Source organism: Nostoc sp. (assembly GCF_036919495.1).
Classification (GTDB): Bacteria; Cyanobacteriota; Cyanobacteriia; order Cyanobacteriales; family Nostocaceae; genus Nostoc.
In genome coordinates, this window is sequence record NZ_JBALBZ010000026.1 from 1 (window position 1) to 57,671 (window position 57,671).

The 57,671-nt window shown below is 42.5% G+C and carries 50 protein-coding genes and 1 tRNA gene (1 of these 51 running past the window's edge); 25 read left to right on the plus strand and 26 right to left on the minus strand.

Annotated elements, in window-relative coordinates; genetic code table 11:
• Window positions 1-6: 6 nt before the first annotated feature.
• The 3 genes from V7K25_RS02625 to clpS all read right to left on the minus strand — a co-directional run bounded on the left by V7K25_RS02625 (window position 7) and on the right by clpS (window position 1,558).
• A complete protein-coding gene (locus V7K25_RS02625) occupies window positions 7-213 on the minus strand; it encodes a hypothetical protein (RefSeq protein ID WP_335154800.1) in 207 nt (68 codons plus the stop codon).
• A 167-nt stretch (window positions 214-380) separates the two neighbouring features.
• Window positions 381-1,205, minus strand: a complete 825-nt coding sequence (locus V7K25_RS02630) for a CPBP family intramembrane glutamic endopeptidase (RefSeq protein WP_335154802.1) — start codon at window positions 1,203-1,205, stop codon at window positions 381-383.
• Window positions 1,206-1,276: 71 nt separating this feature from the next.
• Window positions 1,277-1,558 (minus strand): ATP-dependent Clp protease adapter ClpS, encoded by a 282-nt coding sequence (gene clpS, locus V7K25_RS02635; RefSeq protein WP_100899825.1) that lies wholly within the window; start codon window positions 1,556-1,558, stop codon window positions 1,277-1,279.
• 399 nt (window positions 1,559-1,957) lie between these two features.
• Between clpS and V7K25_RS02640 the strand changes: the two genes are divergently transcribed.
• Window positions 1,958-2,302, plus strand: coding sequence for a hypothetical protein (locus V7K25_RS02640; RefSeq protein ID WP_335154953.1), 345 nt, complete (start codon window positions 1,958-1,960; stop codon window positions 2,300-2,302).
• A gap of 87 nt (window positions 2,303-2,389) precedes the next feature.
• Here V7K25_RS02640 and V7K25_RS02645 read toward each other — a convergent pair whose 3' ends face one another.
• Both V7K25_RS02645 and V7K25_RS02650 read right to left on the minus strand, forming a co-directional pair.
• Window positions 2,390-2,710, minus strand: a complete 321-nt coding sequence (locus tag V7K25_RS02645) for a hypothetical protein (RefSeq protein ID WP_335154806.1) — start codon at window positions 2,708-2,710, stop codon at window positions 2,390-2,392.
• Between the two features lie 106 nt (window positions 2,711-2,816).
• Window positions 2,817-3,020, minus strand: coding sequence for a hypothetical protein (locus V7K25_RS02650; RefSeq protein ID WP_335154808.1), 204 nt, complete (start codon window positions 3,018-3,020; stop codon window positions 2,817-2,819).
• 459 nt (window positions 3,021-3,479) lie between these two features.
• Between V7K25_RS02650 and V7K25_RS02655 the strand changes: the two genes are divergently transcribed.
• From V7K25_RS02655 to V7K25_RS02675, 5 genes are all read left to right on the plus strand, one after another.
• Entirely contained in the window at window positions 3,480-3,809 is a 330-nt protein-coding gene (locus tag V7K25_RS02655; protein ID WP_335154810.1) for an STAS domain-containing protein, read from the plus strand.
• A gap of 148 nt (window positions 3,810-3,957) precedes the next feature.
• Window positions 3,958-6,645 carry a TIGR03960 family B12-binding radical SAM protein gene (locus V7K25_RS02660; protein ID WP_335154812.1) on the plus strand — a complete coding sequence of 896 codons (2,688 nt, stop codon included), beginning with the start codon at window positions 3,958-3,960 and terminating at the stop codon, window positions 6,643-6,645.
• 35 nt (window positions 6,646-6,680) lie between these two features.
• Window positions 6,681-6,857, plus strand: coding sequence for a hypothetical protein (locus V7K25_RS02665; RefSeq protein WP_335154814.1), 177 nt, complete (start codon window positions 6,681-6,683; stop codon window positions 6,855-6,857).
• A gap of 642 nt (window positions 6,858-7,499) precedes the next feature.
• On the plus strand, window positions 7,500-9,647 hold the full coding sequence (locus tag V7K25_RS02670; RefSeq protein WP_335154816.1) for an Rne/Rng family ribonuclease: 2,148 nt from the start codon (window positions 7,500-7,502) through the stop codon (window positions 9,645-9,647).
• Window positions 9,648-9,655: 8 nt separating this feature from the next.
• Window positions 9,656-10,312, plus strand: coding sequence for a ribonuclease HII (locus tag V7K25_RS02675; RefSeq protein ID WP_335154818.1), 657 nt, complete (start codon window positions 9,656-9,658; stop codon window positions 10,310-10,312).
• A gap of 8 nt (window positions 10,313-10,320) precedes the next feature.
• Here V7K25_RS02675 and V7K25_RS02680 read toward each other — a convergent pair whose 3' ends face one another.
• Entirely contained in the window at window positions 10,321-10,908 is a 588-nt protein-coding gene (locus V7K25_RS02680; RefSeq protein ID WP_335154820.1) for a DUF1997 domain-containing protein, read from the minus strand.
• A gap of 471 nt (window positions 10,909-11,379) precedes the next feature.
• Between V7K25_RS02680 and pheA the strand changes: the two genes are divergently transcribed.
• Window positions 11,380-12,255 (plus strand): prephenate dehydratase, encoded by an 876-nt coding sequence (gene pheA, locus V7K25_RS02685; protein ID WP_335154821.1) that lies wholly within the window; start codon window positions 11,380-11,382, stop codon window positions 12,253-12,255.
• A gap of 307 nt (window positions 12,256-12,562) precedes the next feature.
• Here the strand turns inward: pheA and V7K25_RS02690 are convergent, their stop codons facing one another.
• From V7K25_RS02690 to V7K25_RS02730, 9 genes are all read right to left on the minus strand, one after another.
• Window positions 12,563-13,210, minus strand: a complete 648-nt coding sequence (locus V7K25_RS02690; protein ID WP_335154823.1) for an LON peptidase substrate-binding domain-containing protein — start codon at window positions 13,208-13,210, stop codon at window positions 12,563-12,565.
• Between the two features lie 183 nt (window positions 13,211-13,393).
• The gene (rpsJ, locus tag V7K25_RS02695; protein WP_017320518.1) at window positions 13,394-13,711 is read right to left on the minus strand and encodes a 30S ribosomal protein S10; all 318 of its coding nucleotides are present in this window, start codon (window positions 13,709-13,711) and stop codon (window positions 13,394-13,396) included.
• A gap of 217 nt (window positions 13,712-13,928) precedes the next feature.
• Window positions 13,929-15,158 carry an elongation factor Tu gene (gene tuf / locus V7K25_RS02700; protein ID WP_335154825.1) on the minus strand — a complete coding sequence of 410 codons (1,230 nt, stop codon included), beginning with the start codon at window positions 15,156-15,158 and terminating at the stop codon, window positions 13,929-13,931.
• Window positions 15,159-15,181: 23 nt separating this feature from the next.
• Entirely contained in the window at window positions 15,182-17,260 is a 2,079-nt protein-coding gene (gene fusA, locus V7K25_RS02705) for an elongation factor G (protein WP_335154827.1), read from the minus strand.
• Window positions 17,261-17,398: 138 nt separating this feature from the next.
• The gene (rpsG, locus tag V7K25_RS02710; RefSeq protein WP_069070112.1) at window positions 17,399-17,869 is read right to left on the minus strand and encodes a 30S ribosomal protein S7; all 471 of its coding nucleotides are present in this window, start codon (window positions 17,867-17,869) and stop codon (window positions 17,399-17,401) included.
• 528 nt (window positions 17,870-18,397) lie between these two features.
• On the minus strand, window positions 18,398-18,781 hold the full coding sequence (rpsL, locus tag V7K25_RS02715) for a 30S ribosomal protein S12 (protein ID WP_012410236.1): 384 nt from the start codon (window positions 18,779-18,781) through the stop codon (window positions 18,398-18,400).
• A gap of 149 nt (window positions 18,782-18,930) precedes the next feature.
• On the minus strand, window positions 18,931-19,257 hold the full coding sequence (locus tag V7K25_RS02720; RefSeq protein ID WP_335154828.1) for a HesB/IscA family protein: 327 nt from the start codon (window positions 19,255-19,257) through the stop codon (window positions 18,931-18,933).
• Window positions 19,258-19,485: 228 nt separating this feature from the next.
• The gene (locus V7K25_RS02725; protein WP_335154830.1) at window positions 19,486-19,905 is read right to left on the minus strand and encodes a cupin domain-containing protein; all 420 of its coding nucleotides are present in this window, start codon (window positions 19,903-19,905) and stop codon (window positions 19,486-19,488) included.
• Between the two features lie 317 nt (window positions 19,906-20,222).
• Window positions 20,223-22,292 carry a phosphodiester glycosidase family protein gene (locus V7K25_RS02730; RefSeq protein WP_442948053.1) on the minus strand — a complete coding sequence of 690 codons (2,070 nt, stop codon included), beginning with the start codon at window positions 22,290-22,292 and terminating at the stop codon, window positions 20,223-20,225.
• Window positions 22,293-23,312: 1,020 nt separating this feature from the next.
• Between V7K25_RS02730 and gltB the strand changes: the two genes are divergently transcribed.
• Entirely contained in the window at window positions 23,313-28,034 is a 4,722-nt protein-coding gene (gltB, locus tag V7K25_RS02735; RefSeq protein WP_335154832.1) for a glutamate synthase large subunit, read from the plus strand.
• Window positions 28,035-28,831: 797 nt separating this feature from the next.
• Here the strand turns inward: gltB and V7K25_RS02740 are convergent.
• A complete protein-coding gene (locus tag V7K25_RS02740; protein WP_335154834.1) occupies window positions 28,832-29,740 on the minus strand; it encodes a polysaccharide deacetylase family protein in 909 nt (302 codons plus the stop codon).
• A 1,761-nt stretch (window positions 29,741-31,501) separates the two neighbouring features.
• Here V7K25_RS02740 and lepB point away from each other — a divergent pair.
• The gene (gene lepB, locus V7K25_RS02745; RefSeq protein ID WP_335154956.1) at window positions 31,502-32,074 is read left to right on the plus strand and encodes a signal peptidase I; all 573 of its coding nucleotides are present in this window, start codon (window positions 31,502-31,504) and stop codon (window positions 32,072-32,074) included.
• A gap of 127 nt (window positions 32,075-32,201) precedes the next feature.
• On the opposite strand, the gene V7K25_RS02750 is transcribed toward lepB, so the two are convergent.
• The gene (locus tag V7K25_RS02750) at window positions 32,202-32,735 is read right to left on the minus strand and encodes a ComEA family DNA-binding protein (RefSeq protein ID WP_335154836.1); all 534 of its coding nucleotides are present in this window, start codon (window positions 32,733-32,735) and stop codon (window positions 32,202-32,204) included.
• A gap of 13 nt (window positions 32,736-32,748) precedes the next feature.
• Window positions 32,749-33,123: an NINE protein gene (locus tag V7K25_RS02755; RefSeq protein ID WP_335154838.1), complete on the minus strand. Its 375-nt coding sequence runs from the start codon at window positions 33,121-33,123 to the stop codon at window positions 32,749-32,751.
• Between the two features lie 349 nt (window positions 33,124-33,472).
• Here V7K25_RS02755 and V7K25_RS02760 point away from each other — a divergent pair, with 349 nt between their 5' ends.
• Both V7K25_RS02760 and V7K25_RS02765 read left to right on the plus strand, forming a co-directional pair.
• Window positions 33,473-34,177, plus strand: coding sequence for a tetratricopeptide repeat protein (locus V7K25_RS02760; RefSeq protein ID WP_335154840.1), 705 nt, complete (start codon window positions 33,473-33,475; stop codon window positions 34,175-34,177).
• Window positions 34,178-34,235: 58 nt separating this feature from the next.
• Window positions 34,236-34,559 carry a DUF1825 family protein gene (locus V7K25_RS02765; protein WP_109011164.1) on the plus strand — a complete coding sequence of 108 codons (324 nt, stop codon included), beginning with the start codon at window positions 34,236-34,238 and terminating at the stop codon, window positions 34,557-34,559.
• 68 nt (window positions 34,560-34,627) lie between these two features.
• On the opposite strand, the gene V7K25_RS02770 is transcribed toward V7K25_RS02765, so the two are convergent.
• The gene (locus V7K25_RS02770; RefSeq protein ID WP_335154842.1) at window positions 34,628-36,553 is read right to left on the minus strand and encodes a transglycosylase domain-containing protein; all 1,926 of its coding nucleotides are present in this window, start codon (window positions 36,551-36,553) and stop codon (window positions 34,628-34,630) included.
• Window positions 36,554-36,726: 173 nt separating this feature from the next.
• On the opposite strand from V7K25_RS02770, the gene tyrS reads away from it, so the two are divergent.
• Genes tyrS through V7K25_RS02785 form a run of 3 tightly spaced genes read left to right on the plus strand, consistent with a single transcriptional unit; the run spans window position 36,727 to window position 39,395 of the window.
• Window positions 36,727-37,914, plus strand: coding sequence for a tyrosine--tRNA ligase (gene tyrS / locus V7K25_RS02775; protein WP_335154958.1), 1,188 nt, complete (start codon window positions 36,727-36,729; stop codon window positions 37,912-37,914).
• A gap of 21 nt (window positions 37,915-37,935) precedes the next feature.
• Window positions 37,936-38,664, plus strand: coding sequence for an orotidine-5'-phosphate decarboxylase (gene pyrF, locus V7K25_RS02780; RefSeq protein WP_335154844.1), 729 nt, complete (start codon window positions 37,936-37,938; stop codon window positions 38,662-38,664).
• Window positions 38,661-39,395: a hypothetical protein gene (locus V7K25_RS02785; RefSeq protein WP_335154846.1), complete on the plus strand. Its 735-nt coding sequence runs from the start codon at window positions 38,661-38,663 to the stop codon at window positions 39,393-39,395. The genes pyrF and V7K25_RS02785 overlap by 4 nt, the downstream gene beginning before the upstream one ends.
• 5 nt (window positions 39,396-39,400) lie before the next feature.
• Here V7K25_RS02785 and V7K25_RS02790 read toward each other — a convergent pair whose 3' ends face one another.
• Together V7K25_RS02790 and V7K25_RS02795 are read right to left on the minus strand one after the other, a co-directional pair.
• Window positions 39,401-39,667, minus strand: a complete 267-nt coding sequence (locus V7K25_RS02790) for a hypothetical protein (protein ID WP_335154968.1) — start codon at window positions 39,665-39,667, stop codon at window positions 39,401-39,403.
• Window positions 39,615-40,433 (minus strand): phosphotransferase enzyme family protein, encoded by an 819-nt coding sequence (locus V7K25_RS02795; RefSeq protein WP_335154848.1) that lies wholly within the window; start codon window positions 40,431-40,433, stop codon window positions 39,615-39,617. The genes V7K25_RS02790 and V7K25_RS02795 overlap by 53 nt, the downstream gene beginning before the upstream one ends.
• 253 nt (window positions 40,434-40,686) lie before the next feature.
• On the opposite strand from V7K25_RS02795, the gene remA reads away from it, so the two are divergent.
• Together remA and gmk are read left to right on the plus strand one after the other, a co-directional pair.
• A complete protein-coding gene (gene remA / locus V7K25_RS02800) occupies window positions 40,687-40,953 on the plus strand; it encodes an extracellular matrix/biofilm regulator RemA (RefSeq protein ID WP_109011161.1) in 267 nt (88 codons plus the stop codon).
• Between the two features lie 255 nt (window positions 40,954-41,208).
• The gene (gene gmk / locus V7K25_RS02805) at window positions 41,209-41,808 is read left to right on the plus strand and encodes a guanylate kinase (RefSeq protein ID WP_335154960.1); all 600 of its coding nucleotides are present in this window, start codon (window positions 41,209-41,211) and stop codon (window positions 41,806-41,808) included.
• An 86-nt stretch (window positions 41,809-41,894) separates the two neighbouring features.
• Here the strand turns inward: gmk and V7K25_RS02810 are convergent, their stop codons facing one another.
• From V7K25_RS02810 to V7K25_RS02820, 3 genes are all read right to left on the minus strand, one after another.
• Window positions 41,895-42,416, minus strand: coding sequence for a photosystem I reaction center protein subunit XI (locus V7K25_RS02810; RefSeq protein WP_335154850.1), 522 nt, complete (start codon window positions 42,414-42,416; stop codon window positions 41,895-41,897).
• Window positions 42,417-42,706: 290 nt separating this feature from the next.
• Window positions 42,707-42,856 (minus strand): photosystem I reaction center subunit IX, encoded by a 150-nt coding sequence (gene psaJ / locus V7K25_RS02815; RefSeq protein WP_323201929.1) that lies wholly within the window; start codon window positions 42,854-42,856, stop codon window positions 42,707-42,709.
• Window positions 42,857-42,890: 34 nt separating this feature from the next.
• Window positions 42,891-43,385 (minus strand): Photosystem I reaction center subunit III, encoded by a 495-nt coding sequence (locus V7K25_RS02820; protein WP_335154853.1) that lies wholly within the window; start codon window positions 43,383-43,385, stop codon window positions 42,891-42,893.
• Window positions 43,386-43,657: 272 nt separating this feature from the next.
• On the opposite strand from V7K25_RS02820, the gene tsaD reads away from it, so the two are divergent.
• Window positions 43,658-44,707 (plus strand): tRNA (adenosine(37)-N6)-threonylcarbamoyltransferase complex transferase subunit TsaD, encoded by a 1,050-nt coding sequence (tsaD, locus tag V7K25_RS02825; RefSeq protein WP_335154855.1) that lies wholly within the window; start codon window positions 43,658-43,660, stop codon window positions 44,705-44,707.
• A 77-nt stretch (window positions 44,708-44,784) separates the two neighbouring features.
• On the opposite strand, the gene V7K25_RS02830 is transcribed toward tsaD, so the two are convergent.
• Together V7K25_RS02830 and V7K25_RS02835 are read right to left on the minus strand one after the other, a co-directional pair.
• Window positions 44,785-45,702, minus strand: a complete 918-nt coding sequence (locus V7K25_RS02830; protein WP_335154857.1) for an alpha/beta fold hydrolase — start codon at window positions 45,700-45,702, stop codon at window positions 44,785-44,787.
• 152 nt (window positions 45,703-45,854) lie between these two features.
• Window positions 45,855-46,574, minus strand: coding sequence for a hypothetical protein (locus tag V7K25_RS02835; protein ID WP_100899857.1), 720 nt, complete (start codon window positions 46,572-46,574; stop codon window positions 45,855-45,857).
• Window positions 46,575-47,128: 554 nt separating this feature from the next.
• On the opposite strand from V7K25_RS02835, the gene V7K25_RS02840 reads away from it, so the two are divergent.
• The 8 genes from V7K25_RS02840 to V7K25_RS02875 form a co-directional block, all read left to right on the plus strand.
• Window positions 47,129-47,680, plus strand: coding sequence for a GNAT family N-acetyltransferase (locus V7K25_RS02840; protein ID WP_100899858.1), 552 nt, complete (start codon window positions 47,129-47,131; stop codon window positions 47,678-47,680).
• Window positions 47,681-47,979: 299 nt separating this feature from the next.
• Window positions 47,980-48,053, plus strand: a tRNA-Pro gene (locus V7K25_RS02845).
• Window positions 48,054-48,747: 694 nt separating this feature from the next.
• Entirely contained in the window at window positions 48,748-49,560 is an 813-nt protein-coding gene (locus V7K25_RS02850) for a Tic22 family protein (RefSeq protein WP_335154860.1), read from the plus strand.
• Window positions 49,561-49,585: 25 nt separating this feature from the next.
• Window positions 49,586-50,473 carry a peptide chain release factor N(5)-glutamine methyltransferase gene (gene prmC, locus V7K25_RS02855; RefSeq protein WP_335154862.1) on the plus strand — a complete coding sequence of 296 codons (888 nt, stop codon included), beginning with the start codon at window positions 49,586-49,588 and terminating at the stop codon, window positions 50,471-50,473.
• A gap of 1,227 nt (window positions 50,474-51,700) precedes the next feature.
• Window positions 51,701-53,065 (plus strand): aminotransferase class I/II-fold pyridoxal phosphate-dependent enzyme, encoded by a 1,365-nt coding sequence (locus tag V7K25_RS02860; protein ID WP_335154864.1) that lies wholly within the window; start codon window positions 51,701-51,703, stop codon window positions 53,063-53,065.
• A 200-nt stretch (window positions 53,066-53,265) separates the two neighbouring features.
• Window positions 53,266-55,173, plus strand: coding sequence for a fatty acyl-AMP ligase (locus tag V7K25_RS02865; protein WP_335154866.1), 1,908 nt, complete (start codon window positions 53,266-53,268; stop codon window positions 55,171-55,173).
• Entirely contained in the window at window positions 55,160-56,761 is a 1,602-nt protein-coding gene (locus V7K25_RS02870) for an acyl-CoA dehydrogenase family protein (protein WP_335154868.1), read from the plus strand. Before V7K25_RS02865 ends, V7K25_RS02870 begins: the two co-directional genes overlap by 14 nt.
• A gap of 32 nt (window positions 56,762-56,793) precedes the next feature.
• Window positions 56,794-57,671: the 5' portion of an acyl-CoA desaturase gene (locus V7K25_RS02875; RefSeq protein ID WP_335154870.1), read on the plus strand. It continues 82 nt past the right edge of the window; 878 of the gene's 960 nt are visible here — the first part of the coding sequence; the start codon lies at window positions 56,794-56,796; its stop codon lies off the right edge, out of view.

Sequence of the window (57,671 nt, forward strand, 5' to 3'; positions counted from 1 at the left end):
TCGTAGTCAACCGTTTTGAAAGTTCTTGGCATGAATTGAGATGCATTGGTATCTTACTGTGTCACTAAATGCGGTTCTCCGACAACCTGCTAGTAGTGGAACATAAGCTAGTTGATCTGTATAAAAATCAACTAAAACACCTGTAGGCTCCAGCTTAATGATTTGTCCAGTGATGATATTGCCGAGCTGAAAGCTCTCTAAACTAAAGCTCATAGCATAGTGGGCTTAACATAACCCATTATAGAAACAATTTATAAGCGTGTAATCACAACAGTAACAGCTAAACTTTAGCTATTGTTCGTGTTGTTGTATGCTCAGGAAACAGTCGGTATAACAATAGTTTTAGTATTCATCAAAATGTTACGCAGGCTTTACCATTTTTAATTTTTCACTGTTCGCCCTCGTATCCACAAAGCTAGTACACTCATTAACAACACCCCCATCACTCCTTGTAGGGGATTATTATTCACACCAGTTACCCAATCAGGAACTTGACCAGAATATTTAACTAATTTACCCACATTAATAATGTAGTAACCCCAAACTAAACCACCATGTAAACCAATTGGAAAACCCAAGCGTCCTCTACGCCAACGCTTTCCCCATACTTGCGTTAACCCCAGCAGTACTAAAGCTGGAAATTGCGGCAGTGTATGAATAATTGCCTCCAAGGGTTTAATAAAATGCAATGTAGCAAAGGCAGTTGCATCTGTCCACAGTGCCACACGCGGACTGTAATCTCGTTGTAATTCATCTAACAACCAGCCTCGGAATAACAATTCCTCAGCAAATCCAATACCTAAGCCAACAAGTAAACCCTCTAAAATTACTTTCAGCAAAAAAACTTTTGGTTGTTGCCACACTAACCAACCCAATAAACTTTCTACTCCAAAAAGTATCAGAATATTAATTATCCCCAGAGCCAACCCACGCAGCAAATCCACACCGTTTTGCCGCGTGAATTCTAAGCCATAATGCCGCAGAATTTGGGGCTGTTGGTAGACATATTTACCCCATAGTTTCAGAAGAACAATAAATATTGCATATAACAATACCAATGTCAATATACTTTCTAAGTTTGAATCATGCACTAGAAAGTATATTGGTGCAGCCAATGGCAACCATAGCAGCAATAAAGTCAAAATAAAAGAACCCAGCCTAATAGGGGCAGGGCATTCAGCTAAACGGACAAGGTTATTTTTCATACAAAGTAAGTCACTAATCACCAGTCTAATACTCTAAATTTTGACCAATGACTAATGACCAATAACTAAGACTATTCATCAGGTTCAATCGTGCTACTTAAACCGTGACTTTTCAATGTTTCGCAATAGAACTCAGCGTGTTCTAAAGCGCAAGTAATAACTAAAGCTAGCCCGTTAGTATGGGCTTCCATCATGATGCTCACAGCCTGGGGTTGGGTAAGGCTAGGTACAGTGGCTATTAGTGACTGTACAACATGCTCCATCGAGTTGTAGTCGTCGTTATGGAGCAAAACGCGATACCGAGGCGCGAGCTTACGGGTTGTGGAAGGCTTTTCAATGGTTTCAACTGACACGGCTCTTTGCTCTTTTCTTGTTGATTCACTACTACAAAGTATCTGTGTAGCGATCGCTTAACAGTTATTTACCTATTCTATAGTATTTCCGTTCAGATACTATGCTAGGAAAACCCTTTGCTGCCAAGGATTGGTGTATTAGTTTTGCGTAGGCACTTGTGAGACATATATCTTAAGCTGTCGCGCAAATAAGATTGCACAACTAGGGCGGGCAAGATGCCCACCCCACAAGAGATTCATTTTTTTGAGGATGCAAATTAAAAGATTTTTAGCTTAAGACATGGTTGCCGTGAGAGTGCTACCCTAATCTTACAGAAGCTCCTTTAAAAGTAGCGCATTCTCACTTTTAAATTAAACAAGTTACAAAACAATCGTTGTCGCTGCCCAAACTGCATAATGATGGATATTAGCCTAAATTTTCTTCAACCAGGACAAATTGTGTCTTTAGAGCATGGTGACAGGAATCTGTATGCAGAAGTCATTCAATTTGTAGTTTCCCGCCAGTTGTGCTGGGTACGCCCTTTATTAATGGTTACTTTCATTCAAGAATCGCCGCTAATTACCGATTTGCGCGATGCGTCTGACCTGCTTTGGCCTGCCAATTTATTTCGACCAGCATTAGACACAGAAGTAATTACCTTCTTGAGCCAAGTTTTAGCAAAAGAACCAAAAACGGAATTTGACTCAGCCGCCAAGCAGCAACTCAATCAATTTATTCACCAACTTTGGCAAGCATACCAATAGGATTAGGGCATTGGGCATTGGGAATGGGGTATTGGGAAGAGGACTTGGGGACTCTTGAGAATTGGGGACAAGGGGAAAGACTTGTTGCTAGTTCTCACCTCTTGTCACTTTGTCACCGAAGAGGCGGAGGGGCAGGGAGCTATTAGCTGGGGGAGCAATCCCTGCCCCGAAGCCGTGAAGCGGAGCGGAAATGGGTACAAGCCCCGCCCTTCCAGGGCGCTTTTGCTGGGGCGGAGTACAAGCTCGTCTGGTGTTTTCCCCCTTGCTCCCTGCCCCCTGCCCCCCTGCTTCTTTTGACCTTGCCCCCAATTCTCCCCCTGCTTCCCCTGCTTCCCTCATCCCCCACTCCCCATTCCCTTGTAGAGAAGATGTTTCTGAAGTTTTGATGTTAATAAAAATACTTTTCAAACATCCTCTTTCTAAAACTTGTTTTACCTACTTGAAATTTTGATTGCTTCAGCCATAATCAAATTCAATTGATATAAACAATAAACCTCTATACCTAACTAAGCAATTAGGAATATCCTAAGTTAGGAACCAACTGAACTCTACCAGCATCCATCTCTGCCATTAATAATTCCAGAGCTTCGTAATCAACGTCAGAAATGTAACCCAGTTCCGTCAATTCTGAGTTAATTTCATTTTCTATCTCAGGAGTTAGTTTTTTAATGTCAAGAGCTTTTTCTACTAATTTACGAATAGCGTACTTAGTTCTCATAAATAATAACCCAAGTTTATATGATACTAATTATTCCCGATTTATCTAGGCAAAAATAGTGATCTAAGAGTCATATAGATCACATTTTAATTAGTTAAAGAAATAATTCAGTATGAGGATGTCGGATGCCATCAGCAACGCTAAAGTGAGGAATTTAACTTACCGTTAAGACTTGGCTAAATTACCTTTAGCTATAGACTAAGCAAGTTTTCTCAGCATACTTACTGATGATTTGTCCTTTCTACGGCTTTCTATAGTTGATTGTTTTTGAACTAGCATAAAAAAAAAGTATATATAAGCACATTTTAACTTGAAATTATGACAATCTTTAAACAGAGATACTAAAGCAATAAAGATTCAGCAAAGAGAAGTAAGACATATGGGCGATGCAACAAAATAGAGTTTATGTTCAAATAATTCTTAGCTTGACGCTTTAATAATTCTCAATAGGATGTAACTATGCAGGCAGTGCTTAACTATCCGAAGATTGCAGTAATTCGCCCTCAAGGCTTTTTGAATGCTACAAACGCCTTGGAATTTGAACGAGATATGACCACAGCGTTAGCACAAAATGATATTTCCATCTTGATAGTAGACCTCGCAGCAGTAGAATCGTTAGACAGCGCTGGGTTGATGGCATTGTTATCTGTACACAAGCTGGCTCTTAGTTTAGGAAGGAGTTTCCGACTTCGCGCTGTTGCTCCGTCAATTAGAATTATTTTTGAATTAACGCAACTCGATAGGGTGTTTGAAATATTGGATAGTGAAGTTGAGTTGGCTGCAACATAACTTTATAGAAAAGCAGCAAGTTTCGCGTATGAAGTGGACTTTATGTAAAGGAGTTATAAGTTGCAACGGTAAACTCGGTTAGAAAACCTAATTCAATGCTAAGGTTGGGTTTGAGTAGCTGTAATTAAGGTAGCTAGAAGATAGCACAGTGGCTGTTGCAGTTGAAAAATTAATAACATCGGATATTTTAAAACCAGGGCGTTATCTGGGTAATGAGCGTTTAGCAGTACACAAACCTTGGGATACGGCAGCAATACGCTGGGTATTAACTTATCCAGAAGTATATGAAGTCGGTGCATCCAATTTAGGGCACATCATTCTCTATAACATCTTGAATGCCCAACCGCGTCAATTGTGCGATCGCGCCTACCTCCCAGGAAAAGACCTGGCAGCCAAACTACGCGAAACTAATACGCCATTGTTTGCTGTAGAGTCAAAGCGATCGCTCACAGAATTTGACATTTTAGGCTTTAGCCTCAGTTACGAACTGGGTGCAACTAATATCCTCGAAATGTTAGATTTGGCTGGAATTCCTTTGACGTGGCGAGAACGGCAAAAAGCAGGGGAAGCAGGGGGAGAATTTACGAATCTCCAGTCCCAGTTTCCATTGATTTTTGCTGGTGGGCAAACAGCAACATCTAATCCTGAACCTTATGCCGACTTCTTCGACTTTATCGCCCTTGGAGATGGAGAAGAACTGCTGCCAGAAATTGGCTTGGTATTGGAATTCGGCAAACAAGCAGGATTGAGTCGGGAACATCTGTTACTGGACTTAGCACAGATACCAGGTGTATATGTGCCTCAGTTTTATGACATGGCAGAGGATGGCTCAGTTTATCCTCGTCGCCTAGACGTACCAAAACGAATTTTGCGACGGGTTGCAACTCCCATACCCGCGTATTCCATTGGGTTAGTTCCATACGTGGAAACGGTGCATGACCGCTTGACTATTGAGATTAGGCGTGGTTGCACTCGTGGCTGTCGCTTTTGTCAACCAGGAATGCTAACTCGACCAGCACAGGACGTGGAACCCGATCGGGTTGTAGAAGCAATTGAACAGGGGATGCGGGCAACTGGTTACAATGAGTTTTCCCTCTTATCTCTGAGTTGTTCTGATTATTTGTCCCTGCCAGCAGTGGGGATGGAAATCAAAAATCGCTTAAAAAATGAAAATATTTCTCTGACTCTACCAAGCCAACGGGTAGACAGATTTGATGAAAATATTGCCAATATCCTTGGGGGTACGCGGCAAGGTGGACTGACTTTTGCTCCAGAAGCTGGAACTCAGCGGATGCGAGACATCGTGAATAAGGGTTTGACGAATGAAGAATTGTTGCGGGGGGTGAAAACCGCTTGGGAGCAAGGCTGGGATAAAATCAAGTTGTATTTTATGATTGGCTTGCCGGGTGAGACGGATACTGACGTTTTAGGCATTGCCGAAACAGTAAGCTGGCTACAGCGAGAATGTCGGGGCAAAGGCAGAAAACCTCTAAACTTTAACCTGACGATTTCTAACTTTACGCCCAAACCCCATACACCATTCCAATGGCACTCAGTTTCTACCACTGAATTTAAACGCAAACAAAACCTGTTGCGGCAAGAATTCCGCCGAATAAAGGGAGTGAAGGTAAATTTTACCGATGTTCGCATTTCGGCAATGGAAGATTTTGTGGGACGAGGCGATCGCAAATTGAGCAAAGTAGTCCGGCGTGCCTGGGAATTGGGTGCAGGTATGGATTCCTGGTATGAAAATTTAGACCAGGCTTTTAGCGCTTGGGGGTCTGCGATCGCTGGGGCCGATCTAGACTGGAAATACCGCCAAATAGAAAATGGCGAATGGAATTTGTTTCACGCACAAGATCAAACGAGATCGAAAGATGCGGAAAATACCCAATTTTGTACAGACGCGATTAATCGCGTCTCTCCCCACTCCCTCGATACTCCCCTCCCTTGGGATCATATTGATACCGGAATTGACAAAAAGTGGCTCAAACAAGACTTGCAACGCGCCTTAGAAGCTGCAATTGTACCCGATTGCTCTTTTGAAGGTTGTTCCCACTGTGGTGTATGTGGAACCGACTTTGGCCATAACGTTGTGATTGCATCACCAGCAATTCCGAAGTTCGCTGGCGAGTTTGTCCCCAACACAACTAAGGTACAAAGACTGCGAGTTTGGTTTGGGAAACAAGGTAATATGGCCTTGATAAGCCACCTAGATTTAATCCGTCTGTTTGACCGAGTTGTGCGGCGAGCAGGCTTACCAATCGCTTTCACTGGTGGATTTCATCCAATGCCGCGAATTTCTGTAGCAACTGCTTTGGCTCTAGGAGCTACTAGTAGTGGTGAAATTGCAGATTTTGAGTTAACTGTACCAGTGGCAGTCGATACTTTTCGAGAACAGTTGGTTCGAGAAATGCCCACAGATATACCTATATATAATGTGGAGCAGATAGATTTAAAAACTCCGGCAGCTACCCAACTGCTAGAAACCGCAGAATATTTAATTACTGTAGCAGCACTTGAAGAAGTAACACCTATACAATGGCAAGAATGGATTGATACCATCAAAGCAAAAGACGAACTGTGGTACGAGCATACAACAAAGTCAGGCAAGAGCCAGTTAATAAATCTGCGCGATCGCTTATTTGAACTGGAATTAGTAGAAACCTACAAAGGCATTGCAGAACCTATATCTGTTATCCGTTATGTAGGTAGCTATCGCCAAGATGGTTTTCTATTGCGTCCTGAACAAATCCTGTTTATGCTAGGGATGGTGGCTAGTGGAGAATTCCAACTCCTGCACATCCACCGCAATCGGCTAATTTTAGGGGTATAATCCCTGTAGGGCAGCTTGCTAGTAGTTGTCCTAATGTGGCTATATCGTTGGAATTGATTTTTAGCAAGGTTGCGTTAGAATGGGGTGAAGAGAAATTTTCTGGCGCTGCATTGAATTTAGCTGGTTCACTACCCTGGTGTTCAGGGGGCGAAAGCAAAGATATTAGAGTGCAAATTCTAGGATTTTATCCCAGACAAACTGAGGCAGATTAAAGAACACACACTCTATCTATAGCTACCTTGTGAATCAGTAACTAACAGCAGGCTCGCTTAGATTCTCTAAATCCATGCTTTTTAAACAGCTGCTGAATGTTTAATTCCCAGTAGTGCCAAAGAGCTAGTGAGCTACTTTTCTAGAGTTGTTCGCCTTTGGCGTTCCCGTAGGTTAAACAACTGCCGTCGGTTAGGCCGAATTTGCAAGACGTTCACGAGACGCGCAAAGCGCGGCTTAAAGTAGGGTAGCAGCTGGCGTTGCTGAGTATAACCCTAAGGATAAATCCGGGGAATGGAAAATAGAAATAGTTTCTTTTTCTTAACGACATCAGTAGGTTACTCTCAAATGAAGCTTCCTGAGTTAAAAACTCACTCAGGATTCAGAACTTTTAACTCAGAACTCTCTTTATTGAGGGTATGGCATCACAAATCAACCAAGGATGGTTGATTTAATTGCTTAAACATGCAACCGTTCTGGAATAATCCGCCGTAAAAATGCTCTTAAGAGCGCCAATAGCTATTTAATTTAGAAGCTCAGGTTTGCGATTTTTATTATCAGTAGCACCTTTTGAGGGTTGCAGGGGCAACAAAGGTATAACAAACCTCCAGACCTATTGGTGCTGCCAATTTTGAGGAAATTGAATGCCAAAACAAATTATCATCGCGGAGCAGCACCAAATTGCTGCTGTCTTTTCTGAAGATCAAATACAGGAACTAGTTGTTGCTACGGGTCATCACCAAATAGGTGATATCTACTTAGGAGTAGTAGAAAATGTATTACCTGGGATAGATGCGGCTTTTGTCAATATTGGCGATCCAGAGCGCAACGGTTTTATTCACGTCACCGACTTAGGGCCATTAAAGCTAAAGCGTACCGCAGCAGCAATTACAGAACTACTAGCACCACAGCAGAAAGTTTTGGTGCAAGTAATGAAAGAGCCAACGGGGACAAAAGGCCCCCGGCTTACGGGTAACATTACTTTACCGGGACGCTACGTAGTACTGATGCCTTATGGTAGAGGTGTAAATTTATCTCGACGGATTAAAAGTGAAAGTGAGCGCAACCGCTTGCGGGCACTAGCAATTTTGGTCAAACCGGCGGGAATGGGTTTGCTTGTGCGTACAGAAGCAGAAGGCAAACCCGAAGAAGCGATTATGGAAGATTTGGAGTTGCTGCAAAAGCAATGGGAAGCCATTCAGCAGGAAGCGCATTCCACCCGTGCCCCAGCACTACTCAACCGGGATGATGACTTCATTCAGCGCGTATTGCGAGATATGTACGGCGCGGATGTAAATCGGATTGTCGTAGATTCCAGTACTGGTTTGAAGCGCGTGAAGCAGTACTTGCAGAACTGGAGCGGAGGTCAAACACCACAAGGATTGTTAATTGACCATCACCGCGATCGCTCTCCAATTTTAGAGTACTTCCGGATCAGTGCCGCCATTAGAGAAGCCCTCAAACCGAGAGTAGACCTACCTTCTGGAGGCTATATCATCATTGAGCCAACCGAGGCACTAACCGTAATCGATGTTAACTCAGGTTCCTTCACGCGATCGGCAACAGCTAGAGAAACAGTTTTGTGGACAAACTGCGAAGCTGCAACAGAAATTGCTCGCCAGTTGCGTCTACGGAATATCGCCGGGGTGATCGTTGTTGATTTTATTGATATGGAATCACGACGCGATCAACTGCAAGTTCTCGAACACTTCAATAAAGCACTTAAAGCAGACAAAGCTCGTCCGCAGATTGCCCAATTAACCGAACTGGGTTTAGTAGAACTGACCCGCAAACGCCAAGGTCAAAATATTTACGAATTGTTTGGTGATACTTGTCCCACCTGTGGCGGTTTAGGACATACTGTGCGTCTGCCTGGAGAAATCGAAAACCGATTACCAATACCAGCAGAAACACCAGAGCGTGAACGTGAGCGTTTTATATCCCTGCCTCACCGAGAACCACGTCAGCCATCTGCCCGCATCCCAGAACCACGAGAAACCTATGATGGATTTTCAGAAGCATTTGAGGGCGACCTAGAATCGGCTAATTTAAATCTGATCAATCATCCTAGTTATCAAGACCTTAATGATAATAAGCGTCGTACCCGCACTCGTCGCAGTCGAATTGCTATCAATGGGTTAAACGGGAAAGATGAAGCTAGGGTTGTAGCCAATCCACTAGCTTTTGTTAACGAGCCAGACTTAGACCTTGATATTGAACCAGAACTAGGAGTTGCACCAGAGATTCCCTCACCCACCCTTGGTAAACCAGGTTGGAGTGAAAGAGTAGAGCGCACTGTAGTAGATCGCACTATAGATCGCACTATAGAACGCGCTAAAATTATCAAGGCAGAGCCAGTCAAACCAGTGGTAGAACCACCGGAGATTAGAACTGTAGAAATGAGCCTCCAGGAACAGGATATCTTTGCTTTGATGGGAATATCTCCCTTGGTGAAGTTAGAGCAAGAGGTTAAAAATCCCAAGTCTGTGATTATTAACGTGATTCAACCTGGCCAACAGCTAACGACTCCAACTGAATCAACCTCAGAATCAACTATTGTCCAAAAAGCAACACCTGAAATAATCCCAAGCAAGATACCAATACCAAAAGTTATTGAGCCAGAACCAAAACCTTTGATAGAAGAGACAACTGAACCATCTGAGTTGACTGCTAGCTCAACGGATAGCTTGTCTGCGAAAGCTGCCGCCAACGAAGATGAAAGTGATGCGAACAGCGCCGCTACTGCTAGCCGTCGCCGTCGCCGTCGTTCCTCAGCGATCGAGGATAATTAATTTGCTTTATGGTAGAAATGTCGCCAACGCCCTTGGAACAATCCAATTGGCTGGAGTTTTCTACCTTGTCAGGGATTCCAGGGTTGCTTGCAGGTGTGGATGAAGTAGGGCGAGGCGCTCTATTTGGCCCTGTGGTTGCGGCAGCAGTGATCCTACCAGATCATGCTTTGCCAATACTAATGGCAGCTAAAATCAAAGATAGTAAAAAGTTATCTAGTTCTCGTAGAACTCAGCTAGCACACCAAATTTGTGATCTGGCTATAGACTGGAAAATTGGGTTTGCTTCTACTGCCGAAATTGACAAGATAAATATTTTGCAAGCGACGCTGTTAGCAATGAAGCGGGCTGTACTGAAGTTAAAGGTACAGCCAGCACTCTGCCTGGTTGATGGTAATCAGTCAATCAAAAACTTACTATTGCCGCAACAAACAATAATTAAGGGGGATGAGCGATCGCTCGCTATTGCCTCTGCTAGTATTGTTGCCAAGGTTTGGCGTGACGATCTGGTACTGCGTCTAGCATTAAAATACCCTATGTACAGCCTGGAGTGTAACAAGGGTTATGGTAGCCAGCAGCATTTGCTGGCTCTGCAACAATATGGGCCCTCGCCCCTACATCGTCAGTCTTTTCGTCCTTGCCAAATCAAAATTCTGAACCCTGAGTAATTATTTAATTACTCAGCATTCAGGATTGGCAATTCAGTACTGTTACCGCTAAGTCCTCTATCTTTGGTTTGTGATATCACCCAGTAACGATAATCCGCCAAAAGTTGATTTAATAACCGTTGCTTGACTGATAACAGTACGCTTTTGAGCAAAGCATTGCCAGTAGCTTCTAAAATTGGCTTAGGAGTGAAAGAAAATGGCGGTGGCAATTCCACCAGCACTTCTAAATCAGCCCTTCCTTGCAGCCGAGTGCCAGTGCTTAACTCTTTGGGAGACAAATGCCCTTTTAAATTGAGAGCAAAGCGCTGGTTAATATACTCGAAGCCCAAAATTTCACAGCCTAGCGATCGCAAATTAATTATTCCATTTGATTCTGCCCAAACTCTCATGTCTACAGTAGGTTGAATACTCAATGACATAAAAGTTAACGGACGCATTTTCAAGCGAAATACTTCCTCAGAAAGCTGCTCAATTCTACTGTTGTCAGCCAAGGCCTTAACTAGGCGTTGAGGCTGGCGCAAGTAGTGCTGAATGGGAATAGGCTGCTCTGGAACAGCGATTTCAACCGATTGGGAGGCAGTAAACCGGGTAGCCATGAGCGAATAAAAATATCTGTTTCTTAATTTTAATATTTTTTAATAAATTAAATCTGATTATTAGAAAACTACAAAATTTATTGACCATAAAAATGATTGTTGCTTATCAGCTATACATGATTAGCAAAAAGTTGATACGCTCATTACTATCTTTAGTTCAAGAAATATAGACTCTAATTTAACTATTGACATAAAAACAATAATATGCATCCTTATATGGTCAGAAAGCAATATAATTAATTGCTTTTAAATCTCTAGAAGAATTTAGCAAAAAAACTACCAGGAAATCTATCTGCTAGAAGTACTCTTTTCCATAAATTGTTTTCTTGGATACATATTTCGCTCTATTCGTTTAGTGCGTAAATTTTAGAGATAACAGTGTCTAGTAAGAATAGATTTGGATATATTAGCTAAGACTAAAATATCATAATCTCTGTTTACCGATTAAACTCACAACTCAAGACTAAAGGCATGACTTTATCGATCGCACATTTAGGGCCTCCCGGCACTTATACAGAACAAGCAACTGTTTTTTATGTCAACTGGCTAACTAAAACTATGGGAGTTGAAGCTAGCTTATGTCCCTATCCCACCATCTCCCAATCACTGCACGCCGTTGCTGATGGTCAAGCCCACTTGGCTGTTGTGCCAGTGGAAAATTCTATTGAAGGGAGTGTAACTATGACACTAGATACTCTGTGGCAGTTGGATACTTTGCAAATTCAGCTAGCCTTAGTATTACCTATTGTCCATACGTTAATTTCCTGTGCGTCTAGCTTAGATAAAATTAAAACTGTTTACTCTCACCCGCAAGCTTTGGCACAATGTCAGGGATGGTTAGAGCGGTTTCTCCCATCTGTACAGATTATTCCCAGCAATTCTACAACCGAAGCATTACAGCGATTGGAGCAAGAGACAACAACAGCAGCGATCGCTTCTAGTAGAGCAGCTCAACTCTACAACCTGCCGATACTTGCTAGTGGCATCAACGACTATCCAGAAAACTGTACTCGTTTTTGGGTAGTAAGTCAGGGTGAAGCGATCGCTAAATATCAGGCATCCAAAGTGCCTACCAGTCACACATCACTGGCTTTTAGTATGCCTGCCAACACACCTGGAGCATTACTCAAACCCTTGCAAATATTTGCTCAACTAGGAATTAACCTCAGCCGGATTGAATCTCGTCCGACGAAGCGATCGCTAGGCGAATACTTGTTTTTCATGGATTTAGAAGCGGATGCCAAAGAAGCACAAATGCAATCTGCTTTAGAAGAATTAACTATGCACACAGAAATTTTAAAAATTCTTGGCGCTTACAATGTTTTGCCGATCAGCGCTGTTACTTGAGAAGTTAGGAGCTAGGAGTTAGAAGTTAAGAATTATCAATTAGGATTTAGGAGTTACGCCTGATGTGAATTAAAAACACCTCTTATCCCATAAGCCTTTCTAGATTCGCTCCAAATTATTACTTTGGGACTATCTACGAAATTACAAGGGTTTTAAGACTTTATTCACATTAAACGTGAGTTAATAATTATCAGTTATTAGGTAGGGAATATAAACTATAACTTGCCAATCTTTTATTTTTTGTTATTTATTCCTAACTCCTCACTCCTGTACAGACGCGATTAATTGCGTCTCTACTCCTAACTCTTCACTTTTCATTAAACGTGTCTTTAAGAACAGCGCGAGCTGCCAAGTGATTCCGAGTAGAGGTTAAAATTTCCGCTTCCCGCTCAAGACGAGTTGCAGTATCTTGCATTTCTAACAATAACTGCTGCTCTGCGGCGACACCATAAAGATTACTCGCTACCCAATAAGATAACTCTGTTGGTAGGTCAGGCAAATCTTCTGGCAGTTCGATATTTTGTTCGGTTAATTTGGCTGATAGACGCACAACATCTCGCAGTAGTTGTTCTACCTCACTTGATAAAGGTCGCAAATCTTTAGCCGGTGCTTGGTCTTCAATCCACTCCACTAAGCCAACACGGTATGGTTTTTCCCGGACATACTCTAATACCCGAAATCTTTGCTGCCCTAAAGTCAACATCTTAATCCGATCATCTGGCAACCGTTGGTGATGAACGATTTCCGCACAACAACCAGTGTTTGCAATTGTACCTTTAACAGGATCAACCATCAAAACACCGAACCTGCGATCGCTCTCCAAAATCGTGTTCATCATGATTCGGTAGCGAAATTCAAAGATGTGCAGAGGCAATGGTCTGGTAGGAAACAGAACTACTTCGGGTAACGGGAACAGAGGTAGTTCACGAACTGCAATTTTAGAAGATGATGTCATTGTTATCTTGGTATAAACTTAATCTTTAAAATTTCTTTTTCTCTGCTTTTCCCGTATTTTATCTACATTCTATCATTTGTTTCCTAGCTAAATAAAAGCCCTGAGATATATTTCTTCAGGGCAATGTAAAAATTAATACTAATCTTATTTGTCATTTGTCCTTTGCTAATGACTAATGACCAATTAAAGTTTGACTTCGATATCTACACCCGATGGTAGATCCAATTTCATCAGGGCATCTATAGTCTTAGAAGAGGGCTGGTAAATATCAATAATCCGGCGATGAGTACGGGTTTCAAAGTGTTCCCGTGAATCTTTATCTACGTGAGGCGATCGCAGCACACAATAGATCCGGCGTTTTGTTGGTAAAGGAATTGGGCCTACGGCTGTAGCATTGGTGCGGTTAGCTGTATCTACAATCTTCTCGCAAGATGTGTCTAATAAGCGTCGGTCAAAAGCTTGTAAACGAATTCTAATTTTCTGCTGCTGTAGAGTTGCCATCTTTAATTTTCCAGGTTCTGCGTAATTAGGGGAATGGTGAATGAGAAGAGACGTGATTAATCGCGTCTGTACAAGAGTCGGGAGTGGGGCTTAAGGGAGACAAAATTGCTTGACTTGTTCCTACTCCCTATTCCCAACTCCCTTTAATTAAAAAGGAAGAGAAAGGAGCAGAGAGGCACGATACCATCTCTGCTCCTTTGTTATGAGCGAAAAGGTGCTACTTGATAATTTTGGAGACGACACCAGCACCGATGGTGCGGCCACCTTCGCGGATAGCGAAGCGCATTCCTTGTTCAATAGCGATCGCGTTGATCAATTCTACTGTCATCTTGATGCGATCGCCTGGCATCACCATTTCTACTTCTTTGCCATCATCGGAGGTGTAGGCTTTGATGGTACCAGTTACATCAGTTGTCCGCACGTAGAATTGGGGACGGTAGCCAGCGAAAAAGGGAGTTTTACGACCACCTTCTTTTTCTGTTAAGACATAAACCTCACCTTCAAATTCATTGTGAGGTTTAATCGAACCAGGTTTGGCGATGACCATACCCCGTTCAATATCAGCCTTTTGGATACCCCGGAGTAGTACGCCAGCGTTATCCCCAGCCATACCTTGGTCGAGACTCTTCTTGAACATCTCAATACCAGTTACGGTAGTGGCACGAGTATCTCTGATACCCACTAGTTCAACGTTATCGCCAACTTTGACTACACCCCGCTCAATCCGGCCTGTGGCAACAGTACCACGACCTGTAATTGAGAACACGTCTTCTACAGCCATCAGGAAGGGTTTATCAACATCCCGCTCAGGAGTGGGGATGTAAGAATCTACAGCATCCATCAATTCGTAGATTTTGTCTACCCAAGGATTTTCACCGCGTTTGGTCTTGGGATTCTTAGTCATTACTTCCAGAGCTTGTAGACCAGAGCCTTTGACGATGGGGATATCATCGCCAGGGAAATCGTAGCTGGAAAGCAGTTCTCTAAGTTCTAGTTCTACTAGTTCCAAAAGTTCTGGGTCATCCATCAAATCTTCTTTGTTCAAGAAGACAACCAGACTGGGAACGCCTACCTGTTTTGCCAACAGGATGTGTTCGCGGGTTTGGGGCATGGGGCCATCGGTAGCAGCTACTACCAGGATTCCTCCGTCCATCTGGGCAGCACCGGTGATCATGTTCTTCACATAGTCAGCGTGTCCTGGACAGTCTACGTGAGCATAGTGCCGACTTTCGGTTTCATACTCTACGTGAGCAGTATTGATGGTAATACCCCGTGCCTTTTCTTCAGGGGCATTATCAATTTGGTCGTAGCCCTTAGCTACAGCCTGACCCATAGCTGCCAAGGTCATGGTGATGGCTGCTGTCAAGGTAGTTTTACCGTGGTCAACGTGGCCAACTGTACCGATATTAATGTGGGGTTTATTCCTTTCAAACTTTGCGCGTGCCATGAATGCTCATTTCCTTATTTTAATTAAGCGTTCCCTTTGCTTTTTGCAATGATAGTTTCAGCTACGCTGCGAGGCACCTCTTCGTAGTGGCTGAACTCCATCGTGAAGGTACCCCGACCTTGCGTTTTTGACCGGATATCAGTGGCGTAGCCAAACATGCTCGCCAGTGGAACTTTAGATGTTACCTTAGCGAGTCCCTTTTCGGTGCTTTGGCTTTCAATCTGCCCTCGACGGGTGTTGAGGTCGCCAATAACGTTACCCATATAGTCTTCAGGAACTTCAACTTCAACTTTCATCATAGGCTCTAAGATGACAGGTGAAGCTTTCAGCACAGCCTCTTTCATCGCCATTGAGCCAGCGATTTTGAAAGCCATTTCTGAAGAGTCTACATCGTGGTATGACCCATCAATTAGCGTCGCTTTAACGTCAATCAATGGATATCCAGCTAGAACACCGGATTCGCAGCTTTCTTTCATTCCTTGTTCTGCGGGGCCAACGTACTCTTTAGGCACTGTACCGCCAGCAATTTTGGAAACGAATTCAAAGCCAGTACCGGGTTCTCCAGGCTCCAAATTGATCACAACGTGACCGTATTGACCTTTACCACCACTTTGGCGGATGAATTTGCCCTCAACTTTGTTTACAGCTTTCCGAATTGTTTCTCGGTAAGCTACTTGTGGCGCACCTACATTCGCTTCCACCTTGAATTCTCGTAACATCCGGTCTACTAGAATTTCTAGGTGTAGCTCTCCCATTCCCGCAATCACGGTCTGGTTTGTTTCCGGATCGACGCGGACACGGAAGGTGGGGTCTTCTTCTGAGAGAGATTGCAGAGCCTTGGACAGTTTGTCCATGTCGTTCTTGGTTTTGGGTTCAACCGCCACCGATATCACAGGCTCAGGAATGAATAGGGATTCCAGAATTACTGGCGATCCATCATCACAGAGCGTGTCACCTGTCAAGGTGTCTTTCAATCCCAGAGCTGCTCCCAAATCACCCGCTCGCAGTTCATCGACATCTTGCCGATCGTCTGCCTTCATTAGAACTAAGCGGGAAATCCGTTCTTTTTTATTCTTACTAGCGTTGAGAACGTAGCTGCCCTTTTTCAGGACACCAGAATAAACACGAACAAATGTCAGGCGACCATAAGGGTCAGCCATAATCTTGAATGCCAGAGCCGCTAGGGGTTCGTTGTCATCAGCCCGCCGCTCAATAGTATCGCCATTGGGCAGTAAGCCTTGAATTGGCGGTACTTCACTTGGCGCTGGCAGGTAATCTACAACGGCATCCAGCATCAACTGCACGCCTTTGTTTTTGAATGCTGAACCGCAAAGTACTGGTACAATTGTCCCGGCAATTGTGCCTTTACGCAGGGCAGTTCTAATTTCCTGCTCTGTAAGTTCTTCGCCCTCGAAGTACTTAGCCATCAGAGCATCATCGGTTTCTGCTGCGGCTTCTATGAGCTTGGTGCGGAATTCGTCTACCTGCGCTTGCAATTCTTCCGGGATATCGGTTTCCTGGATATCAGTACCTTGGTCATTGGCGTAAATATACGCACGTTGCCCTACTAGGTCAACGATACCTCGGAAGTCATTTTCACTACCAATTGGTAGTTGAATGGCGATCGCATTCGCCCGCAGGCGATCGCGGATTTGCTCGTGAACTTTATAAAAGTTCGCTCCGGTGCGATCCATCTTGTTGATAAAGGCTATCCGAGGAACTTTGTAGCGTTCTGCTTGTCGCCACACTGTCTCAGACTGCGGTTGCACGCCGCCCACAGAACAAAATACTGCGATTACACCATCCAACACGCGCATGGAACGCTCAACTTCAATTGTGAAGTCTACGTGACCCGGAGTATCGATAATGTTTATTTGATGATCTTTCCAACTGGTACTAATAGCAGCAGCAGTAATGGTGATTCCCCGCTCCCGTTCCTGCTCCATCCAGTCTGTGACGGCAGTTCCTTCATGAACTTCGCCAATTTTATGAATTATCCCAGAGTAAAATAATATTCTCTCTGTTGTTGTTGTTTTGCCCGCATCTATATGCGCCGCAATACCAATGTTGCGTACTTTCTCTAGCGGGATCGTGCGTGCCACAGCTACCTCCTATAGTTTTTGCCTCATGATATCTTGTATATTACTCTTTGTTAAGATTCTATACTTTTAGGGAAAACCGTCTTCTTTTTGTAAATTTACGATATACCGCTTCTGGAGAGCGATATATCGCTTTTCTACTTAGTAACGATAGTGTGCGAATGCTTTGTTAGCTTCCGCCATCCGGTGCGTTTCTTCACGTTTCCGAATTGCATTGCCAGTTTCGTTGGCAGCATCCATTAATTCATTTGCCAGTTTGCTTGCCATTGTCCGGCCTGGTCTAGAGCGGGAATATTGCACTAACCAACGCAGTGCTAGGGTAGTACCCCGTTCTGTACGCACTTCCATTGGTACTTGGTAAGTTGCTCCACCAACTCGCCGAGCCTTTACTTCTACTAAAGGCGTGGCATTTCGCACTGCTCTTTCAAAGGTTTCCAAGGCACCAGCACCAGTGCGTTCTTCAATAGTTTTTAATGCATCATAAACAATCCGTGCAGCAAGTGATTTCTTGCCATGACGCATGATCCGCCTGATAATCATGCTCACAAGGCGACTATTATATACAGAGTCAGACGGAACTGGGCGCCTTTGAATAACACCACGACGAGACATACTTCACCTTTAATTCGGAATTGGCAACGAAATTATATGCTATCAGACACCGGAAACTAAAAGCTGTGGAACTCAACCCTCAGACTTTCTCAATTTTGTTTTCGACTGTTGCAGCAAGGCTGACTTATTGATTGCCAATTTTGGATTAGAGTTTTTGGTAGATGTTCCGACCACAAGGATTGGAAAAATCAAAAGTCTGTAAGCCTCATCCCCTTGTGGGTTCGACCAATCCAAAATTGCAAATCTAAAATCTAAAATTCATTGACTTGCTAGCTGCAACTAAATACTCAAGGCGACAAGATTCTAAACTTTAATGTCCAGATTAGAATTCTGCTGTGGGTTACAGCGTTCTCCTCAGAACTTCTACACTTGCTCGCTTAGTGTAGGTGTAGCTTGCTTGATTTTTTTAAACAGACTTGAGCAGCTTTCGTAACTGCTATTAGTACACAGACCCTGATAGTTTTTTTGTTCTTGAGCGCTTCTAAAGCTAGACGATTAATCGTGTTGGATGCGATTAATCGCCTAATCCTATTTTTTCGCTTCTTTCGGACGCTTGGTTCCATACTTGGAACGTCCTTGTTTACGGTCTTTGACTCCGGCTGTATCTAGGGTGCCACGGATAATGTGGTATCTCACGCCTGGTAGATCCTTAACCCGACCGCCACGAATCATTACAACTGAGTGTTCTTGTAAGTTGTGACCAATACCTGGAATATAAGCTGTGACTTCAAATCCAGAGGTAAGTCTTACTCTTGCTACTTTACGTAGAGCTGAGTTAGGCTTTTTTGGTGTGGTCGTGTATACTCTGGTACAAACTCCCCGACGTTGGGGGCATTGTTTCAGAGCCGGGGACTTGGTTTTCTGACGCGCTTGTTCGCGCTCGTTACGTATTAGCTGCTGTATTGTTGGCATGAGTTACAGCGCGTAAAGCTGCTTATATGTCTAAGTTTTAACAAATCCTAATTATATCGTTTTTTACGGTTTTATGTCAATTGTAATTTTTCCTTAATTAGTTAGTCATTTTTCCTTTCTTAATTGGCCAACGATCGCTAATTTAAGGACTATTGACTAGTTGTGGAGAATGAATTACCACAGCCACAGGTTGCGATCGCCTGAGGGTTTTGGAAGCGAAAACCACCACCCATTAAGTCTTCTGAATAATCCACCCTCAAACCGGTGAGGTAATTTAAGCTTGCGGCATCTATGACTACTTGAATCTCATCCAAGTTGAAAACCTGGTCGCCAACTTTTATTGCTTTATCGAAGGACGTATCATAAAAGAACCCGGAACAACCACCTGGTTTTACAGCCAATCGAAATAAGACATTTGGCTGCTTGGATTGTATTCGCCCAATCTCACTCGCGGCTGCTTGACTCAGATGAATCATGGAACTCGTTTTTTGTAATTGAAGACCCTATCTTCATTTTACAGACAGATGGGTTAATCCTAGCTTCTTGAAAATTCCAAATCATCAAAGCTATAAGCGCGATCGCTATTACTACATTTATAGCACAACACGCTTCAGTCCCCACGTTAACTAGGTAGGGACTTCTGGAGTGCAGTGGTTCCCAAACATGGTTTGCACAAAAATGTATTAAGTTTTTAGATTAGAGCTTTAATCTTTGGTACGGGCATAGTCATCTTGGTAGCGAATAATATCATCTTCTCCCAAGTATTCGCCATTTTGCACTTCAATCAACACCAAGGGGATCACGCCAGGATTCTCTAAACGATGAGATGTACATTGGGGTACATAGGTAGACTCATTATTGCTCAGTAGGACTTCTTTCTCGCCACAAGTTACCCTAGCTGTACCAGATACGACAATCCAATGTTCACTGCGGTGGTGGTGCATTTGTAGACTGAGGCGGTGTCCGGGCTTAACTTCGATGCGCTTGATTTTGTATCCGCGCCCTTCTTCCAAAACTGTAAAAGCACCCCAAGGACGTAGCTCTGTTGCCGCAACGCCTCTGGAAGTGATATTTGAAGGTAGGTGTAGAGTTTCAGTCTGTGTAGTTTCTTGATATCGAGCCATAGTTACCTCATTTGAAGACATAACAAACCGTTGGTACTCTTACTATTGATAAAAAATCTGGCGCTATCTTGCAACGTTGAAAATCATTAATTTTGTCGCACCTTGATAAAGATAGCAAAATCAAACGTGACGGTGTAAATCATCACTCCTAAAACTCTTGCATCTACACCAAGTCTTCATCAAGCAAAATGACAGCTTGTTCTAAACTTTAAAAAGTGATTGGGGACTGGGGCTGGGAAATGGGGCGTTCGTTGGTAATTAAGTTTTTTCCCTATTCCCTATTCCCTATTCCCTACTCCCTACTCCCTACTCCCTGATTATCGTGGTTTCAGGAAAATACCAATTCCATTATGAACACGAGCAGCAGTACTAGGGGAGCGATCGAGTAGTTGTCCTCCTAAGTAAAGGCTGGTAGAACTACCTCCGTCTAAATTTAGGGCATTCACACAGCCCATCTGTTGCAGCAATTGGGCATGTTCTGCCAAATTAGGCCCATAACCGCCTGCACGATTATGTATGGCAGTAATCATCAATGTGCCTGTTGTCGTTGTGCAAATACCGCTACGAATAGCCTTTTCGGCAATAAAGGCATTGCTGAATTTTTCGCTTTTGGCATCGAGGACAATTTGACGATTTTGGACTAATAGCGGCCCGGCTCCGATAATGTGGGGATAACGACTAAAATCAGCCGGAGTAGTCGCGCTGGAAATACTTACTGTGGTTCCAATAGGTAGCTGTGAGGCAGCACTAGTGGCGTTGGCGCGTAAGGTTAGTAGGTAGCCATCCTGGGGAATGGGAACGGCCGTTTCACCAACTTTGCCGCCTGGTAACTGTTGAGTAATTTGGTCTTTCTCTACCACTAGGATAATTTCGTTATCCGTCAAGGGCGTATAAGTTGATCCCCAAGCTGGAGTGTAACGAGCAATGCCACTCTGGACGTAACCGCTATTGAGGAAGAGAATTGGTAGGCGCTGGTCATTTGCCGTAATTAAAGTTTCTTCTAAGGTGAGACGACCGAAGTAAAATTGACCAGAATCATTCCAAGCGATCGCACCTCGGTTGAGAATGGGGCCTGATAACCACTGACCATCCCGACGAATCGCACCCAAGGGGAATCTGTTATTGCGGTTAAAATAACCACCGTTAATTCCAGCTACTGCTAAGTAACGTTGTGCTGTTTGAATTAAGGGAGCAGTACCCGCAAGCCCATCAGTACTAGCCCACATAGGTTTCAGCGTTAGCCCAAATTTACGGGGATTAACTTCTAACCAAACCACCGGAAAGCGTTCTGTGCCTAAGTTGACATAATGCTGTCGCCAACGCAATCCTGGGGCCCAAGTAATATCTCGCTCTTCTAGGGGATCGGGTCGAATATCGATAATCAGGCGATTTGGGTTAGCTATAGTACTAACTTGAGGCGATAGACCGAAGGGAACGCTCAGACTAATTATGGTTTGGTTTTTCACCACCTCCACTTGTTGAATTAGTGGTTCAGGGGCTGGGGGTGGTGGTATTGGTTGTGTTGGTGTAACTGGTAATAATTGTTTGAGCAAGTTTGGCAGCAATGTTGGTGGTGTTGCTGGTGCTGGTGGTGGCTGAGGGGTATAGCGTTCTATCAAAAGGGGATCGGCTATTCCATCCAGGGTAATTGTCCACTCTCTATTTGGCGGTACAGTAGATTTTGGGGTTGGTGTGTCTGGATCGGAAGATGGAGTTTCAATTTTTTTAATAATTGACCCTTCTGCAACTTGCCAGGGAGTTGGACGATCTAAATTGACAAGAATCCGAGTCTGTTGCAAAGGCGCACTTGCCTCTGGAGGTTCCTGGCTCTGAACAATATTTGTAATTTGTGCTTTTGGGGTAGCAATCACCAAAATATTGCCATTGGTTTGGATTTCCCATCCAGATGTTTGAGCAAAATTAGTAATATCAAGATAGCGATATGCGCCTAGTAGCTTGGTGGATAAAACCAGTGGCTTTGTCACCGATGAAAACCACTGTATTGGTTGCCTTGCTGAGTTACTACTGTTTAAGAAATTTACTCCAATTAACTGCCTAAATGCCCCATCACTGAGATGAGTTGTAATCTGACCAGCTTTTCCAGGTCGCTGTAACCAAGTTCCTGGTAGAGTACGACCGTTGAGGGAAATTTGATTACCAGAGGATACCACGCTTGTTAAAGCAGGTGTAGGTGACTGGGAGATAAGCCTGGGTGTTGATTGGGCGTTTTTTGAGGACTCCTGGGCGTTCGCAGCACAGGTAGTAGTTAAGCATAGTGTTATTAAAAATATTGGTGACACAGTAGCTCGGAAAAATCTGTGTTCCCCCTTGGCGATCGCTTTGCGATCGCCATTCCCTGATTGGCAATAATTCGGCATTTTCACCATAATTTACTAGGTTTTTTGAAAACTATCAGCCAAGGCATAAACTAACTAATTATTTGGAAATATAAAAAAAACATGAGTTTATTTTTGAAAAAACATGTTACTCTATATATTGGCTATTCATCTCTTTTAAACCCCAAGCAATTTATTTAGACGCTAAAGCCACTGCAATCAAGTGTTTTAACTGGCACTAATTCTAACCACACTATACACGGTAGTTTTGATTATCAAAACTGGATTAAGATATTTAATCCTGACTGAATGTTGCTAATTCAGTAAGGTCTAGTTAATAGTAATACATGTGCCAACTAGTAAGCGGCAAAACTCTAGACAACAAAGATATTTGGGAATTGTCAAATGGGTATATATTGTAATACGCTGATTTTATTGCTGGATCGGGATAACTAAATAATTACTAATTCGTAATTCGTAATTCGTAATTAAAAGGGTACAGCAGCCCACACTAAATTCATAAATTAGTGGTTAATAAGACAATGGAGGGTACAACCCCCCACTGATTGCAACTACGAATTAAGGTAGCGTAACTTAAAGCCTTCTTTTCTCCCTTGGCGCTAGCGTCTCCCTTTGGGAGAAAGGGGGAGGCTACGCGAACGCTGAGAGCGAGTCCTTATTGTCACGATCAATTACGAATTATTTTGACTTTGGCTTTAAAAATAGTACAGCGTTCAGTTTTAGTTTTGTTTCAGGTGAGCCGAAATAGGCTCTATGAGTAGCTATCGTGCATCTGGAAAAAGGGAATTGATAAAATACTTAGCTTCACAATATAAAAAAGAAACTGTCAGGGCAAAAATGATGTCTTGGCTGAGGTAAGTTGTCTAATAGCACATAAATACATAAAAAATACGCAAAAATTTTAACACGGGTGAACTAACAAAGTAAAACCGAAGTTAAAATTTTTTTTCCCTAAATTTCGGTGCTTGTATATTTTTCCATCGCTGAATTTAGAAACTTTTCCCATAACGTAGTGGCAAAATTGGTAACTCAATACTTCAGGAACAGGGTATGAATAATAAACCGATGAATCAAGACCAACAAATCACAGCGAATATCAACTCAAGAGATACCTATCAGGGGCAAAAGTGGTTAGTAGAGGAACGAGATGCCTGTGGTGTGGGTTTTATTGCTCATCGCCAAAATCATACCAGCCACGAAATTGTCGAAAAAGCCTTAGCTGCTTTAACCTGCTTAGAACATCGGGGAGGTTGTAGCGCCGATCAAGATTCTGGTGATGGTGCTGGGGTATTGACAGCTATCCCTTGGGAGTTGTTCCAACAAGAGTTTGCCGAAAGTGGAAAGGAATTTCCATCCATCAATAATATAGCTGTTGGGATGATCTTTCTACCACAAGACCAGGAAGCAGCACAAAAAGCTAGGGCGGCAGTTGAGCAAGTAGCTGCTGAAGAAAAATTCACTGTACTGGGTTGGCGAGTTGTGCCAGTGCAACCTGATCTACTTGGGGTACAAGCAAGAGAAAATCAACCTCAAATTGAACAAATTTTGTTAGCTTCTGTTGACAAAAGCGGCGATGAATTAGAACGACAGTTGTATATTACCCGCCGCCGAATTAGTAAAGTTGCAACCAACATCTCAGAAGAATTTTATATCTGTTCGTTGTCAAGCCGCACAATTGTCTATAAAGGCATGGTGCGTTCTGCTGTATTGGGCAGCTTTTATGACGATTTAAAGAATCCAGCTTACAAAAGCGCCTTTGCTGTCTATCACCGCCGCTTTAGTACCAACACAATGCCCAAGTGGCCCCTAGCTCAACCAATGCGGCTTTTGGGTCACAACGGCGAAATCAATACTTTGTTGGGTAACATCAACTGGATGATGGCACGAGAAGCTACCCTGAATCATCCTGTATGGAGCGTTGGCGCAGCCTCTTTGCAGGAGACTCGCATCAAGGAACTCAAGCCATTAGTTCATATTGATAACAGCGACTCAGCTACCCTAGACAATGTGCTGGAATTGCTCGTGTGTTCTGGACGCAGCCCTTTGGAAGCTTTAATGATTATGGTTCCAGAGGCTTACCAAAATCAGCCTTCTTTAGCTGACTATCCTGAAATTGTTGATTTCTACGAATATTACAGTGGCCTGCAAGAAGCATGGGACGGGCCAGCACTTTTAGTATTTAGTGATGGCAAAAAAGTTGGTGCAACACTAGATCGTAATGGCTTAAGACCAGCTCGCTACTTGATCACTAAGGATGACTACATTGTTGTAGCTTCGGAAGCTGGTGTAGTAGACTTCCCAGAAGCCGATATTGTCGAGAAAGGTAGGCTCGGCCCAGGACAAATGATTGCTGTGGATTTAGTAAATCATGAAGTCCTGAAGAATTGGGAGATTAAGCAGCGTATTGCCAAGCAGCACCCTTATGGAGAATGGCTGCAACAGTACCGTCAAGAACTCAAACTAATTGTCAGTAGTCAGTCGTTAGATGTGAATGGAAATGGACATCTGGCTGCTGAGAATGGTAACGGGCATAATACAACTGACAAAATTGACAAGCAAACATTGCTTCAGATGCAAACTGCCTTTGGCTACACCACAGAAGATGTAGAAATGGTGATTCATCCAATGGCGATCGCAGGTTCAGAGCCAACTTTCTGCATGGGGGATGATATTCCTTTAGCAGTGCTGTCAACAAAACCTCACCTGCTGTATGACTATTTCAAACAGCGTTTTGCTCAGGTGACGAACCCAGCGATTGATCCCCTGCGGGAAAAGCTAGTGATGTCTTTGAAAGTCGAACTGGGTGAACGGGGTAACTTATTAGAACCCAAGCCAGAATATGCTCGGAGATTGAAACTTGAGTCGCCAGTGTTAACGGATGGTGAGTTAGAGGCGATTAAGCTGTCGGGATTTGCCACAGCTGAGTTGTCAACCTTATTTGCGATCGCTACCGGCCCTGAAGGATTAAAGGCCGCAGTCCAATCTTTACAAGCACAAGCAGCTGAATCAGTCCGCGCAGGTGCAAGGATTTTAATCTTAAGCGATAAGGTAAATGACCGTATCAGCCCAGAATATACATACATTCCTCCCCTGTTAGCAGTGGGTGCTGTACATCATCACCTAATTCGGGAAGGGTTGCGAATGAAAACATCCCTAATTGTCAATACTGCTCAATGCTGGAGTACCCATCACTTTGCTTGTCTGATTGGCTATGGTGCTGGTGCAGTTTGTCCGTATATGGCTTTGGATACGGTGCGTAATTGGTGGTCTGATCCCAAAACTCAAAAGTTAATGGGTGTGCAAAAAATTCCTACCCTCACCCTAGAACAAGCTTTAGGAAACTATTGCAAAGCAGTTGAGTCAGGTTTGCTCAAAATTCTCTCCAAGATGGGAATTTCTCTGCTCTCCAGCTATCAAGCAGCCCAAATCTTTGAAGCTATTGGCATCGGTGGAGATTTAATCGAACTGGGATTCCGGGGTACGACTTCCCGGATCGGTGGTTTGAGTGTTAGCGAACTCGCTGATGAAGTGCTTTCCTTCCACAGCAAAGCTTTCCCAGAAGTGACGGCCAATAAGTTACAAAACCTGGGCTTTGTGCAGTACCGTCCTGGCGGCGAGTACCACATGAATAGCCCAGAAATGGTTAAGGCGCTGCATAAGGCTTTAGATGGCAAAAACTACGACCACTACGAAGTTTACAAAAAGCATCTTCAAGGTAGGCCAGTAACTGCCTTGCGCGACTTGCTAGACTTCCAAGGCGATCGCCCGTCGGTTCCTCTAGAAGAAGTAGAGTCGGTAACTGAAATTGTCAAGCGTTTCTGCACCGGCGGCATGTCTTTAGGCGCTTTGTCAAGAGAAGCTCATGAAACTTTAGCGATCGCCATGAATCGCATTGGCGGTAAATCTAACTCTGGAGAAGGCGGCGAAGATCCAGTGCGCTATACAGTTTTAGATGATGTAGACGAGTCTGGTCACTCGCCAACCCTACCTCATTTAAAAGGATTGCGGAATGGTGATAAAGCCTATAGTGCCATCAAGCAAGTTGCATCGGGACGCTTTGGTGTCACGCCAGCGTACTTAGTCAATGCCAAACAAATTGAAATCAAAATTGCCCAAGGTGCTAAACCTGGGGAAGGTGGACAGCTACCAGGGCCCAAAGTAAGCCAATACATTGCGATGTTAAGGCGCTCGAAGCCAGGTGTCACGCTGATTTCACCACCACCGCACCACGATATCTATTCTATTGAAGACTTAGCGCAACTGATTTTTGATCTGCACCAAATTAATCCCAAAGCCAAGGTGTCAGTGAAGCTAGTTGCAGAAGTTGGCATTGGCACGATCGCAGCTGGTGTAGCCAAAGCAAACGCTGATATTATCCAGATTTCTGGACATGATGGTGGTACAGGTGCATCGCCACTAAGTTCGATTAAACATGCTGGTTCACCGTGGGAACTGGGTTTAAGTGAAGTGCATCGCGTCTTAATGGAAAATAGCCTGCGCGATCGCGTCATTTTGCGCGTAGATGGCGGACTCAAGAGTGGCTGGGATGTGGTAATAGGTGCATTGATGGGCGGTGAAGAATTCGGTTTCGGTTCCATCGCCATGATTGCTGAAGGTTGTATCATGGCGCGAGTTTGCCACATGAATACCTGCCCTGTAGGTGTTGCTACTCAAAAAGAAGAACTCCGCAAGCGGTTTAGCGGAATACCGGAACAGGTTGTCAACTTCTTCTACTTCATCGCTGAAGAAGTGCGTAGTTTGTTAGCACGACTAGGCTACCGTTCTTTGTCAGAAATCATTGGACGTGCAGATTTGTTGAAACTGCGCCCAGAGGCAAAACTCACCAAAACGCGATCGCTGAACCTGGACTGTTTACTGAAGCTACCAGATACCAGAGACAATCGTGATTGGTTACTGCATGAAGAAGTCCATAGCAACGGCGTGGTTTTAGATGACAAGATGCTTGCCGATCCCGACATTCAGGCTGCCATTAGGGATCAGTCCACTGTTACCAAGACTTATCCTATTGTCAATACTGACAGAACAGTAGGCACAAGATTAGCAGGAGCGATCGCTTCTCAATACGGTGACAGCGACTTTGAAGGACAAATTAATCTCAACTTCACAGGTAGCGTTGGGCAAAGCTTTGGTGCCTTCAACCTTCCTGGTATAATTTTAACTCTGACAGGAGAGGCAAACGACTACGTAGGTAAAGGAATGCATGGTGGTGAAATCATCATCAAACCTTCAACTGATGCTACCTATAACGCATCACAAAACGTGATAGTTGGCAATACATGCCTCTATGGTGCTACTGGTGGCATGTTATTTGCCAATGGTTTAGCAGGAGAGCGCTTTGCTGTAAGAAATTCTAAAGCCATAGCAGTGATTGAAGGCGCTGGGGATCACTGCTGTGAATACATGACTGGTGGTGTGATTGTCGTCCTCGGCAAAGTAGGACGTAACGTAGCAGCTGGAATGACTGGTGGACTGGCGTACTTCTTAGATGAAAACGACTCATTTCGTGAGTTAGTTAACCCGGAAATTGTCAAAATCCAACGGCTGATTACAGAAGCAGGTGCAAAACAACTGCAAGAATTAATCAAAACTCATGCGGAACGCACTGGTTCACCAAAGGCGAAGAAAATTCTGCAAAACTGGCAAGAATTTTTACCGAAATTCTGGCAGTTAGTACCACCTTCTGAAGCTGATACTCCCGAAGCTGATCCGCAAAAAAAAACAACTGAGTTCAGTTTAGTAAGCAGTCATTAAGAGACTTCCAACAAATAAATTATCCAATCTTGTAAGGCAGGCCGGAAAGCCTGCCTTTTGATAAAACAAGGTTCTCGTACCTCGAATAAGTAAAATACCTCAAGGGTATTTCCCTTGAGGTATAAGCATAATTGTTTAAGAATGGTTAAGGGATAGCTCAGTTGCTATTAGGCAAGGATATTTCATACAACAAGAAAAAAATAATAATGATTTGTAGAGGTGGAGAAAAATGGATAACTAAAAAGTGTGAATCTTGTCAAACAATCGCAGTAAGTACCACACTATCAGTAAATCTAGGGACGAAGACATGAATTCTGGTTAGTATTATTGCTGATATTGCTAAGAGCAATGATTGAGTATTGGAGCCATCAACAATTGTCAGATTTTACCAAAATACAAAAGACTTGCGCTTAATGAACTGTTAAACCTAGATGAGACAATCAGCTTTCCATCAGGTTCTTCATTTTGACGAGTGCTGAAAACAGTAAATTTTCAGCTATTCAGCGACTTATTTAATAATTGATGAGTATCAGTTTTATTTTACCAATGCCAGGACAGAGACTGGCCATAGATGCCAAAAGCATTCGTTGGACAGTCACAGATTACAGTCAGTCCTACCAAAACTTTATCAATATTTGATTTGGGCAATCGTTGTTTGGATAAAAAGTTTTTAGCTCACTGCTATAGTGCCCTTAATTATCACTCTCTAACCGAATGCAAAAACAGCCATTTTAACCAAAAAATAATTTTAGTATTTAGCCAATTACTATTAACTAATTACCTATAATTAATAATTATTACTTTTTCTTAGCAATCAACTTTTGGTCTGCATCTTCCATTTGTAAAAGCTCTGGAATAGTAACAAAGCGATAGCCTTGCTTTCTAAAATTGTTAATAATTTCTGGTAAAGCTTGCACAGTTCTGGAACGGTTACCGCCACCATCATGCATTAGGACAATACCACCAGGTTTTGAATCTCTAATCACATTATTAATCAACTTTGGTACAGCTGGCAACTTGTAATCTGTGGAGTCAGCTGACCACATCACCACAACATATTTTTGGCCTTTGGCATAAGCAGCTAATCCATTGTGCAGGATGCCACCAGGCGGTCGGAAGAGATTTGTTTTAGCACCTGTAACTTGATAAATAAGGTCTTCTGTGCGATCTATTTCAAAAGCAGCAGCTTGTAGATTCATGAAGTGATACCAGTGATGCCAAGTATGGTTGGCAATGACGTGACCTTGAGCTACAATCTGCCTTCCTAATTCTGGATAATTTTTTAGATTCTGCCCAATGACAAAAAACGTCCCTTTGATATTATTTGATTTCAGAATATTTAGCACTTGTTCTGTGCTCTTGGGCCAAGGGCCATCATCAAAGGTAAGAGCAATTACTTTCTCCCCCTGAGTGAGTTTTGCAGTGCTAATTATTGCCCCTTGAAAACGTGATGGTATAGCGTAGGATAGCCCCTTTACTTGTGCTTCTTGCTGCCAACTTGTAAGCATCGCCGCCTTTAATTTTTCAATGCGCTGCTGAGTTCCTACGTTTGCAGTTACATCCTTGACATTTATACTTTGTCTACTCTGAGCCTCCGAAGGATTTGGCCTTAGAAGCATCATAAAAGCAAGGCTAAAAACACCACATAAGGCAAGCAGTGCAATTAATATTCCTTCTGGCCACAAAAACGACTTATTGTTTTCCACCCCATAGCTCCTTCAAATATCGAACCATCAACCACGTTATGACGGTACGTTATAGCACACTTTTTTTAGATATCTTAGATACCATTTGCTTTCTGGTAATCCTGAAAATTGAAATTGGGAATAACGACAATTCAAAATCGAGAAGACAGACTATATAGCTTTAACTGAAATATAGATGCTCTAGATTTGGGCGATCGCTTATACAATACTTGATACTGTTTAATATCAATCCATTTATTAAAAGCGATATTCTTACCCCTAGCTCTAACAAGGAAGGAGCGCAATCGAATAATTAATGACACCCCAAAATCTTCTTCATCACAGTTCTGAATTAGTTTCTGTCTTTCACTTCACCACTAAGGCAGCATTATCTTGTTAAGTTTTATAGTTTTGCAAATAAGATTTAGCTCAACTATCACGCATACAATTAGCATTTTTTGTGGGCTGAAGTTTTTATAGCAATACTTTTTGACAGGAAAGCTATATAAGTTGTAGCTGAGTAAATTATTTAATTAATATACAAAACTACTTACAAGGGGCGGGGTATTTTTCAGAAAAGAGTCTAATAAACTATTAGCTCTATTCTTGATAAGATATATCTTACTGCCTGCTACCATTCCTTCCTTTTTAAGAAAAAGTTAAATTTTTAACTTTTAGAATGTTGCCTTGAACTTTCTATGAAATAGACAGACGAAAATCGATTAAATATAGTTTCTCATTGCCAAGGGGCATTTATTCGTTAATTTAGATGCTTTTAAATCATTCAGTATAAATGATTCTATCAGCAGCTTAACTCTGTTTTTGATGCTGATACTTAAGCCTAAATTACTAGTAGCTTTTTGTCTGTTAATTTTCTTCTTGATAGTAAGGGAGATTTATATATTATTAATAGTACAATCTAGTATATACTGTCACAGTAAAATTACGCAATTTTTTCAAATCTTAATAGCCCAACTGTTAAAGCAGTATTTTTTAGTATACATATATACTAAAATTAAAGCCCAGTAGAATTAGTTGACGTAAAATTCAGAATATGTAAAATTTTTGAAATACACGTAATTGCGTAATACAGATAAAATTATGAAATGCAAAACCCAACATTCATCGGAGTGTTGCATCTCATGCTTCGCTGCGCGACGCTAACGCGAACGACCCAAGCGACAAAATTTATTGCACTAATTTAGCTGTGCGACGTCACTATATATACTTAGATTTTTTCACCCAATCAAATCGGATTACTATATTTAAGTAAAGCATTCGTTAAGAAACTTTCAAATAAAAAATACTTTACTATTTGTTGTGGGGTGGGCTGAAAAGCCTGCCTTAGGCTACGGGCGAGACGCCCACCCCACAAGATTGGTAATTTATTTGTTGGAAGTCCCTAAACTGTATTTGCCACTCAACGATCAATTTTCTGCTCAAAGAAAAAACCGACTGGCTGTATCGCTCTACCAATCGGTAACTGCTTTTTTAGCAGTAGGAAGCAAAATTGAAAATCATCTCATAACTTGCCTTATAATTGCAGCAATTAGAATTAAGATTTTTAATTATCTATCTAAAAATCTTAATCATCAGCTTATATTGCCTTAAACAGGTCATAGTTGATTTACAGTAGTTTTGCTTGTCTTTGGTAGATGCGATAATTGTATTATTTAATATTTAGTATGGATTTATGCGGAATCCATCATGTTTATTAGTATACCTTTTGAGTCAAAATAATCAAGGTATTTGTTCCACTTCTTAAACTGGCTAGAAACTTTTATGATTCCTCACGAAAGTGATGCAAAAGAAGAGCGTGCGTCGTTAAAAGTATGGCGTAGTTGGCAAGAAAATCTAATTTTAATTGCGATCGCATTGTGTTTGGCATTTTTTATCAGGACTTTTATCGCCGAACCCCGCTATATACCTTCTGATTCGATGCTGCCTACTTTACATACAGGCGATCGCTTGGTAGTTGAAAAAATATCCTACCATTTTCACCCTCCCATAACTGGGGATATTATTGTTTTTCAGCCACCCGCAGAACTACAACGTCGAGGATATCTCAAAGACCAAGCTTTCATCAAACGGGTTATTGGCCAGCCTGGTGAGGTAGTTAGTGTTGTTTCTGGCAAAGTCTATCTCAATGGTCAACCTTTGACAGAAGACTACATCGCTGAACCCCCAAATCAGCCATATCGACCAGTGAAAGTTCCAGAAAATGAGTTTTTTGTCATGGGAGATAACCGCAACGATAGTAATGACTCTCGTTATTGGGGCTTTTTACCCAGAGAAAATGTCATCGGTCGAGCAGCGTTTCGCTTTTGGCCTCTCGATCGCATTGGGTTCATTTAATCAATTTTAGATTTTAGATTTTAGATTTTTCCTTTAATCGAAAATCCAAGTTGCACAGTAAAGGCATCAAAGGTGTGACTCAAAATCTAAAATTGGCGGAGTTAGGAGTTATTTTAAAACTTCTAACTTAAAACCTTAAATAATACATCAGTTGAGCGATCGCATCACCAGTTAACTCCAACCGCCGTTGGAAATCAGCCAGGTTACGGTAAGGCCCAGCTAATTGTCGATTTTGAATCACTGCTTGCGCTAGAGACAAATCTATAAATGGAATTTGGGCTAAATTTTCAACTGTTGCTGTATTTGGATTGACTAAATGGGCCGGACTTTCTAAAGATTCGTGGTCATAATAAATAAAATTCAGCAGAGGTTTTAATGGCTCTAACCGGGGCGCTGGTACAGCCAAAGCCGCAGCGATATCTTCAATACAGTAAAATTTAACACCCGAACGCGAAAGTTCTACAAGCGATCGCGCTTGGTGAATTGATAAACCTGGTAAGCGTAACCAATCATCTACAGTGGCTTGATTAGCATCAATGCGGATACCTAATTTAGCCGCTAGCTGAATTTCTTCCCCAGATTGTAAGCGATAGTAGGGATCGTTGAGGAGCTTGGCCCGAAGTTTTTGTAGCCTGGGGTTCAAAGGTAGCCAGTTGTTCATGTTGTCGCTTAACTTAAGAAATCTGGTCTAGCAATTGGCGGCGCTTTTGTTCAAATTCATACTCTGAAATCAGTCCATCCTGGCGCAGAGCATCTAATTCCCGCATTGCCTCAGCGATCGCTCCTACCTGATTACTCGCCTTTTGTGAGTTTCTTGTTGCTGACTTGCCTAGATTAAAATTACGATCAAAAACTTCTTCATCTTGAGCTAAATACCAAACTCCCTCAATGGCACTAGCTACTCTGGGGATCGGCGTCCATGAAAGCAAAAAATACAAAAGACCCCAAAATGGCTGTCCCAGATAGAATTTATGTAATCCTGAAATTGTCAGCGTGCCGGAAAAAGCTAAAACAGCTGCAACACTTCGACTTTTGCGCTTAGTCAACATATTTTTAATAAATATACCAATACCATAGTTCCGATAATTAGACAGTCAACTACTCTGCGTTGCCCTTTAGACCTTTAGATGAGAACTCCCAGACATAATTTAGTATTTGCAGAAATTTGAGTAAGTTTCACATGACCGTGCATTGAGCTTTGATGCTAATTTTAAATTTTTAACAGTTTTATTACTACTATGTCATAGACCTTCCTACCGCCAAAATGGCTTGAACAGCTTTGTGATCCTTACGCTGTGCTAGGAATTTCTGTAATTGCTGACGATCGCCAGATTTTTAAACGCTATCACACTTTAGCGAAGCTGCGATCGGGATGTAGCAGCTTCTGAGCAGAAGCCTTTGTCTTCTCAAAGTGCCATAGCTGAGAAAATTATAGAAATGTCTACACCCCAAGCAGAATTATTTTACGAAGAAGCGATCGCCTGCTATGCAGAAGATCAATACAAATCATTAGATCAGTTTTATCAGGTGACGCAACAAATTAGTACACTGAATTTAGTATACTTACGGTTACATAAACCAGACCTACAATTAACACAAAAACCTGTTAGCATCCTCTCTGAGGTAGAAGTTAAGCCAGTTGAATTGACATTAACTGAAAAAACTGATGTCAAATCAGTTGTGACAAACTACGCTCAACGTCACTACCAGCGAACTATTGAGTACGTCAAGCTAGCCAAGTGGCCCCTAGCCCTGCAAAAATTGCGCGATGCCATCAAATTAGAGCCAAATAACAGCGACTATTATGCCTTATTAGGTTTGGTACATCTCAAACAGGAATTTATCGAGATGGCCAGGGTTTACATCCATCAAGCATTAAAGCTGAACCCGCAAAATTCACTAGCTTTGAAATACGCTCCCGAAGTGAAAATTCAATCTGGTAAAAACACCAATCTGAAATCAATGGCTACAGCTATGAGTATTGCGGCTTTATTAAGTCGGTTTACTCAAAAGAAAGTTCTCAAGTCAAGTGTTGAAATTTCGGTAACAAACCGTACTAAAACCGAAGCTTCGTTACTAGATTACTCTCCTAGACTAAAATAATAATAGAAGTAAAACTATTAAGCTGCTGAGTCTGGACACTCAGTTTAATATAAGCAATATGGGATTCTTCGATTCTGAGATAATTCAGCAAGAAGCAAAACAGCTGTTTGAGGATTATCAAGCACTAATCAAGCTTGGTAATAACTACGGCAAATTTGACCGCGATGGCAAAAAGCTATTTATTGAGCAAATGGAAGCCATGATGGATCGGTATCGCATCTTTATGAAGCGCTTCGAGCTATCAGAAGATTTCATGGCACAAATGACAGTAGAACAACTGAAAACACAATTAGGTCAGTTCGGTGTCACCCCACAACAAATGTTTGACCAAATGCACCTCACTTTAGAACGGATGAAAGCCGAGCTAGAAAAACAAGCCTAAAAAAAGTTAGTAGTTAAGAGCTAGGAGTTCTCAATAAACTCATAACTCATAACTTATCACTCCTAACTTTAATTTGACTTGGGCCGAGGAAACTGGGAAGGTGGCTTAAAGTTTTCTACTGGTGTGTTCTTCAGTGCCTTCTCCATAAAATCTTTCCAGATGGGAGCAACCATAACACCACCTGTTGCATGGTCAGCTAATTGTCTGTTGTCGTCTCTCCCCACCCAAACAGCAGTTGTTAATTGCGGTACAGTGCCAACAAACCAAATATCTTTTTCTGATGATGTTGTTCCCGTCTTACCTGCGGCTGGGCGACCGATAGCAGCACCTTTACCTGTACCTTCAGAAATTACCGATCGCATCACATCGATAATTGCTGCTGAAGCCCAAGGATCGAGAACTTGCTGTGGTTTAGGGGTATTGTCTAGCAACACGTTACCACTACTATCGGTGACACGGGCAATTACAGTTGGTGGAGATTGCCAACCATAATTAGCAAAGGTAGCATAAGCACTAGCCATTTCCAAAGGTGTAACACCAATTGCACCAAGTGGCAAGGAAGACACAGGTTCCATTGGACTCATAATCCCCAAGGTACGGCAGGTTTCTATGACTCTATTCATTCCCACAGCCTTACCAATCTTGATCACGGGAATGTTGCGCGATTGGGCTAAAGCTGTGCGGATTGGCATCGCTCCCCTAAAACTATTATCATAATTTCTGGGAAAGTACCAACCGTTACCATCTCGATAACTAACTGGAGCATCTACTACCGTTGTGTCTGGCCCATATTTACCAGTAGCAAAAGCAGTATAATATACAAACGGTTTAAAAGAAGATCCGGGCTGGCGTTGAGATTGAGTTGCACGATTGAATTCACTGGTCTTAGGATCTATACCGCCTACCAATGCTTTGATAAAATGCGTGCGCGGATCTATTGATACCAGGGCCATTTGATTTTTAGATAATCCTTGCTCCAGAAGTGTTTTATGCCACTTACTGACGGTTTCCTCTGCCATCATTTGGAAGTTGGCATCAACTGTAGTTTGTACCCGCATCCCGCCTTTAAGTAGTGTCTCACGCCCAAACTTTTTAGCCAACTCCTGCGCTACAGTATTGGTTACATAAGGTAGGGCACTACCTTGAAAAGATTTGATTTTACCAAGTTTGATTTCTTGTTTGAGGGCATTGTCGTACTCTGACTGGTTGATCCAGTTCAACTCCAGCATCCGTCCTAGCACTTCTTTTTGTTTTTGTTTTGCCAGCTTCATGCTCACAAACGGACTGAATTCTTCTGGTGCTTGGATCAAACCCGCCATCATTGCTGACTCACCCAAGCTTAAATATTCTGCTGACTTATTAAAGTAACTGCGGGCTGCCGTTTGTACACCATAATTGTTATGACCCCAATAAACTTGATTGAGGTACATTTCTAAAATTTGGTCTTTGGTAAGAATTTGCTCTAACCTGATTGCCAGCACCGCCTCGGCTAACTTGCGGGTAAAGGCACGCTTTTGAGACAAAAATAGGTTTTTTACCAATTGCATAGTAACAGTAGAGCCACCCTCTTTAACTCCACCTGCTACAGCGTTAACTACTATAGCCCGACCAACACCAGTAGGGTTAATACCGTGGTGATCGTAGAAGTGGCTATCTTCACTTGCTAATACTGCTCGTTTTAAATTCGGGGAAATTCTATCCAGGGGCACGACTTCCCGGTTGGCTTCCCCGTGGATACTCGTTAAAAGTTTACCCTTAACGTCATAGATGTAAGTTGTTTCTGAGGGAAAGAAGTTACGTAGCTGTCTCACATCTGGCAAATTGCGGAAACTAATGGCTAAACCAACCAGTCCTCCGGCTACAATGGAACTTGCCAACATGGTCATTGAGAGGAGAGTACCGCCAGTTACCTGACCGACTCCTTTCAAAAACTCAAAACCTGATGAAGCCCGACGTTGTGGCTGTTTATCTTCAAAAGTCCTAGAAGACGACACGGCGATTTCACTTCCTCACTTGTAAATTTAACTGTAATTGATTGGACGAAGCAAGGCGGTTAATTTTTTGCAATTATAGTAGTTTGGCAGATGAGAAAGCGGATAAATTGCAAGTGTTTATAACCAACTTAACTTCTGGTGTACAAAACATAGCTAACAGTGGATTTTCTAGTATGACGCAAGATTTTGCTTGGCTGCGTCGTGGTGTGGTAGAAGTTTTCCCACAACCAACTGATGTTAACAGTGAAACTCTAGAAAAGCGCTTGGTAACTACAAACCAACCTTTGAGGATTAAATTGGGCATTGACCCTACAGGTACTGATATTCATCTTGGTCATAGCATACCAGTACGGAAACTGCGAGCGTTTCAAGATGCAGGACATATAGCAGTTCTGATTATTGGCGATTTTACCGCACGTATCGGCGATCCGACAGGTAAATCTGAAGTGCGTCGTCAGCTTACAGAAGCAGATGTAGCCCAAAATGCTCAGACTTATCTTGACCAAGTACGTCCTATCTTGGATTTTGACACACCAGGAAGGTTAGAGGTGCGCTATAACTCCGAATGGCTCTCTGGGCTAAACTTAGAGAAAATTTTGGAGTTACTCTCCACGATGACGGTGGGGCAGATGTTAGCTAAGGAAGGATTTGCCGATCGCTATAAAAAAGAGAATCCAATTTTTATCCATGAGTTCCTGTACCCGTTAATGCAAGGTTTTGATTCCGTTGCCGTTGAGGCAGATGTGGAATTGGGAGGGACTGATCAGAAATTTAACATTGCTGTGGGCAGAGATTTGCAACGCCATTTTGGTCAAAAGCCACAGTTTGGGATGCTGCTGCCAATTTTGATTGGCACGGATGGGGTGCAAAAAATGTCCAAGTCTTTGGGTAATTATATTGGGTTGTCGGAACATCCAGGGCAAAAATATCAGAAGTTACAAGGAGTTCCCGATCATCTGCTAGAACAGTATTTTGAACTGCTGACAGATTTACCTTTGGATAATCTGCCAGAAAATCCCCGCGATCGCCAGACACTTTTAGCATGGGAAGTTGTCAAACAGTACCACGGCGAACAAGCAGCTCAAGAGGCTAAAGAAGCTGCCCAAAGTGGCGGAAAGGAAGGTGCAGTTCTAGAATTCTCTTTAGCTGAGATATCGCATCCCGCTAAGTTAGCGTATATTCTCAATGTCACTGGCTTATGCAAAAGTACAGGAGAAGGAAAGCGAAAAATTCAAGAAGGTGGAGTGCGCTTAGATGGCGATCGCATTACCGATGTTGATACTACTTTTGCTGAACCCGCCCAGTTACAAGGTAAGGTTTTACAAGTTGGGAAAAATAAGTTTGTGCGTTTAGTGCCTTAAATGGGGAGTGGGGAGTAGGGAATGGGGAATAGTGAACAGGCACAACGAATTATTGTGCCTTTGGATGTGCCGGATGAACAAAGTGCGATCGCTCTTATAGATCAACTCCCGCAAGTGGTTTGGTGGAAAGTTGGCTTAGAGTTGTTTACCAGCACTGGCCCGAAAATTCTAGAAGTGCTAAAGTCCAAACAAAAGCGCATCTTCCTAGATTTAAAATTTCACGATATCCCGAACACAGTCGCTGGTGCAAGTCGTAGTGCAGCTCGTTACGGGGTAGATTTGTTGACAATTCACGCAGCATGTGGTACAAAAGCTCTGAAAGCTGCAACGGAAGCGGCACAAGAAGGGGCAGCCCAAGCAGGTGTAAAACCGCCTAAATTAATTGCCATTACTTTACTAACGAGTATTTCTGCTAGACAACTGGCGTTTGATTTAAAAATACCCCTAGAGTTACCAGAATATGCTCTAGAAATGGCCCTGCTGGCTCAAGAGGCGGGATTGGATGGGGCAGTCTGTTCGCCCCAAGAGGCGGCACAGCTACGACAAACTTGTGGAGATGACTTTTTACTAGTTTGTCCTGGGGTTAGGCCAACTTGGGCTGATATTGGCGATCAAAAGCGATCGCTCACTCCAGCACAAGCAATTATTGCTGGTGCAGATTATCTGGTGATTGGGCGTCCCATTACTACTGCTACTGAGCCAGAGTTAGCCTGGAAGAGGATTTCTGAGGAGTTAACCACGGTGGCATGAAGCTAAAAGTCAGTAAGAAGCCGGGTGATAGGGTGCAGGGTGTAGGGGAGATAAATCTTTACTCTTCGCTTAAAAAGAAAAATTCTAGTTGGCTTTTAGCTTGTGGCTTCTGGGTTTTAATATCAAATAGCCAAGCTTTACCAGCGTTATCGATAAACCTCACCCCTAAACCCTCTGCGATCGCAGAAAAGGAAAATGTCAACGGTGGGGTTAAGTCTTTCTGTTCTGAGCAAAATTTAGAAACATTAACTATACAGTTACTGCAAGATTTACCTAGTTATACTAATCGCGCTAGTCAACGCGCCCGCCGCCTCAGAAGAAGCAGTGATGTTTACAGTTATATGCTGGTGGCAGGAAGACCTGAGTTTATTCCTTTGCCCCTTAACCTTGAAGAATATAGTGCAGACGCTTCTAAAAGTTCTGCATCAGGAGTTGAGCAAGTTTTCTTTACTACCTTAGAGCGGCAGTATATAGGAAAGAAAGCGGTAGAATTGCAGGAATTCCACTGGCTATTGTTGACTAAAACTAAAATTGGTTGGCGTTTAGTAATGATGTTTTCTCAAATTGGTTCCTATTCAGGACAGCAGCCACTATCTCCGCCACGCGATAGTAGTAATGGCACTGTTGCCCAAGGAGTTAAAACTTGGTTACGCGATTGTCAAGCTGGAAGTGTACGACGGATACGTGCTGTAAATCTGGGAGACAAAATTAAACCGTTAATATCAAAGTAGAACAGCTATAACTCGAACAAAAATGCCTCGCCTTTAAGATATTTGCTACAGAAGCTTTCACTAACGTAGGGTACAGTTTCTAATAAATAATCGTGTTCATTTGGCTGCGGCGCTAAAAAAGCAAAATTGTTTACCATTGCTCCAAGAAAGAACGCCTCCAAGATACTTTGATACTCATCGGGCAGTTGACGCAGGCTTTGATAGCCACTGATGAACGATTTACGGTTTTCGGTTTTCGGGAAACAGATGCAGCAGTGTATGAGCAATGTCATAAAGGTAGTAGCCGAAGCCACAACAGGAAAAGTCGATGGGCTGTGCTTTACCTGTATAAAAGATGTAATTCTTTTCATTTAGGTCTGCGTAAATCAGACCCCAATTAGTGGGTGTTTTTTCTAGTGCTGTCATCACATTACTAATTCGCTGAACCACACTCTCAAGCACAGCGAAATTAGTCACAGATATCGTACCATCATCTATTAGCGATCGCAGCTTCATTAGTGAGGCGTGTAGTTGCTCCCAATCATATTTTGGTCGAGTGAAGCCTGAAGGCAATTGCCAAAAGCTGGTGTGCTGGTGTAACTGAGCCATAAGTTCTCCGACTCGCCTAGCCTGCATCGGTGTAGGTTCAGTATCGAGAGGGGAACCATCGACCCACTTTAGTAGTATACAGTTGAGTGTTTCGCTGATGTCATCAATTCTTACAGAGGTAATAAAACTGCCACTGAGGTTCTGTACGGGATATGGCACAACCAAATCGGTATCTTGATACAACGCATTTAACCACATGAGTTCTGACTCAATGACGGCATCTTGTTGCCAGATGCGATCGCCCAACTCAGCGATTGGATAATGGATACGGAAAAGAAATAACGCTTGCTCATCATATTCTCCAGATGTAGCAAAATTTTGATTATTCCGAGTGTCAACGCGAAACGTCACATTTTCGCTATGGCCTAAAAATACCAATTGAGCAGCATTGACATTGTACTGAGCTAGCGCATTTAGAGCCAGGCAATTCCAATCGATTTTTCTCTCCATCAATTTCCGAATTAGATACTTATTTCAAACGAAATAAATGTACATCATCCAACTAACTTGTATCAGTGTAATTGCGCCTGTATCTATGGGAAGATTTTGAGGGAAAATAGTTAATAAATAGCGAAAAAAAAGCAGACATTATTTAAAAACGAAGGCTGGCTTGAATTTAATCGTTGTTACTCCTGTTTTTTGGCGATAACATGTAAATAAGTTTACTTCAAGCTTCTCAAACCGCGTTTGGCGTCAGTTTTTTATGGAGATTCAGTTAATTAATATTGGTTTTGGTAACATCGTGTCTGCCAATCGAGTAGTTGCCATTGTCAGTCCAGAGTCTGCCCCGATTAAGCGGATTATTACCGATGCACGGGACAGGGGTCAACTGGTTGATGCAACTTACGGCCGTCGGACTAGGGCTGTAATTATCACCGATTCCAGCCACGTAATTCTGTCGGCGATTCAGCCGGAAACGGTAGCGAATCGCTTTGTAATTTCCCGCGAGCATCAAACTGTAGATAATTGATTAAGTATGGATTAACAATCTCACTTTTATTTGCATCGTATCGGTAGTACCATGTGAATTAGACAAGTTTTATGTCACCCTTGCTACAAATTCTTTAGTCACTAGTACAGTGCGGCGTAAATAAGCCACCCGCTTGAAATGTCTAAAACCTTTACGAATTACGAATTACGAATTACGCAAAGCGTTACTAGTGGACTTGGCCAGGAACATAAAACTAATGAATAATATCTATTGATTGATTCACAGATTGAGGGGATGATGCCAGTTTTACCGATCCAGAGTATTGCTACTACCGAAGAACGCTTAAATTTAGGCAGGTTGATTGTCTTAACTGGCCCCAGTGGGGTCGGTAAAGGCACTTTAATGCGATCGCTCCTAAAGCGTCATCCAGAACTTTATTATTCTGTATCCGTGACGACTCGTTCTCCTCGTCCAGGAGAAATCGATGGCAAAGATTATTACTTTATCAGCCGCAGTAAGTTTGAACAATTACTTACTGAAGGTGAATTTTTGGAATGGGCAGAATTTGCTGGGAACTATTATGGTACTCCCCGTGAAGCTGTACTTAACCAAATTCATTTTGGCAAGTTGGTGGTGCTAGAAATTGAGCTAAAAGGAGCAAGGCAAATTCGTGCTTCCTTCCCCAGTGCCTTGAGCATTTTTATTTTACCGCCTTCTTTTGATGAATTAGAAAAACGGATACGCGATCGCGCCCAAGATTCTGAAGAAGCGATCGCCCGTCGTCTAGTCCGCGCCCAAGAAGAAATTGAAGCCGCCGATGAATTTGATATTCAAATCGTTAATGACGATTTTGAAACTGCTTTAAATGACATTGAAACGGTTTTGTTTAAATAAGTTAGGAGAGACGCGATTAATCGCGTCTGTACAGGAGTTATGAATTTAAACTCCTAACTCCTAACTCCTAACTTCTGATTTCTAAATTAACCAAATAAACCTTGAATTACTCCCAGATTGCTAGTCAAAAAGTAAGCAACTACTGCACCACCAATACCACCAATTAAGAAAGAACTGGCGAAGTTGTTCCAGCTTTCTTTAGAATTAAAAGCATCTACTGGAGGGTTGGGTACAGTAACACTAGCAAGTGCTTTCGGAGGATTGCTATTCGCATAGAGGGATAGTCCCACCGTAAAAAGAACAATCAAGCCCAAGGCTGCTAATAACCCAGCTAAGTTCGCATTAGCTGTATCCCGCAGTGGGCCCAATTTGGCAAAGGGGCCAAATATCCAGTAACCATGAGCCATGCCAACTTCTAAACCGCGTCTAGCAGGAGCGAGTCCTGGGCGATAAGCTGGCAAGTTATTAATGAACCACTTGGTCAAGGGAGAAGCATTAATTGGGGTTTCTAGATTACCCTTCTGCGGATCGCGGAATGCGGGAAAAACAACTTCCCGATTTCTGGGATCGCTGGGGAGATTTTTTGATGCATCTACTGCTTGTGCCATAGTTTTATCTTTGCCTCTAAATTAAAATGGTGGCATTTTTATATTAATAATAATTGTAGCTAAAGATGGCTTTTGCTTAATAAGTTTAGAAAAATTAATTTAGCTTCTTTTAAGACTGTGAAATAAAACAGTGAAACTCGCGATCTGTAAACAGGATCGCGAGTTTCAAAAAACTATTTTTGCTGCGTATTTTGGTGATAATTCTGGCTATTTAGGCAGAATACATCAACTACATAATATTAGGCAAAAAATAAGACATTCATTCAACTGTCCTAAATCCAATTCTCCACTTATGGCAGTGGGTGGAAAAGTAGATCGGGGAAAAAGCGGTTGAATTCAATCAAGATACCTGCTGTGATGAACAGCCAGATCGTAGCTGCCACTGGCGCTGTAGAAATAAACTTAACCAAATAGGATGATTGGTTGTTATTGTCTGCCATGAATTTAGTCTCCAAAACAATTAGTTAAGCTGATTTAGCGTGGGGAAATGGGGATTTCAGTATCCTTGGCTGTTAGTTTTCCAGACAGAAACTCTTGGAGTGCTGCTACTGGCCAAGTAAAGCCTGACAATATTATGGGTAGTGCCAAACCAACATCGATTTGGATTTCTTTTTGTTCAGTGTCAGATTCCTTTTTGACCGCTTGCAGATAGGCACGACCTACCCAGCCAATCCAACCAGCAATATATAGAAACAGAATGCTGGGGATCAAAAAGTCACCAGCATGATCTAGACGGCCATCAACAATCAAGTGAGGGTAACCCTCAGGGCCACACAGCTCCTGAGAATAACGCTCAAACCGCTTTCTCCCAGATTCGGGATCGGCGGTGGTATTACGGGCATTAGCAGCTAGCTGTTGAAAAGCGGGATTATCCTTGCACGGTGTCAAATTAGCCCCTAAAGCTTTTGCTGGGGAGGCAAAATTGAACCAAAGACAAATCGCTAAAATCAAAGCAAACAATCGTCGCATAGAGTTGTTTCCTTTTACTACAAAACAAAAAGTTTTATGTACAAAACGAAGCGGCTTGTACAGTTGTTTATTTGCATAACTAGGAAGTCATCATACTCTTGGGTGGGAACCGAGTAAAGTTTAAGTAAATAAAAGTTAAAGCTTCTCAACCAAGTCTTTATAGAGTGCTAAGTGGTAAGTAACGATTCCTGAGTATAAGAATTGTTGTTGTAGGGTAGTAAAGAAGCAAGATTTTGTCTCTACTAATCAAAACTCAGCACTCAGCACCCTCAATGGCAACCGTTTTAGCAATAGAAACCAGTTGTGATGAAACAGCAGTCGCAATTGTTAACAATCGTAAAGTTTGCAGCAGTATTGTAGCCTCGCAAATTCCAGTCCATCAGCAGTATGGCGGGGTAGTACCAGAAGTAGCGTCTCGTGAACACTTGGAAACGATAAATGTTGTGATCGCTCAAGTCTTAGAGCAAGCCCAACTAGACTGGGAGAAAATTGACGCAATTGCCGTCACTTCTGCCCCTGGACTCGTAGGAGCGCTGCTGGTGGGGTTAACTGCTGCCAAAACCCTGGCAATGGTACACAACAAACCATTTTTGGGAGTTCATCACCTCGAAGGCCACATTTACGCAACTTATTTGAGCGAACCAAGCTTAAATCCCCCTTTCTTGAGTTTATTAGTTTCTGGCGGACATACAAGCTTGATTTCTGTCAAAGATTGTGGTATTTACGAAACGCTAGGACAAACTCGTGATGATGCTGCGGGTGAAGCCTTTGATAAAGTGGCGCGATTATTAAAGTTGGGTTATCCGGGTGGCCCAATAATTGACAAGTTAGCACAACAGGGAAATCCCCAAGCCTTTGCTCTACCAGAAGGAAAAGTTTCTTTACCTGGTGGGGGATTTCATCGTTATGATGCAAGTTTTAGTGGATTAAAAACGGCTGTATTGCGTTTAGTGCAGCAGTTAGAGAAAGATGGTGGACAAGTACCAGTGGCAGATGTAGCAGCTAGCTTTCAGGAAACCGTCGCGCGATCGCTAACTAAAAGAGCGATCGCCTGTGCCCTAGACTATGGTTTAGACACAATTGCAATTGGTGGCGGTGTAGCAGCCAATAGCGGCTTGAGAAAAAACCTCCAAGCCGCCGCCGTTGAACATAACCTACGTGTCCTATTCCCACCTCTAAAATTCTGTACCGATAACGCCGCCATGATCGGCTGTGCCGCCGCCGAACATCTATCTCGTGGTCATACATCCCCCCTCACACTGGGCGTTGAGTCTAGGTTAGCCCTTACCCAGGTGATGAAGTTGTATCAACCTATTGAGTAGTCATTTGTCATTTGTCAGAAGAGAAGAACTTTCCGTTTGATCCAATGCCCAATGCCCAATGCCCAATGCCCAATGCCCTATGCCCTATAACTATTGACAATTGCTCGGATGTGATCAGCCACTGCATCAGGCTGTTCCAACATAGCCAGGTGTCCGCAATCAGGAATTTCCAGAACATTGTCACCACAATATTGGAACAGTCTGTGAAAGCTAGCTAAATGGCGCACATACTTAGGTTCCATAACTTTATCTTCGGCACCAGCCAAAAAATAAACTGGCTGCTTCAACTGGGATACTAGTTCAGGTAAACGATTGATTTCTTCTTCGGTTGTAGAGTCTAACAGACTTCCCAGAGCTGCTTCTGGGTCAGCCACAACAAAATCTATTACCCGTTGACGTGCCCAATGGCGCCCCAAAGGACGAGCGACACTGGCTCTGGTAAACAGCAAATCAATCAAAGGTACTTGGGATAGCCAGCGCGGGCGGACTTGCAAAAATTTCTGACCCGCCGAGCGAAACTGCTCAAAGGCTTCTTTGAGGTAAATACCACCGCCAGCGTTGATACAGATTACTCCCTTAACACACTCAGGTATTTGATCTGCTCCCCAAAGAGCGATCGTACCTCCCAAAGAGTGACCTATGAGCCAAGCACTCTTAATATTCAGCTGTTTCAGGAGAATTGCTAAATCCTGAGCATAGGCAACAGGAGTATAAAGAGAATCGATTGTTGAGCCAAGCGCACTACTGGAGACGGGCGTTAGGCTCAAAGACGTTTCTGCCCGACTAAAATCGGTTTTTACCTGAGACTGGGATTCACCAAAACCCCGCAAATCATAGGAAAGGCACTGCAAATCATCTGATAGGCGGGAAATCACAGGTTGCCAATATCCACGGCTATTGAGCCAACCGTGGATAAATACTAAAGCATCGGGGCAGGAAGTGGGAGCCGTTAGCTCGTATGCGTGTGGAACGCCCAAGATTTCGATAGTTGCCATACTTATATCGTAACCTTAAGGGCGGGTGCGACTAAATACGGAGTGCGAAGAGTTAAAATTTAGGAGTAGAGACGCGATTAATTGCATCTGTACAGGAGTTAGGAGTTGTTAATTTTTAACTCCTAACTCATAACTCCTAACTCCTAACTTTTTCATTTATCCAGCAACCTCTGTCGCACCCCTTCAGCAATTTTGTGACCCAGATATTCAGGAATAAGACTTTCATTCGGCCCCAACAAGTAGAGAATTAGCCGTGTACGTCCGCGCCAAACCAGTAAATTTGCATTGACTACCAGCAGGTCTTCCTGCCAGATGGCGTACATCACTTTGTAGAATAATCCTGGTTGATTATCGGCTTCAATCATTAGAGCAGGGAGATGAAAGACGGGATCGACATAGAACTCAGTTTGTACCTGCTCTAAGCCAGTATCAAGATTAAATTCTACTGCCAGCATCTCTTCTACCTCAAACCGACCTCCTAAAGCTTCACGAATAGCACGACAGACATTTTCTGCGGTTTTCTCGGTTAAGGCTTTACTACCACGAGATACCAACAGTTTAATAAAAACTAACATTGGCGGACGGATCTGACCGTATAGACTCAGACCGTGAATAGTCAACCCATAAGCTGCTAGTACACCAAAAATATCGCTGAGAAGAAAAGACTGGTTACGGTAAGCAAAATGCAGGGCACTTTTGCTACCTTCAGGTTTCAGTTCAATAACAGCGCGTCTAGTTTTATAGAGACGGTAGGCTAGCCGCAAATTTTGCAGTTGAATCTCACTGCTGACGAATTGCTCATAAAACTGAGGAAACGCTCGGTTAAAGCGTTTTAGGAGTTCCAGTGTCGAAGATTTTAAACCAGAAGCCATTGTTAAGGGTAAGACTCGCTTGCTTTCATCACTTGGGGACTAGGGGCTAAATGTTAGGGACTGGGGACTGGGGAAGAATTTTCTCAAATACTCAATTTCTTGTATGCAATTCACTCCTAAGCTAACCTGCATTTAAGCTCTATACGAGCAATTGCCAGGATTAGGTTTTTCTATTTTTAATTTTGAATTACAGCAGTTTGCTTTTTTAGCGAGGTACAAAATACAAGGCTTACGCATCAGATATTCAGACCTCCTGCCCCCTGCTTCCTACCTCCTGCCTCAAAACCCGCAGTTTCGTACTTCATGCAAAAGAAAACTGCTGTATTTATATCCTTACCCTTTTGGTGAATTTCTCCTAGCCTCTACAACAAAATGCTAAAGTTGAAAATGATTGGTGTGAAACACGCCCTAACTGGCTCTTACCATTGCAAATCCCGAAAACAACCGAAAAAATTTGAGTGTAAAAGGTAGTAAATGGGGTAGCTATGTTAGACGTGAATCAACGCTCCTGAGAGTGGAAACCAATTCAGTTATACTACCCGAACCACGTTGGCATGGGTTTTTGGAAAACTTGGTTTAGTACTCCTGAATCTGTAGCGCCTAGTAGGACAAACCCCTTTGAAGAATATAGAGCCGATGCTGCGGGCAACTCCAACTCCAGCAGCCTGAGCGAAGCTTCTTCAAAGGAAACTCGCATCGTCTTCAGTACGGAGCGAGACATTGACCTTTATGAGCTAGAAGAACTCTGTGATGCAGTTGGTTGGTCGCGTCGTCCTCTAAGAAAAGTGAAAAAAGCTATTGAGCATAGTTTTCTCGTCGCCTCAATGTGGCAGGTGAGAGGAAACCAAAAGCGGCTCATTGGTTTTGCCCGTGCTACCTCAGATCACGCGTTTAATGCAACTATTTGGGATGTCGTGGTTCACCCAGACTTTCAAAGTCAAGGACTGGGCAAGGCACTGATGAAATACGTTCTCAAAAAACTTAGGAGTGAAGAAATTAGTAATGTCACTCTCTTTGCTGATCCCCATGTTGTAGATTTCTACCGAACTATGGGGTTTATGGCTGATCCGGAAGGCATTAAAGGCATGTTCTGGTATCCTCACTAGCCCTTAATCAAAATCAAACCCGATTTACACAAGAAAATCAGGTAAAATAGCGAAAATCTATTATTTTGATGTGGTTTTGCTTTTTTTATGCCGACGAAGGCGCAAGTATTATATCTTGTAAAACTAAGTCGGCAAAAAATCTTTATCAGTAAAAAAATGTAATCTATCTTGTCTTTGGCAAAGGATAAAAAAGATTAGGCATAAGCGGTCTGATGTGATATAGTTACCTTAATGCTTTTAGTAAAGCGCGATCGCTTTGATGGGATAAAACCAAACCACAAAAAGCAGATAAGTGTAAACGGGATGTAGCGCAGCTTGGTAGCGCGCCTGCTTTGGGAGCAGGATGCCGCAGGTTCAAATCCTGTCATCCCGATTTTTGAAATAATTAATATGTTTAACAGCTAAGGTGGATTGTCTAAAGCTGTCCTGCCAAGAGGTGCAATTAAATTGTAAATTTTTTTCGATAAGAACAAATTGGCTGTTATAGTGTTGAGTTATGTATTGAAGCCTAACAGGCAAATTTCGCTTTTAAGCAGTAAGATATTCCTGACACTAAGCTTTGTATAGATTTTAGAAGAGATTAAAGCAAGCGGGATGGAACGATTGATTAAGTAATAGCGTCACCCCATATTAACGAAAGCCAGATAAAATGACATTTATCAGATCCAAGGTCAAGAGACAGAGAGACTTTTGACTGTTTGAGAAGACATATAATAGGCATCTACAGTATTTCGTCGTGAAGAACAAAACGAAATCAAGAAAAACACAACTTTCGCACAGTCGATTTTTCAAAACGCTATTATAGCAACCCTAAATAGTTGCGGAATATTGGATTTTGACCGTTGACCCTCCGGGTGACGCTCCTGCGTCGCTACCGCTTGCGCTAACGGCAGTCCCTCTTTGTTGGAACAACAAGACCGGGCTGCCTCACGCTTAACGCTCAACCTCAACTCACACAATGAATCTTTCACAATTGAAATAGATTGCTATATAACTAAAGCTAGTTGGTGGTGTGCAACATCCAACCGTTTGTTTAATTAATTGGACTATTAATACGAGGAGCAATCATGAAATCATTTATTCGCTTGGGCGCAACATTGGGTATAGCTGGCACTGTATTTTTAACAGGGCTTTCAGGAATAGGCAATCTACCAGGAATAGGCAATCAAGAGGCGATCGCATTACCACAAGATCAGGTAGTGAAAAAGCTCCAAGAAGTACCTGTATTTACGCTCACCAATCCTAAAGGCGAATTCGTAGTTCTTTCAAGGAACAACGCATCCAAGCCAATCTCGCAAGTGGGATTTTTTATTAGCAAGCAAGATGCTCAAAAATTCCTTGACAATCGGCTCAAAAAAGAAAATCCCCAGTTGGCAAGCACCCTACAAGTAAGACCTTTGTCCTTGGCAGACTACTATAAAATAGTCCAAGAAAGCAAAAAGAAATCAGACTCTGTAATTTATACTTTAGTACCGACGCAAGCACAAGTAGCTTCGGCAACAAGTATGCTGAATCAAAATGGTAAAAAAGGGGAGCAATTTAATGGTATTCCCTTATTTGTACCCAAATTTAAGAAAGATAATAGCTATTTGACCATTCCCGTCCCCAACGGCAAAGAGCGGTATATCCCTTTCTTTTTTGAGAAAGAGCAGGCAACGGCTTTGTTAGACGAATTCAAAAAAGCCGTGCCCAAGGAAGCAAATAACACTGAAATTCAGGTGGTGGATTTGTACGGTGTTATGGAAGCTCTAAATAGCAGTACCGACCCTAGTATCAATAAAATTGTTCTCTATCCATCGCGGGAGTCGATCAATTTTATTCGTTCGCTTGCACCGAATCAATCTCCAGCTGCCAAGCCTGCTGCTGCCCCGAGAAAATAACGGTTACGCACTCCAAGATTGAGGCATGGGGGAGAAACATCTGATATCTGGTTTACAACTTTGGCAGTGGCGCAATACTGCTCTCCAAGCAGCGATCGCTACTGATGTCTCACCTGCCGAGGTAGATTGGCTGCTGCTCGAAGTTGCTGGGTTAGACCGCTTGGCACTGCGTTTGGAGTCTTTTAAAAACTGGCCGCAAATTCAGCTGCAATTGCCTCTAGAAGAGTTAGACCGTTTGTGGCAGAGGCGATTAAATGACCGCTTACCAGTGCAGTATATTGCCGGAGTTACACCTTGGCGTAACTTTCAAATTGCAGTGTCAAGTGCGGTTTTGATTCCCAGACCAGAGACAGAATTATTAATTGATTTAGCTTTAGCATCTGCCAGTAATGCTTCAGGGAACTGGGCTGATTTAGGTACTGGAAGTGGAGCGATCGCTTTGGGACTAGCAGATGTCTTGCCACAAGCAACAATTCATGCTGTTGATTACAGTTTAGAAGCTTTAGCGATCGCCCAAACCAACGCCCGTAATTTAGGTTTTGCTGACCGGATTAAATTTTATCAAGGTTCCTGGTGGGAGCCACTGACATTTCTCAAAGGTCAGTTCAGTGGTATGGTGTCGAATCCCCCTTACATACCTACCAGTACCTTACCTACCCTGCAACCAGAAGTAGTTAACCATGAACCACATCTAGCTTTGGATGGTGGTACTGATGGCTTAGATTGCATTCGCCATTTGATAGAAATTTCTCCCAGCTATTTGCAACCTGGTGGCGTATGGCTGATTGAGATGATGGCAGGACAGGCGGATGCAGTGCGAGAAATTTTACAAAATCAAGGTAGCTATTGTAAAATTCAAATTCACGTTGATTTAGCTGGAATTGAACGCTTTGCTGTGGCTTATAAAAGTTAGGGTTTCCCTTGCTCAATTTGCCTATCTCTATCTATTTGAGCCATTCCAATATCACTGGAATCTCATCAATTACAAGAGAATTTATTTCTACGGTTTACCCCATAGCCAAACCCGAATCAATCAGCTGCTTCTTAGACTACCTTGGTTACTGAAGCGTAATGCAATTGGGTTAAAAATACCCCTATTCCTTTTTCCTCAAGGCACTAATTTATTTTGCCATCTTAAAATGAGCGGGCGTACAGTTATTGACATATTTTTACTATTAGCCATTTTTTTAGATTAGCACAAAAAATCGGCAATTTGTCACAACTAGTTATGTGCTTGTGATATATATCTAGCGAGATTCAGTATCTATATCTACCTATATATTTTTATCTAAACGCTTTGTTTAACTGCTTTTATTTAGCTTTTATTCATTGACAACAAAAAAAAACAATGATAGCTTTAATTTCAGATTAAGAATTCACCTTAATCCAAATTTACCAGACATCTAAAAATATTTAGATGTTGGTAGTTTTAGAGCAGAGGAAGCACTTTTTGTGGTTAATCTTTCATTAGAAAAGAGTATTTCTATTTATATGCATTCTCTTCTAGTTAAAATCATGTTTAAAGTTGAGAATTGGGTAGAATATTGGCCAACTGGCATCCCTCATTAAATTATTTTTATACAGCAATCTTAAATACTTTATAAGTAGGTGGACATAATTCAACGTAAAATGCTAACCAGTAAAATCATCTTGGTGAGCAGCTTTACCTCCTGCCTTATACTTAGAACGGAAAAGAGATTTAGTTTCTCTCGTTTTATGATGCTCAAACTTCAAATAAGATTGCTCTAGATAGAAAGTAATTGATGGTGTTTTTTGTTAATCTTCAAAATCAAAACAACACTATTTCTTAGCAAAATTAGTTTTAGCAGGTTTCTTGATATGCAAGTTATTTTTAAGCTATTGCATAGGAAGATTTGCTATGCAATAGCCTTTGTTAAAATCAAAATTGCTTGGTATTCTTAATAGCTTCACCAAGAAAATAGATATAGCTTGTTTAAAAATAACGTGCTGAAACTGTGTTATTGGCTATTAAGCAAAACGCATACTCAGAAAGTAACGAAACACTTATCTATTGAACAGTGCATAATCTGATTCGCCCAATAAGTCTATTGCTTAAAAGACTTAAGCGGTTAATTTGCTTTACTCAAAACAGAGAAATAAATGTAGGTTAGAGTTCACAATGTTAAGTAAACAGACTAATAAATTTCCAGAAGATGTTAGGAATATATGGGCTGCACCAGATACCAGCAGCCATGCCGAGAATTTTTCCTTCAAAGATTTTTTCCCAACGATTGGTTCATCCTTAGCGGAGCGCGTGAAACCTTGCTCTAATTGGTTGCATACACCAAATGCCTCCATAGGTTCCAATGCCTGTATGCTCACCTATTTCCCTCGTGAGGTTGTTGGGCCGATTGAAAATCGAACTCTGATTAAAGATCCGCTCACTGGTGAAATCAGGTCAATGCTGATGTTCGGAGCAAATAACTACCTGGGATTGACCACCCATCCCTATGTTCGAGAAGCAGCAAAACGAGCTATTGAAGAATTTGGTGTTGGCATGGGTGGGCCACCTCTACTCAATGGCATGAGTAGTCTCCATCGCCAACTTGAAGCCCGTATAGCCCAGTTCAAAGGCGCAGAAGATGCTCTCCTTTTTGCCAGTGGATTTCAGGCACAGTTAGGGTGGGTCAATGGTCTGTTACGTGATGATGATGTTTTGATCTGCGACGAGTTAAGCCATGCCAGTCTATATGATGCCATTAAGCTTGTCTCTATGGGTTCCAGGGTTCGCGCTTTTAGCTTCAAGCATAACGATTGTGATGACCTCGAACAGCGTCTGATCAAATGCAAGCAAGTTGGAGGAGCATCAAATCGATTAATCTATGTGGCTATCGAAGGCGTATATTCGATGGATGGCGATTTAGCTGCACTCCCAGCAATTCGTGAACTTTGCGACGATTACGGGGCTATTCTTGTCGTGGATGATGCACACGGCACTGGTGTTATGGGTAAAAAGGGCGGTGGCACTGATGAACACTTTGGTCTGAAAGGTCGAATTGATGTCACGATGGGGACTTTCAGTAAGGCATTGGGTGTCACAGGCGGCTTCATCGCTGCCAGTCGTGAGGTAATCGAGTATCTGCGCTTCTTTGCTCGGTCTTATATGTTCTCGGCATCTTTGCCTGCTCCTGTTGTTGCGGCTATCTTGGCAGGTCTAGATATCATCGAGCGTGAGCCGGAGCGTGTTAGTCAACTTCGAGCCAATAGCACTTACTTATTGCAGCAACTCCAAGCGGCAGGATTTCAAGCTAGCAGCGATTCTGCAATCATACCAGTGAGAATCCCGGCGGAAGTCGAAATTCGCACTCTTGCCTGGAGATTTCACCAAGAAGGCATCTTTGTGAATTCGGTCGAGTACCCTGCTGTTCCTCTGAATGCCCAAAGACTGCGAATCAGTGTCATGGCAACCCATACACATGAAGATTTAGATACATTTATTCACGTTTTCCAAAAGTTGGATCGTGAATTTGGCATCATCCGATAAATGCCTGTAGCTGATAAACCCATACAGATGACCAAATAATTACTAATTCGTAATTAATGGTACAGAGCAAATCAGAGCAAATCAATTTATTGATGGAGATAAAAAAACATAATTCCTTTTTTTCAGAGCAAGCGACTTTAGTCGTGGGGTAACAATTACGAATTATTTTGACGTTACTGTGTAAACTGTGAAATTGGCTTATGACTATTTGTTTGGCTGATCTCCAAAACCCTCTTGACAAATTTTCAAATTTAATAGAATTACTGAGCTACAGAGCTAAAAATCAGCCTCAGCAAAAGGCTTATATATTTCTCAAAGATGGAGAAACTGAAGAAAACAGTCTAACTTATGGAGAATTAGACCTGCAAGCGCGATCGCTCGCTAGCCATCTTCAGTCTCTAGTATCTCCTGGCGAACGCGCTTTGCTGTTATATCCACCCGGTCTAGAATTCATTAGCGCCTTCTTTGGCTGTTTATATGCGGGTGTTATAGCAGTTCCCGCTTATCCACCGCGAGCCAATATGAACTTGCTCAGGTTGCAGGCGATCGCTAAAGATGCCCAAGCCAAGGTAGTCTTGACCACAAAATCCTTGTTAACGGTCGAAAATCCAGAATTGCCAACTATGCGCTGGTTAAATACTGATTGCATTGACAGCAATCTCAGTTCAGATTGGCAAAAACCAAAACTAGAGAGAGACACTCTGGCATTTCTGCAATACACTTCCGGCTCTACGGGAACGCCGAAGGGAGTGATGATCACTCATGGAAATTTACTGTGCAACCAGAGATCCATCAGAATGGGTTTCGGACATACAGATAAAACAATTTTTGTCGGTTGGCTGCCCTTATTCCACGATATGGGACTGATTGGGAACGTTTTGCAGCCTCTATATTTGGGTATCCCGTCTATTTTGATGTCACCAGTAGCTTTCCTGCAAAAGCCTTTTTCCTGGTTGCAAGCTATTTCTCGTTACAAAGCCACTACTAGTGGCGGGCCAGATTTTGCTTATGATTTGTGCGTTCGCAAGATTACTCCTGAACAGCTTTCTAGTCTTGATTTAAGCAGTTGGGAAGTTGCTTTCAATGGAGCCGAACCAGTCCGTGCCGAGACAATGGAGCTATTTGCTAACTATTTCGCTCCTTGTGGTTTCCGTCGAGAAGCTTTTTACCCCTGTTATGGGATGGCTGAAGCAACTTTATTCGTTTCTGGAGGTTTAAAAACAGCTTCCCCGATTCTGTACCAAGTTGAAGGAGCAGCCCTTGAGGAAAATCGAGTGGTGGCGGCTGAACCTGGGGAAGGTACCAAAACAATTGTGGGCTGTGGTCGTACCTGGTTAGATGAGAAAATCGTCATTGTCGATCGCGAATCTTTAACTCAGTGTCCTCCTGGTAAGGTGGGGGAGATTTGGGTATCAGGTTCTTCTGTGGCTGCTGGCTATTGGAACCAACCAGAGCAAACTGCCGAAACTTTTCAAGGTTATCTGGGGGATACAGGAGTTAGCGATCGCAATAGCGAAGCGTTAGCGAGTCATCGAGCGTCAGGGCCGTTTCTTTGCACGGGTGACTTGGGATTTTTGCAAGATGGCGAACTGTTTGTTACCGGACGACTAAAAGATGTGATTATCATCCGAGGACAAAATCATTATCCCCAGGATATTGAGTTAACAGTTCAAAAGAGTCATCTAGGATTGCGATCGCATTGTGGAGCAGCCTTCACTGTAGATCAGAAGGGACAACAGCGATTAATTGTTGTTCAAGAGGTAGAACGAACCTATTTAAGGCGGTTGGATATTCAAGAAGTCGTCGGCAATATCACTGAAGCAGTAATCAACGATCACGGTTTACAAGTGTATGCCACAGTTTTAATTAAACCTGGGAGTATTCCCAAGACATCTAGCGGGAAAATTCAGCGTCATGCCTGTCGGCGTGGGTTTCTAGATGGCAGTTTGAATGTGGTGGCGCACTGTAGTGGAACTCTTCAGCATCAAGCCCAGTTTCAAAAGTTGCAAGTTGATGTCAACTCACTCTTAGTAAAAGTGCAGCAAGCTAATCCTGATTCTCAAAAAGTAAATATTCAGGACGGCACAAAAGCTAATGCAGTTAAATAGTCATCAGTCTTTAGAGAGTTCAAGTCGTCAACGTGCAGAGCAAGTCATCCATTGGTTACGTGACTATGCCCAAAGACGAATCAATTCTAGACTTATGGACGAGCGACGGTGTATAACTCCTCACGTCGTTCTAGACTTTGGCAAAAAAGGCTTGTTGGGAATGATTGTCCCTCAAGCATCCGGGGGTCTTGGCTTAAGTTACAGTGATATGTTGCAAGTGATGGAACAACTTGCAGCTATTGATCTCAACTTAGCTTCATTTGTTGGTGTAAACAATTTTCTCGGAATCTACCCAATCCTTAAGTATGGTACACCTGAGATTAAAGAAACCTATCTCAAAAATTTAGCCCAAGGGAGAGATTTAGCAGCCTTTGCTATTACCGAACCATCTGCGGGATCTAATCCTAGAGGAATCAAGGCTGAAGCCCATCCAGATGGAAATGGTGGCTGGTTACTTAGCGGCACCAAAATTTGGAGCGGTTCTGCATCTTGGTCAAATGCGATCAATATTTTTGCTCATGTTGTAGATGAACAAGGCGAATCTTTGGGAATCACAGCATTTACCATTCCCGAAAATGCTCAAGGATTGAGCCAAGGTACTGAAGCTCTGACGATGGGAATGCGAGGTATGGTTCAGAATACTATTCACCTTGAGCAGGTAAAAGTCAATCATGAAAATATTTTAGGCGAAATTGGTTCTGGTTTTGAAGTAGCCCAGGACGCAATGCAACTAGCGAGATTGGGAATTTCTGCAACCTGTATTGGAGGAATGAAACACTGCGCCCAACTCATGCTTCGTTATGCTAATCGGCGCTCAATTGGTATAGAACGGCTAATAAATCAACAGATTACTTTACAACGTCTGAGTGATTTAACAGCAGCAATTGGTGCAGTTGAGTGCTTGGTAAAAAACATTGCAACATCCCTAGATGAAGAGAAACCTGTTCCTTTAGAAGCTTATCTTGTCGCTAAGATTATCGCACCAGAATTAATGTGGCAAGCAGCAGATAATCTGGTTCAGCTACTAGGTGGACGGGGTTATATCGAATCTAATATTGCGCCCCAAATCTTAAGGGATGCTCGTTTGTTTCGGATTTTTGAGGGGCCAACTGAAACTTTACAGATGCATTTGGGTTTATTAACTTTATACCAAATACCTCAAGTTTGTTCATCTCTTAATGAGTTTCTAGGAGCGACAAAAATCAGCGAACAATTGCAACAGACGGCTGAATCTTGTGCTTCTTACCTCAAAAATAAAAACCTATCTGGGAACAGTAATAAGAAATTAACTAAAATCTTATCCCAGAAGTTGGGTGACGTAGCTGCATGGGCATTTGTGGTTGCTTGCATACAAAAGTCATATCATGAACCGACAGATGAATTACAACGTGTCGAAAAGTGGGGTCAACAATATTTTCAGACAAAGATAGCTAATGCTCTTACAGGAAATATCTATGACCAGACTTTACTAGATATTAATCAGGTGGAAAGTCTGATTAATCAGTATGCAGAAAAAATTGGTGATATCGAGCAAGGTTTAGCTGGAGAAGAAGATGAACTGGATGAATATCTCTGTAAAAAAGCCTAACTTTGAAGGATTGAATGAGGATGTAAAAGCTCATGCAGTTAAATAATCAAAATCCTTCTTTGTTGACTTCAACTAAAGAAGCAAAAATCACAATCAAAAATGATTACTTACAAACAGTCCAAAAGCGGTTTGCTGCCGCCACTATTATCATTCCTTTGATCGGGACACTAATAGCGCTCAAATTCGCTTGGGATTTTGGAATTAATCTCATGGAATTAGCATTGCTTTTGGTTTTCTGGTTTCTCACTATGATTGGGGGGGTGACTGTAGGTAATCATCGGCTTTTATGTCACTGTGCTTTTAAGACCCACCCATCTGTACGAGTTGCTTTGGCTATCTTGGGTTCTATGGCGGCTCAAGGCCCTGTTATTAATTGGGTGAGCAATCATAGACGGCATCATCAATACAGCGACCAGATAGGAGATACTCATTCACCCAACCTTCACCAAGGAGGATTTTGGGGAAGTTTAAACGGAATATGGCATAGCCATGTTGGCTGGATACTTAACGGCGAAATCACAAATTCTACAGTGTTTGCGAAGGATTTGCTGCAAGACCCTGTGATGAAAAAAGTCAATCAACAATACCTAATTTTTGTTTTTTTAGGTCTTTTGATTCCAGCTATTCTTGGAGGACTTTTATCAGGTACTTGGATAGGTTTAGGGCAAGGATTTTTGTGGGGAGGGCTTGTGCGAATTTTTGTAGTGCATCATTTAACTTGGTGTCTTAACTCCATTGTTCATCTGTATGGTAGTCACCCTTTCAATACTAGTGAACAGAGTACTAATAATGTTTGGCTGGCAATTCCTACAGGAGGAGAAGGATGGCATAACAATCATCATGCTTTTCCTAACTCAGCAAAGTTTGGGTTGCAATGGTGGCAAATTGATTTAGGGTACTGGTTAATCCA

Bases quoted from the DNA above. Each gene is read 5' to 3' on its own strand.
- V7K25_RS02625 (WP_335154800.1), bottom strand. From the start codon at position 213: ATGAGCTTTAGTTTAGAGAGCTTTCAGCTCGGCAATATCATCACTGGA.
- V7K25_RS02630 (WP_335154802.1), bottom strand. From the start codon at position 1,205: ATGAAAAATAACCTTGTCCGTTTAGCTGAATGCCCTGCCCCTATTAGG.
- V7K25_RS02640 (WP_335154953.1), top strand. From the start codon at position 1,958: ATGGATATTAGCCTAAATTTTCTTCAACCAGGACAAATTGTGTCTTTA.
- V7K25_RS02650 (WP_335154808.1), bottom strand. From the start codon at position 3,020: ATGAGAACTAAGTACGCTATTCGTAAATTAGTAGAAAAAGCTCTTGAC.
- V7K25_RS02655 (WP_335154810.1), top strand. From the start codon at position 3,480: ATGCAGGCAGTGCTTAACTATCCGAAGATTGCAGTAATTCGCCCTCAA.
- V7K25_RS02670 (WP_335154816.1), top strand. From the start codon at position 7,500: ATGCCAAAACAAATTATCATCGCGGAGCAGCACCAAATTGCTGCTGTC.
- V7K25_RS02675 (WP_335154818.1), top strand. From the start codon at position 9,656: ATGGTAGAAATGTCGCCAACGCCCTTGGAACAATCCAATTGGCTGGAG.
- V7K25_RS02680 (WP_335154820.1), bottom strand. From the start codon at position 10,908: ATGGCTACCCGGTTTACTGCCTCCCAATCGGTTGAAATCGCTGTTCCA.
- pheA (WP_335154821.1), top strand. From the start codon at position 11,380: ATGACTTTATCGATCGCACATTTAGGGCCTCCCGGCACTTATACAGAA.
- V7K25_RS02690 (WP_335154823.1), bottom strand. From the start codon at position 13,210: ATGACATCATCTTCTAAAATTGCAGTTCGTGAACTACCTCTGTTCCCG.
- rpsJ (WP_017320518.1), bottom strand. From the start codon at position 13,711: ATGGCAACTCTACAGCAGCAGAAAATTAGAATTCGTTTACAAGCTTTT.
- tuf (WP_335154825.1), bottom strand. From the start codon at position 15,158: ATGGCACGCGCAAAGTTTGAAAGGAATAAACCCCACATTAATATCGGT.
- rpsG (WP_069070112.1), bottom strand. From the start codon at position 17,869: ATGTCTCGTCGTGGTGTTATTCAAAGGCGCCCAGTTCCGTCTGACTCT.
- rpsL (WP_012410236.1), bottom strand. From the start codon at position 18,781: ATGCCAACAATACAGCAGCTAATACGTAACGAGCGCGAACAAGCGCGT.
- V7K25_RS02720 (WP_335154828.1), bottom strand. From the start codon at position 19,257: ATGATTCATCTGAGTCAAGCAGCCGCGAGTGAGATTGGGCGAATACAA.
- V7K25_RS02725 (WP_335154830.1), bottom strand. From the start codon at position 19,905: ATGGCTCGATATCAAGAAACTACACAGACTGAAACTCTACACCTACCT.
- V7K25_RS02730 (WP_442948053.1), bottom strand. From the start codon at position 22,292: ATGGTGAAAATGCCGAATTATTGCCAATCAGGGAATGGCGATCGCAAA.
- gltB (WP_335154832.1), top strand. From the start codon at position 23,313: ATGAATAATAAACCGATGAATCAAGACCAACAAATCACAGCGAATATC.
- lepB (WP_335154956.1), top strand. From the start codon at position 31,502: ATGATTCCTCACGAAAGTGATGCAAAAGAAGAGCGTGCGTCGTTAAAA.
- V7K25_RS02750 (WP_335154836.1), bottom strand. From the start codon at position 32,735: ATGAACAACTGGCTACCTTTGAACCCCAGGCTACAAAAACTTCGGGCC.
- V7K25_RS02755 (WP_335154838.1), bottom strand. From the start codon at position 33,123: ATGTTGACTAAGCGCAAAAGTCGAAGTGTTGCAGCTGTTTTAGCTTTT.
- V7K25_RS02765 (WP_109011164.1), top strand. From the start codon at position 34,236: ATGGGATTCTTCGATTCTGAGATAATTCAGCAAGAAGCAAAACAGCTG.
- tyrS (WP_335154958.1), top strand. From the start codon at position 36,727: ATGACGCAAGATTTTGCTTGGCTGCGTCGTGGTGTGGTAGAAGTTTTC.
- pyrF (WP_335154844.1), top strand. From the start codon at position 37,936: ATGGGGAATAGTGAACAGGCACAACGAATTATTGTGCCTTTGGATGTG.
- V7K25_RS02785 (WP_335154846.1), top strand. From the start codon at position 38,661: ATGAAGCTAAAAGTCAGTAAGAAGCCGGGTGATAGGGTGCAGGGTGTA.
- V7K25_RS02790 (WP_335154968.1), bottom strand. From the start codon at position 39,667: ATGACATTGCTCATACACTGCTGCATCTGTTTCCCGAAAACCGAAAAC.
- V7K25_RS02795 (WP_335154848.1), bottom strand. From the start codon at position 40,433: ATGGAGAGAAAAATCGATTGGAATTGCCTGGCTCTAAATGCGCTAGCT.
- remA (WP_109011161.1), top strand. From the start codon at position 40,687: ATGGAGATTCAGTTAATTAATATTGGTTTTGGTAACATCGTGTCTGCC.
- gmk (WP_335154960.1), top strand. From the start codon at position 41,209: ATGATGCCAGTTTTACCGATCCAGAGTATTGCTACTACCGAAGAACGC.
- V7K25_RS02810 (WP_335154850.1), bottom strand. From the start codon at position 42,416: ATGGCACAAGCAGTAGATGCATCAAAAAATCTCCCCAGCGATCCCAGA.
- psaJ (WP_323201929.1), bottom strand. From the start codon at position 42,856: ATGGCAGACAATAACAACCAATCATCCTATTTGGTTAAGTTTATTTCT.
- V7K25_RS02820 (WP_335154853.1), bottom strand. From the start codon at position 43,385: ATGCGACGATTGTTTGCTTTGATTTTAGCGATTTGTCTTTGGTTCAAT.
- tsaD (WP_335154855.1), top strand. From the start codon at position 43,658: ATGGCAACCGTTTTAGCAATAGAAACCAGTTGTGATGAAACAGCAGTC.
- V7K25_RS02830 (WP_335154857.1), bottom strand. From the start codon at position 45,702: ATGGCAACTATCGAAATCTTGGGCGTTCCACACGCATACGAGCTAACG.
- V7K25_RS02835 (WP_100899857.1), bottom strand. From the start codon at position 46,574: ATGGCTTCTGGTTTAAAATCTTCGACACTGGAACTCCTAAAACGCTTT.
- V7K25_RS02840 (WP_100899858.1), top strand. From the start codon at position 47,129: ATGGGTTTTTGGAAAACTTGGTTTAGTACTCCTGAATCTGTAGCGCCT.
- V7K25_RS02850 (WP_335154860.1), top strand. From the start codon at position 48,748: ATGAAATCATTTATTCGCTTGGGCGCAACATTGGGTATAGCTGGCACT.
- prmC (WP_335154862.1), top strand. From the start codon at position 49,586: ATGGGGGAGAAACATCTGATATCTGGTTTACAACTTTGGCAGTGGCGC.
- V7K25_RS02860 (WP_335154864.1), top strand. From the start codon at position 51,701: ATGTTAAGTAAACAGACTAATAAATTTCCAGAAGATGTTAGGAATATA.
- V7K25_RS02865 (WP_335154866.1), top strand. From the start codon at position 53,266: ATGACTATTTGTTTGGCTGATCTCCAAAACCCTCTTGACAAATTTTCA.
- V7K25_RS02870 (WP_335154868.1), top strand. From the start codon at position 55,160: ATGCAGTTAAATAGTCATCAGTCTTTAGAGAGTTCAAGTCGTCAACGT.